The 57,671-nt window shown below is 72.2% G+C and carries 35 protein-coding genes and 1 pseudogene (2 of these 36 only partly in view); 24 read left to right on the top strand and 12 right to left on the bottom strand.

Going from position 1 to position 57,671, the window contains the following annotated elements; translation table 11 throughout:
* Nucleotides 1–82 carry the end of a hypothetical protein gene (locus SFY69_08740; protein MDX2132125.1) on the top strand. It extends 1,085 nt beyond the left edge of the window, so the window shows 82 of its 1,167 coding nt (coding positions 1,086–1,167); its start codon lies beyond the left edge, outside the window; the stop codon is at nt 80–82.
* On the opposite strand, the gene SFY69_08735 is transcribed toward SFY69_08740, so the two are convergent.
* Nucleotides 13–966 carry a diacylglycerol kinase family protein gene (locus SFY69_08735; GenBank protein MDX2132124.1) on the bottom strand — a complete coding sequence of 318 codons (954 nt, stop codon included), beginning with the start codon at nt 964–966 and terminating at the stop codon, nt 13–15. The genes SFY69_08740 and SFY69_08735 overlap by 70 nt on opposite strands.
* A gap of 47 nt (nt 967–1,013) precedes the next feature.
* On the opposite strand from SFY69_08735, the gene gmk reads away from it, so the two are divergent.
* Complete coding sequence (gene gmk, locus SFY69_08730; protein ID MDX2132123.1) at nt 1,014–1,652, top strand: guanylate kinase; 639 nt, start codon at nt 1,014–1,016, stop codon at nt 1,650–1,652.
* Here the strand turns inward: gmk and SFY69_08725 are convergent.
* A complete protein-coding gene (locus SFY69_08725) occupies nt 1,649–2,497 on the bottom strand; it encodes a hypothetical protein (protein MDX2132122.1) in 849 nt (282 codons plus the stop codon). The genes gmk and SFY69_08725 overlap by 4 nt on opposite strands.
* 77 nt (nt 2,498–2,574) lie before the next feature.
* Here SFY69_08725 and SFY69_08720 point away from each other — a divergent pair, with 77 nt between their 5' ends.
* The 3 genes from SFY69_08720 to SFY69_08710 are packed head-to-tail and all read left to right on the top strand — an operon-like array spanning nt 2,575 to nt 7,961.
* Nucleotides 2,575–4,344 carry a tetratricopeptide repeat protein gene (locus SFY69_08720; protein ID MDX2132121.1) on the top strand — a complete coding sequence of 590 codons (1,770 nt, stop codon included), beginning with the start codon at nt 2,575–2,577 and terminating at the stop codon, nt 4,342–4,344.
* 54 nt (nt 4,345–4,398) lie between these two features.
* The gene (locus tag SFY69_08715; GenBank protein MDX2132120.1) at nt 4,399–6,198 is read left to right on the top strand and encodes a hypothetical protein; all 1,800 of its coding nucleotides are present in this window, start codon (nt 4,399–4,401) and stop codon (nt 6,196–6,198) included.
* Nucleotides 6,195–7,961: a tetratricopeptide repeat protein gene (locus SFY69_08710; protein ID MDX2132119.1), complete on the top strand. Its 1,767-nt coding sequence runs from the start codon at nt 6,195–6,197 to the stop codon at nt 7,959–7,961. Before SFY69_08715 ends, SFY69_08710 begins: the two co-directional genes overlap by 4 nt.
* Nucleotides 7,962–8,140: 179 nt before the next feature.
* On the opposite strand, the gene SFY69_08705 is transcribed toward SFY69_08710, so the two are convergent.
* From SFY69_08705 to SFY69_08695, 3 genes are all read right to left on the bottom strand, one after another.
* A complete protein-coding gene (locus tag SFY69_08705; GenBank protein MDX2132118.1) occupies nt 8,141–11,023 on the bottom strand; it encodes a zinc-dependent metalloprotease in 2,883 nt (960 codons plus the stop codon).
* A 189-nt stretch (nt 11,024–11,212) separates the two neighbouring features.
* Nucleotides 11,213–12,223 (bottom strand): UbiA family prenyltransferase, encoded by a 1,011-nt coding sequence (locus SFY69_08700; protein ID MDX2132117.1) that lies wholly within the window; start codon nt 12,221–12,223, stop codon nt 11,213–11,215.
* Entirely contained in the window at nt 12,220–12,903 is a 684-nt protein-coding gene (locus tag SFY69_08695) for a class I SAM-dependent methyltransferase (GenBank protein MDX2132116.1), read from the bottom strand. The genes SFY69_08700 and SFY69_08695 overlap by 4 nt, the downstream gene beginning before the upstream one ends.
* Before the next feature lie 243 nt (nt 12,904–13,146).
* Here SFY69_08695 and SFY69_08690 point away from each other — a divergent pair, with 243 nt between their 5' ends.
* A complete protein-coding gene (locus SFY69_08690) occupies nt 13,147–14,601 on the top strand; it encodes a hypothetical protein (GenBank protein MDX2132115.1) in 1,455 nt (484 codons plus the stop codon).
* A gap of 25 nt (nt 14,602–14,626) precedes the next feature.
* Nucleotides 14,627–15,679 (top strand): GDP-mannose 4,6-dehydratase, encoded by a 1,053-nt coding sequence (gene gmd / locus SFY69_08685; protein MDX2132114.1) that lies wholly within the window; start codon nt 14,627–14,629, stop codon nt 15,677–15,679.
* Nucleotides 15,680–15,683: 4 nt separating this feature from the next.
* On the opposite strand, the gene SFY69_08680 is transcribed toward gmd, so the two are convergent.
* From SFY69_08680 to SFY69_08660, 5 genes are all read right to left on the bottom strand, one after another.
* Nucleotides 15,684–16,931: an endonuclease/exonuclease/phosphatase family protein gene (locus tag SFY69_08680; GenBank protein MDX2132113.1), complete on the bottom strand. Its 1,248-nt coding sequence runs from the start codon at nt 16,929–16,931 to the stop codon at nt 15,684–15,686.
* A complete protein-coding gene (locus tag SFY69_08675; GenBank protein MDX2132112.1) occupies nt 16,928–18,463 on the bottom strand; it encodes an oligosaccharide flippase family protein in 1,536 nt (511 codons plus the stop codon). Before SFY69_08675 ends, SFY69_08680 begins: the two co-directional genes overlap by 4 nt.
* A gap of 16 nt (nt 18,464–18,479) precedes the next feature.
* The gene (locus SFY69_08670) at nt 18,480–19,412 is read right to left on the bottom strand and encodes an FkbM family methyltransferase (GenBank protein ID MDX2132111.1); all 933 of its coding nucleotides are present in this window, start codon (nt 19,410–19,412) and stop codon (nt 18,480–18,482) included.
* Nucleotides 19,413–20,156 (bottom strand): FkbM family methyltransferase, encoded by a 744-nt coding sequence (locus SFY69_08665; protein ID MDX2132110.1) that lies wholly within the window; start codon nt 20,154–20,156, stop codon nt 19,413–19,415.
* 122 nt (nt 20,157–20,278) lie between these two features.
* Nucleotides 20,279–21,559, bottom strand: a complete 1,281-nt coding sequence (locus SFY69_08660) for a hypothetical protein (protein ID MDX2132109.1) — start codon at nt 21,557–21,559, stop codon at nt 20,279–20,281.
* 70 nt (nt 21,560–21,629) lie between these two features.
* Between SFY69_08660 and SFY69_08655 the strand changes: the two genes are divergently transcribed.
* On the top strand, nt 21,630–22,613 hold the full coding sequence (locus SFY69_08655; protein MDX2132108.1) for an NAD-dependent epimerase/dehydratase family protein: 984 nt from the start codon (nt 21,630–21,632) through the stop codon (nt 22,611–22,613).
* A gap of 144 nt (nt 22,614–22,757) precedes the next feature.
* A pseudogene (locus tag SFY69_08650) lies at nt 22,758–23,744 on the top strand (NAD-dependent epimerase/dehydratase family protein).
* Nucleotides 23,745–24,098: 354 nt separating this feature from the next.
* Here the strand turns inward: SFY69_08650 and SFY69_08645 are convergent.
* A complete protein-coding gene (locus SFY69_08645) occupies nt 24,099–25,022 on the bottom strand; it encodes a hypothetical protein (GenBank protein MDX2132107.1) in 924 nt (307 codons plus the stop codon).
* A gap of 219 nt (nt 25,023–25,241) precedes the next feature.
* Here SFY69_08645 and SFY69_08640 point away from each other — a divergent pair, with 219 nt between their 5' ends.
* From SFY69_08640 to SFY69_08610, 7 genes are all read left to right on the top strand, one after another.
* Nucleotides 25,242–26,177, top strand: coding sequence for a branched-chain amino acid ABC transporter permease (locus SFY69_08640; GenBank protein MDX2132106.1), 936 nt, complete (start codon nt 25,242–25,244; stop codon nt 26,175–26,177).
* Nucleotides 26,177–27,319, top strand: coding sequence for a branched-chain amino acid ABC transporter permease (locus SFY69_08635; protein MDX2132105.1), 1,143 nt, complete (start codon nt 26,177–26,179; stop codon nt 27,317–27,319). The genes SFY69_08640 and SFY69_08635 overlap by 1 nt, the downstream gene beginning before the upstream one ends.
* A complete protein-coding gene (locus SFY69_08630) occupies nt 27,319–28,239 on the top strand; it encodes an ABC transporter ATP-binding protein (protein MDX2132104.1) in 921 nt (306 codons plus the stop codon). The genes SFY69_08635 and SFY69_08630 overlap by 1 nt, the downstream gene beginning before the upstream one ends.
* Nucleotides 28,232–28,939 carry an ABC transporter ATP-binding protein gene (locus SFY69_08625; GenBank protein ID MDX2132103.1) on the top strand — a complete coding sequence of 236 codons (708 nt, stop codon included), beginning with the start codon at nt 28,232–28,234 and terminating at the stop codon, nt 28,937–28,939. The genes SFY69_08630 and SFY69_08625 overlap by 8 nt, the downstream gene beginning before the upstream one ends.
* A gap of 85 nt (nt 28,940–29,024) precedes the next feature.
* Entirely contained in the window at nt 29,025–30,995 is a 1,971-nt protein-coding gene (locus SFY69_08620; protein MDX2132102.1) for a hypothetical protein, read from the top strand.
* Nucleotides 30,996–31,025: 30 nt separating this feature from the next.
* The gene (locus SFY69_08615; protein ID MDX2132101.1) at nt 31,026–31,571 is read left to right on the top strand and encodes a hypothetical protein; all 546 of its coding nucleotides are present in this window, start codon (nt 31,026–31,028) and stop codon (nt 31,569–31,571) included.
* A gap of 45 nt (nt 31,572–31,616) precedes the next feature.
* Nucleotides 31,617–35,561 carry a hypothetical protein gene (locus SFY69_08610; GenBank protein MDX2132100.1) on the top strand — a complete coding sequence of 1,315 codons (3,945 nt, stop codon included), beginning with the start codon at nt 31,617–31,619 and terminating at the stop codon, nt 35,559–35,561.
* Between the two features lie 7 nt (nt 35,562–35,568).
* Here the strand turns inward: SFY69_08610 and SFY69_08605 are convergent, their stop codons facing one another.
* Complete coding sequence (locus SFY69_08605) at nt 35,569–35,790, bottom strand: hypothetical protein (protein ID MDX2132099.1); 222 nt, start codon at nt 35,788–35,790, stop codon at nt 35,569–35,571.
* On the opposite strand from SFY69_08605, the gene SFY69_08600 reads away from it, so the two are divergent.
* The 8 genes from SFY69_08600 to SFY69_08565 all read left to right on the top strand — a co-directional run.
* A complete protein-coding gene (locus SFY69_08600) occupies nt 35,789–35,953 on the top strand; it encodes a hypothetical protein (protein MDX2132098.1) in 165 nt (54 codons plus the stop codon). The two genes, SFY69_08605 and SFY69_08600, sit on opposite strands and share 2 nt — an antisense overlap.
* 77 nt (nt 35,954–36,030) lie before the next feature.
* Nucleotides 36,031–37,035 (top strand): hypothetical protein, encoded by a 1,005-nt coding sequence (locus SFY69_08595; GenBank protein MDX2132097.1) that lies wholly within the window; start codon nt 36,031–36,033, stop codon nt 37,033–37,035.
* Between the two features lie 49 nt (nt 37,036–37,084).
* On the top strand, nt 37,085–38,497 hold the full coding sequence (gene tssK, locus SFY69_08590; GenBank protein MDX2132096.1) for a type VI secretion system baseplate subunit TssK: 1,413 nt from the start codon (nt 37,085–37,087) through the stop codon (nt 38,495–38,497).
* Nucleotides 38,498–38,553: 56 nt separating this feature from the next.
* On the top strand, nt 38,554–39,246 hold the full coding sequence (locus SFY69_08585; GenBank protein MDX2132095.1) for a DotU family type IV/VI secretion system protein: 693 nt from the start codon (nt 38,554–38,556) through the stop codon (nt 39,244–39,246).
* Nucleotides 39,247–39,315: 69 nt separating this feature from the next.
* On the top strand, nt 39,316–43,905 hold the full coding sequence (locus SFY69_08580) for a type VI secretion protein IcmF/TssM N-terminal domain-containing protein (GenBank protein MDX2132094.1): 4,590 nt from the start codon (nt 39,316–39,318) through the stop codon (nt 43,903–43,905).
* A 27-nt stretch (nt 43,906–43,932) separates the two neighbouring features.
* A complete protein-coding gene (locus SFY69_08575; GenBank protein ID MDX2132093.1) occupies nt 43,933–47,787 on the top strand; it encodes an SUMF1/EgtB/PvdO family nonheme iron enzyme in 3,855 nt (1,284 codons plus the stop codon).
* A gap of 164 nt (nt 47,788–47,951) precedes the next feature.
* Nucleotides 47,952–50,021: a ShlB/FhaC/HecB family hemolysin secretion/activation protein gene (locus SFY69_08570; GenBank protein MDX2132092.1), complete on the top strand. Its 2,070-nt coding sequence runs from the start codon at nt 47,952–47,954 to the stop codon at nt 50,019–50,021.
* 196 nt (nt 50,022–50,217) lie between these two features.
* Nucleotides 50,218–57,671 carry the 5' portion of a filamentous hemagglutinin N-terminal domain-containing protein gene (locus SFY69_08565; GenBank protein MDX2132091.1) on the top strand. Its footprint extends 6,535 nt past the window's final position, so the window shows 7,454 of its 13,989 coding nt (coding positions 1–7,454); it begins with the start codon at nt 50,218–50,220; the stop codon falls past the right edge of the window.

Genomic DNA, 57,671 nt, shown 5'->3' with positions numbered 1-57,671 from the left:
CCTGTTCGCGCTCTACACGGTGGCCCGCAAGGCGGCGACGCCGCCGGACGCCGCGGCGCCCGCGACGACCGTCGCGCCCTGATCGGGCATGAGCACGCGCAGCGCGAGGGGCGCGACGCCGAACGAGATGTCGAGCCCGCCCGGGGCGAGCTGGAGGCACTCGCCGTCGACCTGCACGGGGGCGTCGTCGAGGGTGCGCACGCGGACGGTGCTCGCCCGGACGTGGAGCACGTCGCGCCGATGCCGGCGGAGGCGCGCCTCGAGCAGGCGGACGCCCGCGCCCAGCGCGCTGGCGCAGGGCATGAACACGAGGTCGAGCAGCCCGTCGCGGGGGTCGGCGCGCCACGCCGGGTCGGCGCGGAGCGCGTACTGGCGCATGTTCGCGACGACCAGCAGGCCTCGTTCCGCGTCGCACAGCGTGCGACCGTCGGCCTCGATGGTGAGGCGCGGGAGCGCCGGGCGGAAGGTCTCGCGCATCACCGGCATGGCGTAGGACGCGTGCGAGATCGGGCCGTTGCGGACGGCGTGCAGACGCCGGATCACGCCCGCGTCGGGCCCGATGCTGCACATGATGGCGAAGGGAATCTCGGCCTCGGCGTGTCGGATGAGGCCCAGGTCAACGCGGTCGAAGACGCCCTTCTTGGCGGCCCGGGCGACGAACGCCCCGTCCGCACGCATGCCAAACTCGCGCGCGAAGAGGTTCTCGGTGCCCAGCGGGGCGTGGTGGATGCCGACCGATTCGTTCCGCAAGGCCGGGAGGAGCGAGTGGATCGTGCCGTCGCCCCCGGCGACGACCACCGCGTCGCCCCCGCCGGCCCAGGCCGAGCACGGGCCGTCGGTCGCGCAGAGGTCGGTCAGCACCGTGCACTCGTGCCCGGCGGTCCGCAGCGCGTGCGCGGTTTCCTCGAGCACGCGGGCGGCACGCCCACGCCCGGACTTCGGATTCCCCACCAGGACCACGCGCATGGACCCTGACGGTATCCAGTCCGGGGCCCGGCGGGTATCCTCCCCGGATGTCGCACCGACGCCTTCCCACCGACACCGACGACGGGCTCCTGCTGATCATCAGCGGGCCCAGCGGCGTGGGAAAAACCACCATCACCCGCGGCGTCGAGCGGTCGATCCCCGACGCGGTCTTCTCGGTCTCGTGGACGACCCGTGCCCCCACCCCCGCCGATGTCGAGGGCGTCGACTACCACTTTGTCTCCGACGACGCCTTCGAGCAGATGCGCCGCGAGGACGGGTTTCTCGAGTCCGCCGGGGTCTACGGCAAGAAGTACGGCACGCCCCGCGCGTGGGTCTTCGAGCAGCTCGCGCGCGGACGCGTCGTCATCCTCGAGATCGACGTGCAGGGCGCGATCCAGGTGAAGCAGCGCGTGGCCGACGCGTTCGCCGTGTTCATCCTGCCCCCCTCCGAGGACGTGCTCCTCTCGCGCCTCCGTGAACGCAAGCGCGAGGGCGAAGAGCAGATCCAGAAGCGGTTCGCGGCGGCGCGGCGCGAGATCGCCCAGGCCCGAGAGTCCGGCGTGTACAACGTCTTCGTCGTCAACGAACGCCTCGAGGAGGCGATCGGGCTCTGCCTGCGCCACGTGGATGAGGCCCGCGCCGCCCGGCGCGCCGGCGGCCCGTCCGCGGGGCATTCCCCCGCCTAGGTCCCCTGCAGGTTCCGGACGAAGCGCGGACGCTGCCACACGTGCAGCGTGCGCAGCGCGCCCAGGAACAGGCGCCGGTTGTCCTCTTCGCTCGCGTTGTCGCCCTTGGCAGCGTGGTCGGCGGCGAGCTCGCGCAGCCGGCGCTGCTGCGGGACGCTCAGGCGGATGCCGCGCGTCGCGTAGCGGTAGATGAGTTCGCCGGACTTGACGAGGCGCTGGAACGACCGTTCGACCTCGCGCCCGAAGGACTCGCCCCGGGCCGCCAGGATGATCTCGCCGCGTGCCGGCCGCCCGCCGTCGGGCTTGGGCTGCGCGCGCCGGTCGCGGACGAGCGAGCCCCAGTACTCGTCGAGCAGGCGCTCGAACTCGGCGCGTTCGGGCTCGGGCAGCACGCCCGCGATCTGGGCGCGCAGCGTGCCCTTGGCGCGCAGGGGCGCCAGCACCTCGTAGGCCTTGAGCCCGAGCATGAGCTTGTCGAGCCCGTCGTCCGTGCCCTCCGCGACGCTCAGCATCACGAGCAGGTCGATGTTCGTGCCCACCGCGTGGTCGAGCATCCGGGCCCGCTCGGCGAGCACGCCCGACGCCGCCTCCCACGCGGCGCGCTGCGCGGGGGTTGCGTCCGGGGCGGTGAGCCCGAGCGCGTCGAGGGCGGCCTCTTCCGGCGGACGGTCCGGCGCCCTGACGGATCCGTCGAACGCGCGCTCGACGAGCGAGAGGGCCGGGGCCAGACGCGGGGGGACGACCGGCCCGGAGAGCGGCGGACGCGCGTCGGGCTGTCGCCCGCCCGCGGCCTGGGCGCCGATCGCCAGCAGCACGCACGCGCCCGTCGCGATGATCGCCCGCATGGTGGACCTCCCAACGCCTGAAATCGTACCAGGGGGCGGGGGATCCGCGAGGGAAATCGACTACGATCGGCACGCCCGTGTCGCGAGCCGCCGCTGCCATCCAGAACGCCATCGCGCTCTTCGAGGGCGGGAAGGCCGAGCAGGCGAAGGCGACGCTCCGCCAGACGCTGCAGCGCGCGCCGCAGGACGCGCAGGCGAACAAGGTGCTGGCGATGATCCACGGCGCGCTGCACGAGGACGAGCAGGCGTACGTGTTCATCGCGCGGGCCGCCCTCGCGGCGCCGAACGACGCCGAGATCCAGTTCATGCTGGGCAACGTGTGCACGATCCTGCGCCGGTACAAGGACGGCGTGCGGGCGTACACCGCCGCGGCGAAGCTGAACCCCGCCAACCTGGAGGCGCACGACGGGCTGGGCAAGTGCCTCTTGGGGCTGGGCGAGTACGACCGCTCGATGGAGGCGTACGAGGCGGGGCTCAGGGTCGCGCCCGACAACCCGGACCTCTACTTCCGCATGGGCGTGTCGCTCGCGCTGATCGGGCGGATCGACGCGGCCCTGCGCGTCGCCGAGCGCGGGCTGGCGCGCATCCCCGGCGACGCCTCGCTGCTGGAGTTCCTCGCGTACTACCGCAACTTCGCCGACGGCGTCGACCCCATCGCGCACCGCGACGAGCACGCCGCGCTGGGGCGCACGCTGCCCGCCGCCCCCGCGGCGCCCTTCGCGAACGTGCGCGATCCGGAGCGTCCGCTGCGCGTGGCGTTCCTCTCGGCGGACTTCTACTTCCACGCGTGCGCGTTCTTCCTGCTGGGCCCGCTGCGCGAGTTCGACCGGGCCCGCCTTGTGCCGTACCTGTACGCGCTGCCCACGCGCGACGACGAGTTCACCGCGCGGTTCCGCACGCTGGGCGAGTGGCGCGACTGCAACGGGCGCACGCCCGACGAGATCGCCGCCATGATGCACGCCGACGCGATCGACGTGGTCGTCGAGTGCTGCGGCTGGACGGAACGCCGCGTGATGCACGCCGCGGCCCGGCGCCTGGCGCCCGTGCAGTGCACGTACCTGGGCTACCCGAACACGACGGGGCTGGCGAGCGTGGGGCACCGGCTCGTCGACGCCGTCACCGACCCCGCGCCGATCGCCGACGCGCACTGCACGGAGCGTCTCGCGCGGCTGCCGGGGTGCTTCCTGTGCTACCAGCCCCCGCCCGAGGCGCCGGCGCAGTTCGACCCCACGCCGCCGAGCGCGAGCCCCGGGGCAGCGGGTGTCACGTTCGGCTCGTTCAACCGCGTGATGAAGGTCGGCCCGACGGCCGTCGCGACGTGGGCCCGCATCCTGCGCGAGGTGCCCGGCAGCACGCTGCTGATCAAGATCCAGGTGGCGGCCGACGAGGTGGCCCCGGCGTTCGCCGCCCGCTTCGCGGAGCACGGCGTTGATCCCGCGCGCATCCGCAGCGCGCCGTGGTCGAAGAAGCCCGGCGAGCACTTCCCCAACTACCGCCTCATGGACATCGCGCTCGACAGCTTCCCGTACAACGGCACGACGACCACGTGCGAGTGCACGTGGATGGGCGTGCCCGTCGTGGCGCTCGCGGGCGACACCCACCGCGCCCGCGTCGGGGCGTCGCTGCTCGCGACGCTGGGCTCGCCCGAACTCATCGCCCCCACGCCCGACGAGTACGTGCGCATCGCGGTCGATCTGGCGCGCGATCCGGCGCGCCTGGCGGCGTACCACGCGACGTCTCGCCAGCGCATGGCCGCGTCGCCCTTGGTCGATGCGTCGGGCTTTGCGCGCCGGTTCGAGGGCACGCTGCGGGAGCTCTGGCGCGAGTGGTGCCGGAGCGGGGCCTAGCCGCATGCGCCCGACCGCACGAGCCGACGCCGCGAGGAGCCGGAAGCACCGCCGATGAGCCAGCCCGCGCCAGCCGCTTCCCGCGTGATCGACGCCGCCGCCCGCGCGTTCCAGGGCGGGGACGCCGCACGGGCGAAGGCCATCCTTGTCGAAGGGCTCAGGGCGTCGCCCCGCGACGGCGACCTGCTGCGCACGCTTGCGCGCGTGCACGCGCTGCTGGGCGAGCAGGCGGCGGGCGCCGACGTGCTCCGCCGGGCGGCGGGCGCGTACCCGGACGACGCCGCCCTGCAGCGCGACGCGGCGGACGCGCTCGTGCTCGCGGGCGCACCCGACGACGCGCTGGCGATCCTCGATCGAGCGCCGGCGCACGACGCGCTCGCGTTCGAATGCCGCGCACGCGCGATGTTGGCGCTCGATCGCCCCGAGGGCGTGCGGGCGGCGTTGGAAGGGATGACGCGGGCGGCGCCCGACGCGCCCGGCGCCCACTGCCGCGCGGGCGCGATGCACGCGCAACTGGGCCAGGCGCCCGAGGGCGTGGCGTTGCTGCGCCGGGCGCTGGGGCGACTGCCCGACGACCCCGACATCCTCGAGACGCTGTGCTACGTGATGAACTTCGACCCGGCGACCGACGCCGCCGAGCACGCGGCGCTGCACCGGCGCCTGGGCGAGGTCGTAACCGCGATGGGGCCGGGCGCCATCCTGCCGTTCGCGAACACGCGCGACCCCGAGCGCCCGCTGCGCGTGGGGTTCGTGTCGGGCGACCTGCGGTTCCACGCGTGCGCGTTCTTCCTGGCGGGGCTGGTGGCGTCGCTCGACCCCGCGCGGGCGCAGCCGATCCTCTACGCGAACAACGAGCCCGACGAGACGACGGCCAACCTCGCGTCGATCGCGCCGCTGCGCGAGATCCGCACGTTGCGCGACGACGATCTCGAAGACCTCGTGCGCGCCGACGGCGTCGACGTGCTCGTCGACTGCAACGGCTGGACCGGAGAGCACCGCCTGCGCGCGTTCGCCCGGCGGCTCGCGCCGGTGCAGTGCACGTACCTGGGCTACCCGAACACCACGGGCCTGCCCGCGATGGACGCGCGCCTGGTCGACGCCGTCACCGACCCGCCCGGCGCGGAGGCGCAGTGCAGCGAGCGCGTCGTGCGCCTGCCGGGCTGCTTCCTGTCGTACGCGGTGATGCCCGACGTGCCCGAGCCCGCGCCCAGCGCGTACCTGCGCGGGCACGCCGGGGCGCCGACGTTCGCGTGCTTCAACCGCGTCGCGAAGACCAACCCGCGCGTGCTGGGCCTGTGGGCGAGGGTGCTCGCGTCGCTGCCCGGCGCGCGCCTGCTCATGAAGACCGAGCCCACGCCCGGGCTCGACGCGCTCGTGCGCCGGGCGTGGACCAACGCGGGCGGCACGCCCGCCGCGCTGGTCTTCACGCCCTTCGAGCCCGACCCGCGTGCGCACCTGGCGGCGTACCACCACGCCGACGTCTCGCTCGACCCCTTCCCGTACGCGGGCACCACGAGCACCGTCGAGTCGCTGCTGATGGGCGTGCCCGTCGTCACGCGCGATGGGGGCACCCACCGGTCGCGGGTCGGCGCATCGCTGCTCGGCAGCGCGGGGCTGGCGGACCTGGTGGCGCCGGACGATGCGACGTACGTCGCCCGGGCCGCGGCGCTGGCGCAGGACCGCGCGCGCCTCGCGTCGCTGCGTCGCACGCTGCGCGACGCGGTGCGCCACGGGCCGATCGGCGACCACGCGGCCCACGCGCGCGGGTTCGAGGGCGCGCTGCGTGATCTCTGGCGCGCGTGGTGCGGGCGCGCCGGGCCGGGCGCGGCGCGCGCGTGGGGACAGGGCGCATGAGCCAGATCCTCGCGAAGGTGCAGCAGGCCGAGCAGTTGCTCCGCGACGGCAAGGCGCCCGAGGCGCTGGCGATCGCGCAGCGCCTGCTGCCCAAGGGACCGGGCGACCCCGGGCTGAACAGCCTGATGGCGTCGATCCTGCTGCGCATGGGGCGGTACGAGCAGGCGGAGTATTACGCGGGGCGCGCCCTGCAGGCCGAGCCCGCGAGCGCGCCGCTCATGGTCGCGCTCGCCACGGTGCTGCACGCGCGCCAGAAGCCGGCCGACGCGCTGGCGCTGCTGCGCCGGGCGGTCGAGACAGATCCCGACGATCCCGGCGCGTGCCTGGCGCTGGCGAACGCGCTGATGGACGGGCACGACTCGCCGGCGGCGGCGGCGCTGCTCGAGCGTGCGCTCGCCCGCCGCGCCGACCCGCAACTGAGCGTGTCGTACGCGGGCGCGCTGCTGACGATGGGCAAGATCGAAGAGACGGTCGCGTTCACGCGCGAGGCCATCCGGCTGTACCCCGACGAGCCGATGCTCGTCGCCGGGCTGCCCGTGGCGCTGACGTACCAGTACGGCGCCGACCCCGCGGAGATCGCGTCGACGCACCGGGCGTACGCCGCCCTGCTGCGCCGCCAGCGCCCGCCCGGGCTGCGCTTCGAGCACACGGCCCCGCGCGATCCGGAGAGGCGCCTGCGGGTGGGCGTCGTCTCGCCGGACCTGCGCCAGCACTCGGTCTCGTTCTTTGTCGAGCCCTTCTTCGAGCGTCACGACCGGTCGCGCATTGAACTGATCGCGTACTCGACGACGCGTTCGCCCGACCGCGTGACGAATCGCCTGCGCCCGCACGCGTCGCTGTGGCGCGACTGCCCGAACCTCACGGACATCGAGCTCGCGCGCCTCATGCACGCCGACCGGCTCGACATCGCCCTGGACCTCGCGGGGCACACGCTGGGCAACAACCTGCCGGCGTTCGCGCTCCGCCCCGCGCCCGTGCAGGCGACGTACTGCGGCTACCCCGACACCACGGGCCTGTCGGAGATCGACTACCGCATCGTCGATTCCCTCACCGACCCGCCCACGCCCGAGGTCGACGCGCACGCGGCCGAGCGGCTGTGCCGGCTCGACCCGTGCTTCCTGTGCTATCGCCCGCTGGAAGGTGCGCCCGCGCCATCGCGCGATGCCGCGTTTCCCGGGCCCGTCTTCGGCAGTTTCAACGCGAGCCGCAAGATCAACCGCGGACTCATCGCGCTGTGGACGCGCCTGCTGACGCGCGTGCCGGGTTCGACGCTGATCCTGAAGAGCTTCGACTTCGCGTCGCGCGGGGCGGCGGACCGCATCCGCGAGGAGTTCGTGCGCCTGGGCGTCGACGCCGCACGCCTCGCGTTCCTCGCGGCGACGCCGACGCTGGCCGACCACCTGGCGCTCTACGCGCGCATGGACGTCGCGCTCGACGCGTTCCCGTACCACGGCACGACGACGACGTGCGAGGCGCTCTGGATGGGCGTGCCGGTGGTGACGCTCGCGGGGCGCACGCACGCGGGGCGGGTGGGCGTGTCGCTGCTCACGAACGCGGGCGCGCCCGAGTTGATCGCGCACAGCGAAGACGCGTACGTCGACCTCGCTTCGTCGCTGGTGGCAGATGCCCCGCGGCTCGCGTCGTACCGATCCACGCTGCGCGAGAAGCTGCGCGGATCGCCCGTGTGCGACGCGGCCGCGTTCGCGGCACGCTTCGATGGGGCGCTGCGCGCGATGTGGCGGGGGTACTGCGCGGGGGCGTGAGAAGCGGGGCGGGTAGCGCAGGGCCGCAGGGCCGCAGGCATGCCCGCATGGCCACTACGCGGGTTGCAACGGCCTCAGGGAGCGAGTGTGCCGCGGAAACGAAAAGACCCCGGCTCGGGCGAGCCGGGGTCGTGGTGTGGTCGAGGCGGGCGGCTCAACGCCGGCCCGGGGTCAGCGGGTTACTCGCCCGAGGCGGGCGCGGGAGCGGCCGGGGCGGGCTGCTGCTGCCCCATGAAGAGCCAGAAGGGGAAGTCGGCGGCGCCGCCGGCCTGGGCGTTGTAGATGTACGAGGCGTCGAGCGCCTTGGTGATGCGGAGCTTGAGTTCCGAGAGGTGCGCCTTGGTGTAGGGATCGATGTTCGAGTCGCCCTTGTCGAGCGTCTTGGTGACCTTGGACTGGATCTCGCGGAGCTTGTCGGTGGCGAGGTTGGCGATGGCCTTGTTGGCGACGTTGTACCCCGAGTCGAGCGTGAGGTCGATGAGGCGTTCGGCGTGCTCGCGCTGCAGGGCGCGCCGGAGGCTGGAGATCATCGGCTTGCGGGGGGTGTACTTCTGCGTCACGCCCTTGTCGAGCTCGGTCCACACCGCGTCGCTGACGGTGTTCAGCAGTTCGGGGAGGGTGAGTTGGTCCTGGTCGGCGGGGGTGAAGAACTCGTTGTCGTACACGCGCCGGAGCTTGCCGGGGTTCATGAGCTGCGTGAGCACGCTCGCCTGGATGCCCGAGATGCGGTCGTGCACCGCCCAGGCGGGGTCGGCGCTGGCGTTCTCGTCCTTGTTCACCACCATCTTCGTGAGCAGCTCGGGCGTGAGCCCGAACGCCTCGTCGCGGAAGGTGTAGTCGATGACGAACTCCAGCGCGTCGCGCTGCGCCCCGGCCGAGACGGGCTCCAGCGGCGGGCGCGCGTCCTTGTCGCCCTTGCGATCGCGGTTCACGTGCGCCCCGCCGATCCAGTTCGCCATGATGTTCACGGCGGTGCTCTGCGTGTTGAGCGTGATCTCGTACCCGCGACGGGCCTTGCTCCACGGCTCCCCGTCCTTGACGAACGAGTCGAGGATCCGCCCGCGCGAGTACTCGGCCAGCCTGAGCAGGTTCTTGGCGTAGGTGAGCGGGTCCTTGCCGAAGTCGTACCGGCGGGCCAGCGGGTCGGGCCCGCCCGTGTCCTCGTCCGTCAGGTACTCGTGCCCGGGCTCGCCCACGCGCTTCAGCACGTCCTTGGTGTCGCCCAGGGTGTAGCCGTACTCGATCGCCCACATGTCGTACTTGCCCACGCCGATCATGTGGTGGTCGCCCTGGACGAGCTTGTCGTCCATGTTGATGTTCACGGGCGTGTAGTCCATCACCGACGCGATGTAGGGCTTGCCCTTCATCGCCTCGCTGTTGATCTCGGCGAAGGTGTACTGCGCGGACGCCTTGAAGTTGTGGCGCAGGCCCAGCGTGTGCCCGACCTCGTGCACCGTCAGGTGCGCCAGCGCCGGCCCGACGAACCACTCGGGGATCCCGTCCAGGCGGTCGGGCTCGTCCTTCTTGTCCTTCTTGTCGGCCTTGTCGCCGTCCTTCCCGCCGCTGGGCGGGTCGTCGAGCAGCCCGGCGACGTCGAGGTACAGGCCCATGACGGCCATGTCGCGCGCCATGCCCTCGCTCGCCATGCACAGCCCGTAGCGGGGGCCCAGGACGTCGCTGATCGCCCGCAGTTCGGGCGAGTTCGACACGCTGACGTCGGTCATGGGCACGCCCGCCCCGCCGTACGCCGTCACGCCCCGGCGGGCGCGGTCCATCAGGCGTTCGTGCATGATGCGCTCACGCTGCGAGGGGGGCGCCAGGCGGACGCGCGGGTCCCACTGGGGGCGGCTCTCGAGCCACGCGAGCGTCTCGGGGCTCATGCCCTCCATCGCGATGCTCGGGGCGTACTCGTTGGCCTGGTACCAGAAGTGCCGGATCCAGCCGTCTGTCAGCACGATGTCGGCGTCGAGGATCTGCCCGGTGATCGGGTGGGCGCGGCTCGGCCCGATGGCCGTCCCGATGTCGTTGCTCAGCCAGCGGATGAAGTTGTACCGCACGTCCTCGGGGTCCTTGTCCATGTGGGCCCCGGTCGTCTTGTCCTGGTAGTACACCTCGACGGCGTCGCGGATGCCGACCTTCTCGAACGCCGCGTTCCAGTACAGCGTGCCGTCCTTCACCCAGCGCCGGTACCGCGTCGGCACGGTGTGCTCGACGTAGTAGATGATGGGTTCCTTGGGCGGGCTGAGCTTGAGGTTGGGATCGGCCTTCTCGAGCTTCCAGCGGTTGATGTAGCGGGTGCTGACCTTGTCGTCCTGGAACTTGCCCAGGTCGCGGTACTCGGTCGTGAAGTACCCGACGCGCTCGTCGGCGGCGCGGGGCTTGTACTCCGGGTCGTCCTTGATGAGCGAGATCGAGTAGTGGAAGCTCTTGAGGCGTCCGCCCGCCGCGGGCGCCGTGAACGTCACCTCGACGTTCTCCGGGAAGGCCTTCACCGAGTCGAGCGTGACGAGGCGCGAGTTGAGGCCCTGCGCCATGGCGCCGTAGAACGTCGTCGCGTTCTGCACGAGCAGCTCGTCCAGGTCGATCACCGGCTGCCCGCTCGGGCCCATCGCCACGATCGGCACGTCGATGATCACGCGATCCACGAAGTGGTTCTTGATCGAGTCCTTGCTCTCCTTGTCGCCCGTGGAGCGCACCTCGACGTTGGGCATCACCAGCGCCATGCGCTTGTCGAAGCGCTTCCAGTACACGTACATGTCCTGGGCCTGCAGCCCGGCGAAGACCTCGCCGGTCGGCACGGTCATCGCGATGAAGTGGCGCTGGCTCGACCAGTTGCGCGGGAGTTCGGCGAGCATCTGCCCGTCCTTGTCGCGCTTCCACACGCCGTACAGGCTCGACTCGCCCCCGGCGGTCGAGACCACCTGCGAGTAGTCCTTGGACACCTCGGCCCAGGGCTTGAAGTCGTCCTTTTTCTCGGTGCCCTCCTGGGCGAGCACGCCCCCGGCACACCCGCACACCGCGGTCATCGCGGCGGCCAACGTCCACGCTCGGCGCATCGTCATGGCACGACTCCTGAATAGGCCGGTCAGGGCCTCCGTCCAGATGTCCGCACGCGCCGTTCGTCCGCGCGAGCGAAACCGTCCCCGAAGCCCCGACGCACGGGGCCCGAACAGGGACACTCTACACCATGATGCCCGGCGTGGCGATCCCCGTCGAGGGCGCTCGCCCGATTCGCCCGTCCGCCCGGCGCCTCAGATGGCCGGCACAAGGACCTCGGGTGGCGGGACGCCGATGAGCCCGAGGTGCCGGGCGGCCATCAGCGCCGCCACGCACGCGCCGAAGGCGCCCGCCGCCGCGAGGAACCCCCGGTCGCGGATGACCATCTCGGTCGGGTCGTCGTACGTGCCGCGCTCCAGCAGCACGATCGCGCGCAGCAGCCCGTAGGTTGCCGGCAGGATGGTGACCCACAGCAGGTTGAACCCGAACGTGTACTTGGCGTCCTGCGAGAGCACGTACCCGGCGTACGCCACGAGCGCGACGACGCCCGTCACGACCACCGCGAGGCGGAGCATGTCGTCGGTGTACCCGGCCTGCACCTTCCGGGCCGCCGCCGCCGCCTCACCCCCCATCGATCGCCGCTCGCCGAGGCGCTTCCCGAACGCGAGGAACATGGCGATGAAGAACGTGACGTTGAGCAGCCACGTCGTGGGCGAGATGCCCACCGCCGCGCACCCGCCCAGCACGCGGATGACGAATCCCATGGAAAGGCACACGACGTCGGCGATCACGCGGTGCTTGAGCCACAGCGAGTAGGCCATGACGTTCGCGACGTACACGACGACCGCCGCCCCGGTCCAGAACCGGAACGCCGCCGGCACGAACACCAGGCAGACGAGCGCCAGGGCCGCCAGCACCCCCGCGCCGGCGAGCGCGGCCCCCGGCGCGATCGCCCCGCTCGCCACCGGGCGTCGGCGCTTGCGCGGGTGCATGCGGTCGTGCGGCGCGTCGAGCACGTCGTTCACGATGTACGAGGCGCTGGACGCGAGCGAGAACGCGCCCGCCGCGGCCCCCGCGGCCCACAGGAGCGCCGAATCCCGGATGTTACCGTCGGCGTAGGCGAACACCGGACCGACCACGACGAACGCGCTCTTGGCCCACTGATGAGGACGGGCGAGCTTGATCCAGGCGCGCAGGCCCCCCCGCGGGGGCGCATCGGCGGTCGGGTCGTGCGCCGGGCGTGCCAGCGGGTCGATCTGCGTCATGCCCGCACCGCCTCGCCCCGGGCCGCCGTCACGTCCGCGGGCGCGTTGATGCCCGCGGGCGCTTGCGATTCGGGCGTCAGGAACGCCATGTACTGCAACCGGCCGCCGAACACGAGGTTCCAGCCCGGCGGGTAGAGGTCCATGCGGTGCAGTTCGCGCTCCGCCCGCAGCCCGGAGCGGCGTGCCCGCTCGGTCCAGCCGGCCCGCGACGGGTATTCGTACAGGCACGGCACGCCGTACGGCGCGTTCGCCGCCCAGTCCATGAACGACACTCGCGCCTGGGAGAACCACCCCTCGACGCGATGGTCCTTGACGATGACGAGCCGCCCCGCCACCCGCGCACACTCGCGCAGGAGCGCCTCGGGCGCGCGCTCGTGGTGCAGCACGTCGGCGACGATGAGCACGTCGTACGCGCGGGCGGCGAACGGGATGGCCCCGCCGTCGTACGCATGCACGGCGATCGGCTCGTTCCCCCGGCGGACGCGTTCCAGACCCTCGACCACCAGCCCGGGCGGCGCGCCCGGGGCGTCGAGCAGCGCCCGCCCCAGCGTGCCGTTCCCGCACCCGACGTCGAGCACGCGGTCGTTCGGGCGCAGGGCGGGGAGAATCTCCCGCACGAGCACCTCGAGCCGTCGGCGGTAGACCGGCGCGTGCATCGCTCGCATGAGTCGGCCCAGCATCAGCGCTCCGCGCCTCCCGTGGTGTTCCTTCCGCCGCCCGCTTCCAGTCACCGACCCCCGATCGCCGACAGTTGCACCGGCCCGCCGATGTCATCGACCCCGACCAACCCGACGCCCGATGCTTCGACCCCGGACAAACGTCTATCGGACGTCCGGTCCGGTCACTCTACCCCGCTCCGGGCGGCGGGGTTCGGCGTTGCCCTCGCCGCGGCGGCCTGCTGGCCCCTGGTCCTCTCGCAGTCCATGCGCGGGCGCGGTGCCAGCGACCAGGTGAACTACCACGAGAAGGTCATCCGAACATTCGCCGAGCAACTCCCCGCGCCGGACTTCTCGGACTACCTCTCCGCCACCACGCCCGGCTACCACGTCCTGCTCGCCGGCGTCGCGCGCGTGCTCTCCGACGGGCGGGTCGCGCTCCAACTCGCCGGCTCGCTGTTCACGCTGGGGCTCGTCGCGCTCGTCGCCGGGTGCGGCGCCTCGTGGACGGGCAGTGCCCGCCGGGGCGTGCTGCTCGCGCTCCCGCTGGTCTGCTCGCTCTACGTCGTGAGCGCGGGCGTCTGGCTGCTCCCCGACAACGCGGCGTGGCTGTGCGTCGCAGCACTGCTCGCCCTGCTGCTGCGTTCGGGGTCGCGCGGCACGATCATCGCCGCCGGTGCGGTGCTCGTCGCGCTCGTGATGTTCCGTCAGATCCACGTGTGGGCGGCGGGGGTTGTCTGGGCCGCGGCGTGGGTCTCGGGTTCGCTTGTTCGCGCCGGCACGCCGGCCCCGGCGGATGAACGTGCGGCGTTGTTCCACCCGGCCGACCTGCTGCCGGAGCGTGCGCGTGCGTGGCTGGGGCGCGTCGCGCTGGGGTTCGGGGCCACCGTGCCGGCGGCCGCGCTGCTCGGGTGGTTCTACCAACTGTGGGGCGGGCATCTGACGCCCCCGACGTTCGTGGGGTGGTATTCGCCGGGCATCCAGTGGGCGACGCCGGCGTTCGTGCTGTCGCTGGTGGGGATCGTGGGCGTGTTCCACGCGGGCTGGCTCTGGCCGCTGGCGGGGCACGCGTGGCGCGCGCACCGCGTCGCGCTGGTCGTGGCGGTCGGGCTGGGCGTGCTGGCGGCGGGGATCCCCGAGACCACGTACAGCTTCGAGGCCGGACGGTTCTCCGGCATCTGGACGGGCGTTCGCGCGGGGCCGGTGCTGGGCGGGCGCACGTCGGTCGTGCTGCTCGCGCTCGCGCCGCTGGGGGCGGCGTGCGTCGTCTTGTGGCTGGGCGGGATGGACCGGCGACGGCGCTGGATCATGCTCGCGGCCCTGGCGGGGTTCGCGGCGGCCCAGTGCGCGAGCGAGCAGTTGTGGCAGCGGTACCACGAGCCGTTCGTGCTCATCTGGTGCGCGTTCGCCGTGGCGCTGTCCAACGGGGCGCCCGCCGGCACGTTGCCGGCGTCATCGAGATTCGATCGGCCAATGGGCGCGGCCCGGGTGCTCGGGCCGCTGACGCTCGCGGGGCTGCTGGGGCTGGTGACGCTGCTGTCGCTGGCGAAGGGGGCGCCGGCGACGGACCACGGGTTCACGCCCGGGAACATCGAGCCGCCGCCGGACGCGGGCGCGTCGGCGGATCCGGCCGGTGGAGGTCAAACACCCGTCTACGATGGCCGACAATCGACACTTGAGGGTGGGCCGGTGGGCCCCGGGTCCGAGAACCGCGCACCGTGAGGGCGCCGGAGAGGAAGTTTCCGCCATGACGACGACGCGGCGTGCGCTGATCACGGGCATCACCGGGCAGGACGGGTCGTACCTGGCCGAGTTCCTGCTCGCCAAGGGGTACGAGGTGCACGGGATCATCCGTCGCTCGTCGTCGTTCAACACGGCGCGGATCGACCCGATCTACCAAGACCCGCACTACTCGGCGGCGCGGCTGCGCCTGCACTACGGCGACCTGTGCGACGCGAGCGTGCTGGCGGACCTGATGCGCAAGGTGCGTCCGCACGAGGTGTACAACCTGGGCGCGCAGAGCCACGTGCGGGTGTCGTTCGACATGCCCCTGTTCACCGCCGACACGGTGGCGATGGGGGCGATGCGCTGCCTGGAGGCGATCCGCGAGTTCCAGCAGGAGTCGGGGCAGCAGGTGCGGTTCTACCAGGCGAGCAGCTCGGAGCAGTTCGGCAAGGTGATCGAGACGCCGCAGACCGAGACGACGCCGTTCTACCCGCGCTCGCCTTATGCGTGCGCGAAGGTGATGGCGCACTGGGCGACGGTGAACTACCGCGAGAGCTACGACCTGCACGCGTCGTGCGGGATTTTGTTCAACCACGAGTCGCCCCGGCGGGGCGAGACGTTCGTGACGCGGAAGATCACCCGGGCGGTCGGGCGGATCAAGATGGGCCTGCAGGACAAGGTGCACCTGGGCAACCTCGACAGCAAGCGCGACTGGGGCTTCGCGGGCGACTACGTCAAGGCGATGTGGCTGATGCTGCAGCAGGACAAGCCCGACGACTACGTGATCGCGACGAACCAGACGTGGTCGGTGCGCGACTTCGCCGAGAAGGCCTTCGCCCACGCGGGGATGGACTACCGCGACTTCGTCGCCTTCGACCCGCGCTACCTGCGCCCCGCGGAGGTCGACCTGCTGCTGGGCGACTATGCCAAGGCCAAAGGCAAGCTCGGCTGGGTGCCGACGACCAGCTTCGACGACCTCGTGAAGATGATGGTCGAGCACGACATGGAACTGGCGCAGCGCGAGAAGACCCTGCGCGACGCCGGGCACAAGCTCTCCGACCGACGGCACGAGTAGCCGGTCAGTTCGCCGCCTCCACATCCACCACCTGCGCCAGGTGGCGGCTCACGCCCAGGTCCGCCGTCAGAAACCGTGCCGCTCGCAGGCGTGGCCCGACGAAGACGTGGTCGATCGCGACCACCGGCAGCGGGCGCGGGTACGTCACCCCCGGGCCCAGCCCCGCCTGGTCGTGCGCGTGCGTGAGCCCCGCGCCCAGGTGCCGCAGCGAGCGGCTGCCGCGCGGGGTGTTGAGATCGCCGACCACCAAATCCGGCGGCGGGAACCCGGCCGCGGGCTCGGCCCCGTCGACCGTCAGGCCCCCGCCCGGCAGCAGCGGGCCCAGCCGCAGCGTCTGCTCGGGCACGTCCAGCCCGTCGTCGGATCGGCGCAGCACGGGCCCCCGGAACGCGTCGATCGCCCGGCGCGCCTCGCGCAGCATGCGCTCGCGATGGATCCACATGTCCGACGGCAGGTCGACGAACCAGATCGTCAGCGGCGCGGGGGGGGCAACGGCGTCAAACGCGCCCGGCGTGTTGCCCGTCAGCGCGGGCGCGTCGAGCTGCACGAACAGCGCCTCGCCGCCCGAGGCCGACGTGCGCGGCGCCTTCCACCACGACGGCCGCCCCGGCTCGGGCGCCACCCGCAGCCCCGTCCAGCCGAACCGCCGGATGGGAAAGCGGCTCACGACGACCAGCATGCCCTGGCGCAGCGCGTAGGTGCGGTCGCCCATGCCGGCGTGGAGCGCGCTCCAGTCGGCGTGCGGGTGCGGGTTCGAGACCAGCACGACGTCCGGGTCGTGCTCGAGCAGGCGCGCGTGGAACGCCGACATGCGCTCCCACGACGGGTTCCACACCAGCACGCGCGCCCCGCGTGGGCTGGTCGCGTGCGTCACGAACCCACGCGGCACGCGCCACTCGACCACGACCATCCACGCGAGCCCCGCCGCGATGACGAGCGCGAACGCGTACAGGCCCCACGCCCGTCTCCGGCGCGGCCTGCCTGTGGCACGTTCCCAGCGCGAGCCGGCCCGCCGGGCGAAGCCCCACACGCCCCACAGCACGCCCGCCCCGCCGAGGCTGGCCCACGTCGGCACCCACGCCGCGTACTGCGACCAGTGGGCGCGGTCGCTCAGCAGGGCCCCGATCGCCCACACGAGCACCGACACGGCGCACCCCAGCGCGCCGAGCGCGCCGACGGCGCGCCGCAGGGCCCCACCGCCCCGCCCGCGGGACGGAGGCGCGCCGTCTGGCTGCGTCGCATCGTCGCTCACGTTGGCGCGCTCCGCAGGCGCAGCAGGCGCTCGGCATGCCCGCGCAGGCGGGCGGGGACGAGCGCGAGCGCTTCGCGCACGTGCCCGGCCAGCAGCACGCGCGCGACGAGCGTGAACGACGCGCCAAAGACGCTCCCGACGATGACAAGCCGCACGCACTCGAACACGTACCGGCGGAGGCCCTCGGGCACGAGCGACGGGACGACGCCGACGCCCAGCCCGGCGAGGCGCGAGTCCACCCACCAGGCGAGCGCGCCGCAGGCGACGGCCGCGGCCCAGCCGGGCAGCGCGCTGGCGAGCGTGTCGGAGATCGGCACGCCGATGCGGCGCAGCGTGACGAGCGCGTACGCGACGCCGCTGAGCGCGGTGAACCCGCCGGCCCACGCGGCGATGCCCGCGGGCGTGCCGTGCATCGCCGCCCCGCCCGCGGCGGCGACGAGCCCGGCGAGCCCGGTGAGCGTGAGCCCGATGGCCCACGACCGGAACCGCCCGCGCGCCTGCTGCACGGAGAGGGGGACGGCGAGCAGCACCGCGAAGGCGTACGTCGCGCCCTGGATGAGCACGGCGGTGACGCTCTCGCTCTTCTTGCCCGCGAAGAGCAGCGCCTCGATGGCGGGGAACGTGACGCCCAGCCCCACGCTCATCGGGGCCGCCAGGAGCATGACCTGACGCAGCGCCCGCGCCGAGGCCTGCGCGAGGCGCGCCGGCTCGTTGGCGATCTTCGCGAGCGCCGGGAAGAGCACGGCGTTGAGGTTGCTGGAGAGCAGGATCCCCACCTGCACGACGATCTGAAAGGCGAAGAAGTAGGCGCCGACGATCTCGGTCTCGACGAAGGGCTTGACGGAGAGATTCCCGCCCCAGTTGATGACCGAGACGCCCAGCGCGCCCAGCATGATCCACGCGCTCGCGCCGATCATCGCGGGCCAGCGCGACGCGTGCGCGGGGCGGGTCCAGAGGCGCTCGCGCGTGATGCGCCATGACAGCGCCCATTCGAGCAGCGCGCACGCCAGCAGCGGGAGCACGAAGGCCAAGGGCCCCACGCCCAGGAGCGCGAGGATGATCGCGCCGCCGAAGCGGACCACGCCGCTGGCGCCCATGATGTACCCGACCTCGCGGAAGCGCAGGTCGATCGAGAGCCTGGCCTGCATGATGACGCCGGGCGTGCTGAGGGGGAGCGAGGCGGCGATCACGAGCATGAGGGGCGTGGCCTCGGGCTCGGCGACCGCGCGCGCGATGAGCGGGGCGGCGAGCGCGAGCGCCCCGCCGCAGGCGAGGTTGAAGGCGAGCGCGAGCCAGAAGACCGGCCCGATGAGCGTCTCGTACTCCTTCTGGCGCTGCATCAGGAGGTGGCGCACGCCCCCGTCACGGAACGTGCCGGCGATGGCGGCGGCGGACATCGCCAGGGCGTAGATGCCCCAGGCGTGGTCGTCGAGGAGGCGTCCGAGGATGATGGTGGCGCCGAGGCTGGCGGCCCGGGTGATGCCGGTGTTGACGACCATCCAGAACGAGCCGTGCGCTACCGCGCGCCCCATCGCGGGGGCCGGCGCCTCAGGCGCGGGGGCCGAACAGGATGTTCCCGTAGTCATACCGCTCCCGGGGCGTGTGCGGGACAAGCCGGTCGCCGGCGAGCTCGAACGCGTCGTACCCGCGCGCGAGCATGTGGTCGACCACGCGCCGGCTCTCGCGATCGCCGGCCTGCGTGCCCACGTCCCCCACCTCCAGCGTGAGCGCCGGACGCTTCTCGGCGAGCAGACGCTCCATCCCGCGCAGCACGTCGAGCTCCGCGCCCTCCGTGTCGATCTTCAGGAAGTCGGGCGCCACGCCCGTCTCGGCGACGTACGAATCCAGCGAGCGGGCCCGGACCTTCACCTCGCGCACCCGCGCACGCGCCAGCTCGGCCTGCGTCAGCTTGCTCGCCCCCAGCGAGTTGAACGCGCTGAACTCGACCCCGAAATCCCGGAACGTCATCTCGCTGTCCTCGCGCCACACCGCGACGTTGTTCGCCCGCGCGTGCGCCAGCGGGGCCAGGTTCTTCGACACCACCTCGTACGTGCTGGGCGTGGGCTCGAAGGCGTGCACCTGCCCGCTCGGGCCCACCAGGTGCGAGGCCAGCAGCGAGAAGTACCCGAAGTGCGACCCCACGTCGAAGAACACCATCCCCGGGCGCAGCACCAGCGCGAAGACCTTCGTCAGGTCGTCCTCGAAGAACCCGTACCGCATGATCGTCAGCGACACGCGGTCCGGAACCACGACGTGCATCGGCGCGCCCCAGAACGTCGTCGCCAGCGTGGGGTAGGCCCGGCCCCGGGCGCGGCACCAGCGCTCCATCACCTTCGACACCAGCGTCGGCGCGGGGCGCGACAGCACCTTCTGGATCGCCGAGCCCGTCGCCAGCTTCGCACGCTGGTCCAGCAGGCGCAGCTCGGCCGGGGTCAGGGCCATCGAGGACTGGTCGCGGACGCTCGGCATCGCGTTGGACATCTAGGCCGCCCCCCCGGCGCGCAGCGGGCTGTCGCCCCGCACGAACAGCACGTCCATCTGCAGGAGCGCGTCGTCGGAGGCCCGGCGCAGCAGCCCCAGCACGTCGAACCACACAAACCCGCGCGCGTGCATGAACTCCACCACGTCGCGCACGATCGGCAACCCCGGGTGGAACGGGATGAAGCTCACCTCGAGCAGCAGCGCCTGCGCGCCGCGCATCGCCGCCTCGCCCCCGGACAGCACTTCCAGCTCGTAGCCCTGCACGTCGAGCTTGACGAACTGCGGCGCCGGGATGTCGCCCGAGGCGATCAGTTCGTCGAGCACGAGCATCTCGGCGGTCGTCTTGACGCCCCGGGCGCTGTCGTCGAGCAGGCTCGTCTGCGTGTCGTTGTCGAAGTACTCCACCGTGCCGCGCGCGCGACCCAGGAAGCACCGGCGGTAGTCGAACCCGGGCACGTCGCGCTTCGTCGCGTCGAGGTGGGGCACCTCGCGGGCGTTGGGCTCGAAGCCCACGATCCTCGCCTGCGGCCAGATCTCGTGCGCCATCCGCGACCACTCGCCCGTCGCCGCCCCCACGTCGTAGATCACCCCCGGCGCGAACCCCCGCGACGCCAGGTGGCGCAGGCGCACCGGCATGTCGAGGTGGCGCAGCGTCGGGATGAACGCCTTGGCCGATTCCTTCAGCCCCTTGCGCACGCCCATGGGGAGCGCGGCGTTCAGCACCTTGTGGAGTTTGCGGCTCATGCGTCTCGTGGGGCGTCTGGTAAGGCGTCTGGTCGTGCGTGCGAGGCCAGCGTCCGAGAATCCCGTGCCTTCAAGGCTACACCGACACGACGTCCGGAACCCGAAAAATGTTCATCGGCCGACTACGCCCGCGTGTTCGCGTCGGCCGGGGCCTGCGCGGCGGTTTCCATCACCCAGGCCCAGTCGCGCAGGTTCTGCACCGGCGGGAGGTTCAGCCGCTCGCGCAGTCGGCGCGTGAAGCACGCCCCGAAGTTGTCCGGGCGGTGGAACTCGACGAACCGCCGCCCGCGCTCGGGAAGCCGGAACTGCGGGGCCGCCTCCATCGACCGGCGGATCGCGCTCCCGAACGCGGCGTTGTCCATCACGTCGCACGTCCAGCCGAGCCCGAATCGCGTGATGGCGTCGCCCACCCACCCGTGATCGGTGCCGAGGCTGGGCCTGCCCTGCCCGGCGGCGTGGATGACGATCGACGAACTCCCGCTGTGCCCCGCGCCGGGCGGGTAGGGCGTGCACACGACGTCCAATGCCGCCACGCCCAGGCGCAGTTCCTCGTCGCTGATGTACCGCGCGAGACAGACGATCCGCCCATCGCGCACCGCCCCGGCCGCGTCGCCCGCCAGCAGGTCCTTGATCGCCTGTTCCTGCTTGCCCGCGAGGAGCAGCCGGTTCGACGGGCCCAGGTCGGCCTTCAGGAACGCGCGGATCAGGAGGTCGATCCCCTTGCGACGATCCTGGTACCCCACGCACCCGACGTACCGCCCGTCCTCGGGAATGCCCAGCGAGCGCCGAGCGTCGGCGTGCGCGGGCGGGTCGAACGGCTCGACGGGGTCGGGGATGAGCCGCACCCGGCGCGCGAGCGAGGGCGCTCGGCGCTCGAGGGCTCGCACGACGATCGGGTCCATGTGATGGATCACGCGGAAGGGAGCGGCGGCGGTGAGCGCGAGCCACGCGCGCGGGCGCAGGGCCGCCTTGAGCCCGCCGCCCTGCTCGTACGCGAAACTGCCCCGCATCATCAGGCCCTCGATCTCGCACCCGCGGGGAACGGAGAACCGCCCCGTGAGGCGGCGCATGCCGACGGTCTGGATCGTGCCGTCGGCGTAGGGCATCAGGATGTGGTCGGCCTTGAGGTCGTGCGCGACGCGGCGCAGGTGCGTGGCGAACGACGCGAGCGTGACGTTCATGTCCGCCGCCTTGACGAACGGCATGGTCGCGTCGACGCTGGCCAGGTGTTCGACGCCCTTGATCTGGGCGGCGTACTCGGGCGACGCCGCCCCCTCGCGGCTGGTGACAAACGTGAGGCGCGCGCCGGCCTGGCGCGTGGCCTCGTGGAGCACCGGCAGCAGACGCTTGATGTGCGTGTACCGGTGCCCGTCGTTGTTGGGCTCGAAGATGGCGACGTGCATCGGCCAACCCTATCGGCCCGATCGGCCCGGCACGCGCGAAAACCCGTGACGGCCCACGCTACGCTCGCGCATGCTCGACCTCGCAGACCAGCGGATCCTGCTCACCGGGGGCTCGGGGTTTCTGGGCCGTGCGGTGCGGCACGCGCTCAACCTCCGGGGCGTGCCCGCGCACGCGATCCTCGCCCCGACGCGCGGCGCGTGCGACCTGACACGTCAGGACCAGGCAGAGCGGCTCGTCGGCGCGTGCTTCGAGGGGCGGGGCCCGACGCTGATCCTGCACCTCGCGGGGTTTGTGGGCGGGCTGGGGGCGAACCGCCAATGGCCGTCGCGGTTCTTCCACGACAACCTGGTCATGACGCTGCACCTGGTCGAGGCCTGCCGGGCCGCGGGGCTGCTGGGGGGCTTGACGTTCGTGCAGGTGGGGACGATGTGCTCGTACCCGGCCGACGCCCCGTGCCCGTACCGCGAAGATGACTTGTGGCGGGGCCGGCCCGACGCCGAGATCGCCAGCTACGGCGTGGCCAAGCTCGCGACCCACCAACTGCTGGAGTCGTACCGGCTGGAGCACGCCCTGCGCTTCGCGTACGTCATCCCGACGGGGTTCTTCGGGCCCGGGGATAACACGAACCCGGCGACCTCGCACGTCGCGGGTGCATTGACGAAGAAGTACGTCGACGCGGCCCGCGCGGGCGCGGCGCGGGTCGTGAACTGGGGCTCGGGCGCGCCGCTGCGCGACCTGCTGTACATCGACGACGCCGCGGAGGGGCTGCTGCGGGCGGCGGAAGTCGTGTCGGACGGGACGCCGATCAACCTGACGGGCGGGCGCGAGGTGTCGATCCGCGAACTGGCGGGAATCGTCGCGGGGCTGGCGGGCTTCAAGGGCGAGACGGTGTGGGACACGAGCAAGGGCGACGGGCAGGCGCGGCGGAGCCTTGACGGGGCGCGGGCCGCGGCCATGCTGGGGTGGTCGCCCCGGGTGACGCTGGAGGAAGGCCTGGCCCGGACGGTGGCGTGGTACCGGGCGAATGCGGGCGATGTGCGGGGCGGAACGTGAAGTCGGCGCGATTCCGCGCCGATGCTCCGGGCCGCTCCGCGAACCGGCGTCGGGTCCGGGAACGTACGATTCTGCCCCCGGCGGGCGGGGCGCGGGGCTGAACACACACCGAGCAGCGGCGTCGTGGCGCCGGCGGGAGAGGTCATGGCGAAGGGCAACATCATCGTCGTCACGGGCGCGGGCGGGTTCATCGGCGGGCACCTGGTGGCCCGGCTGCTGGAGCAGGGGCACCACGTCCGGGCGGCGGACGTCAAGCCGCTGGACGAGTGGTACCAGGTGCACCGGCACGCGGAGAACTACGCCGGGCCGGGCTCGACGACGAAGCTGGGGGGCGACTGTCGCGACTTCAAGGTCTGTCGCGCCCTGTGCCGCGGGGCGTCGGAGGTGTACCAGCTCGCGGCGGACATGGGGGGCATGGGGTTCATCGAGAACAACAAGGCCCTGTGCATGCTGAGCGTGCTGACGAACACGCACATGATCCTGGCGGCGCAGGAGGCCGGCGTGTCGCGGTTCTTCTACGCGAGTTCGGCGTGCGTGTACAACGCGGACAAGCAGAAGGACCCGAACATCGTGGCGCTCAAGGAAGCGGACGCGTACCCCGCGCTGCCCGAGGACGGCTACGGCTGGGAGAAGCTCTTCAGCGAGCGCATGTGCCGCCACTTCCGCGAGGACTTCGGGCTGCACGCGCGCGTGGCGCGCTTCCACAACGTGTACGGCCCGCACGGGACGTGGGAGGGCGGGCGCGAGAAGGCCCCCGCCGCCATCTGCCGCAAGGTGATCGCGGCGAAGGTCTCGGGCAAGCACGAGATCGAGATCTGGGGCGACGGGACGCAGACCCGCTCGTTCATGTACATCGACGACTGCGTGAAGGGCATCGACCGCATCACGCACTCGGACATCCTGGAGCCCATCAACCTCGGCAGCAGCGAGCTCGTGAGCATCAACCAGCTCGTGGACATCGCCGAGGAGATCGCGGGCGTGAAGCTCGAGCGCACGTACAAGCTCGACGCGCCGCGGGGCGTCGCGGGACGCAACAGCGACAACACCAAGATCAACCAGTACCTGGGCTGGGAGCCCGACACGCGCCTGCGTGACGGCATGGAGAAGACCTTCCGCTGGATCTACGACCAGTTCACGCAGAAGTACACGCCGAAGACGGCGCACCTCAGCAGCGTGAGCACCTTCACCAAGGGCTCGCACCCGATCCCGGGCGACGGCTTCAACCCCGAGTCGCGCTCGATGGACACCTGGACGCAGGGCATCCCCGCGGGCTGGGGCGCCCCGCCGGCGAAGAGTGCCAGCGGCAAGAAGACAGCCGTCACGAAGACAGCGGCCAAGAAGCCCGCACACACGAAGACCGCCGCCAAGAAGACGGCCAAAAAGGCCAAGTCCCGGCGCTAGCCCGCGCCGCCGGGGTGCGTCCAAAACGAAACAAGCGGGGCGTCGAGCCCCGCCTGTGGTTTGCCGGATGGACTGGCCGCGTGTTCAGCGCCGACGGCGGAAGGCCAGCAGGCCCGCGCCGCAGGCGATGCCCAGGGCGCCGGGCGCGGGGACGAAGCCCTGCACGACGATGACGCGATCGCCCCCGCCGAAAGTTGAGAACAGGAAGTCGCCGGTGTACGGATCGATGTGGGCACCTTCGGCCCCGCTCAGCCCGGTGATGAAGTCGCGCCGTGATCCGACGATCGGGTCGCCGTTGGCGTCGACGTCGTAGACGGCGACGTTGCCCGCGGAGAACTCCGAGACGAGCATCGAGGGCCCGCTGAAGAGGGGGGAGCCCAGGGGCACGTACACGAACCCTTCCGGCCCCCCGGGGAGCGTGGCGGTCTGCACGGCCGAAACGATGTCGAAGGTGCCCATGCCGTCAGGGGTGTACGTGGCGTCGTAGAACTCCCCGCCAGACCAGGAAGCAAGCTTCATGCGACCCGCACCGGAGTATCCGGCGGGGACGAACTGAATGGAGGCGTGGGATTGGGCGATACCGAGCGGTGCGAGGTTGATCACCTTGTCCGGGGTGGTGCTGCCGGGTAGATACTGCCCGAGCTCGTTCACCGGCCAGCGCGAGGCGAAGAGAACGCCGTTGGGCCCGTAGCAGACGCCGCCATCGTTGTACTCGGCGGACGCGAAGAGCGTGGTCGTGCCGGTGAAACCGGTGATGTGCCCGGCGCCATCGCGGGTGACGCCCACGGCGTACAACGCGCCCAGAGCGCCGTTGGCGTTCCCGCCAAGGAGCAGCGTGTTGGGAGATCCGGCCAGGACGGTGAGCCCGCCGTAGAGCGGCGGCACGTCCGGCGCGGAGCCAAGATCCGTGTACGTGTACGAGCCGGCGTAGAAGGGATCAATCACCTGCCCGGCGGCAGAGGAAACGAAAAGGCAGGCAATGCCCGCACCAACAACTCGGCGGTTCATAAGTCTCTCTCCTCGTGCCGGATGTGACCGGCACGGCAAGTCTAGTCGCGCGGTCGGGGTCGCGCCAAGGGAAAACTGCAAAGGTGCCGGTGGGGGCTGGCGTGCGCGCGTCTCCGGGCACGCGCGAAGAGCCCCGAGAGCGGGCCGGCACGACGGTCCACCACGAAGGACGGACGGCCTTCCCCGATCCGTCGGGGCGGGTAGCATCCGCTCCCCCGCATGACGGAGTTCCTGCAAACCCTGACCGACGGCGTGACCGTGGGCATGCTCTACGCCCTCATCGCGCTCGGCTACACGATGGTCTACGGGATCCTGAAGTTCATCAACTTCGCCCATTCCGACGTCTTCGCGCTGGGCGTGCACCTGTCGATCGTGATCGCGTCGGTGCTGGGCATCAAGGCCCTGGGCGTGACCGAGGCTGCCCCGTGGTACATGGGCGGGCTGGTGCTGGTGCTGGTGATGGCGGCGTGCGGGGCGATCGGGTTCGTGATCGAGCGACTGGCGTACAGGCCCCTGCGGAGCGCCCCGCGCCTGAACGTGCTGATCACGGCGATCGGGGTGTCCCTGCTGTTGCAGAACGCGGGGCAGTTGCCTGCGATCTTCGGGCCGTATCCCAAACCCTGGCCCCAACTGGTGCCGAACGAGGTGCTGTTCGAGACGGGCGGGGTGAAGTTCCGGCTGGTGCACGGCGCGGTGCTGGGCACGGCGGTCGCGCTGATGGTCGGGCTCAACGCGCTGATCTTCCGGACCAAGGTGGGCGCGGCGATGCGGGCGGTGTCCTTCAGCCCGCGCCACGCCTCGCTGATGGGCATCAACGTGGATCGCATCATCTCGTTCACGTTTGTCGTCGGCTCGATGCTGGCGGCGGCGGGCGGGTTCCTCTACGGGGTGTACTACGAAGGGCAGATGAAGCAGTCGGCCGACTCGGTCTGGGTCATGCTCGGGCTGCGGGCGTTCGTGGCGGCGGTGGTCGGGGGCATCGGCAACGTGCGCGGGGCGGTGCTGGGGGGCCTGCTGATCGGGCTGATCGAGTTCTTCGGGGTGCAGTACCTCTCCGACCAGTACCGCGACGCGTACGTCTTTGCGATCCTGATCCTGGTGCTCCTGTTCAAGCCCGAGGGCGTGCTGGGCAAGGCCGTGACGGAGAAGGTGTAGTGTCGATCATCCGGCGACAGGCCGCGGCGTTGCGTCCCCCCGCGTGGCGGGGGCTGGTGTCGGCGTGCTGGCCGGTCCTCGTGGCGGTGGTGGTGGGGCTGGTGTGCTACCTGGCGATCGGCCCGCTGCTGGGGAGCTTCGCGAGCAAGATCATGCTGATCATCGGGATCAACGTGATCCTGGCGGTGTCGCTGACGATCGTGAACGGCTTCACCGGGCAGTTCTCGATGGGGCACGCGGCGTTCATGGCGATCGGCGGGTACGTGGCGGCGGCGATCGTGCTCTACGGCAGCATGCGCCTGTTCGGCACGGGTGAGTTCCAGGGCGGGGCGCTCTCGCTCACGCAGGGCGCCGAATCGCGCGGGCTCATCGGGCGCGGCGACGTGCTGTTCCTGGTCGCGACGATCGCGGGCGGGCTGTTCGCGGCCGGGGCGGGGTACGTCGTCGGGCTGCCGAGCTTGCGCCTGCGGGGTGATTACCTGGCGATCGTGACGCTGGGCTTCGGCGAGATCGTGCGGGTGCTGCTGCAGGGCACGGGCGACCAGCTCCAGCCCTGGAAGGTGGCGGAGGTGCAGTCGACGCCGGCGTGGGAGCTGGCGCTGCGCCTGGGCGGGCCGCAGGGCTTCAACCTGCTCCCGACGTACACGACGCTGTTCTGGGTGTGGATGTGGGTGACGATCACGCTGCTGGCGGCGTACCGGCTGAAGACGAGCTCGTCGGGGCGGGCGTTCCTGTCGATCCGCGAGGACGAGATCGCGTCGCAGGCGATGGGCGTGGACGTGACGCGGTACAAGGTGCGGGCGTTCGTCATCGCGAGCTTCTTCGCCGGGGTGGCGGGAGCGATGTACGCGATGGACATCGGCGCGATGAACCCGCTCGACGGCGGGTTCCAGCGCTCGTTCGACATCATCATCATGGTGGTGCTGGGCGGGATGGGCTCGGTGTCGGGGGCGGTGCTGGCGGCGGTGGTGCTGTCGATCTTGCCCGAGGCGCTGCGGGGCTTGGCGCAGTACCGGCTGATCATCTATGCGCTGCTGCTCGTGCTCATGATGATCGTGCGGCCGCAGGGCCTCTTCGGGCTGCGCGAGGCGTGGGAGCTGGGCGTGCTGCGCCGGCTGCTCCGCGGGGAGGACAAGTCGTGATGGGCGCGCCCCGACCGGACAATCCGGGCTCGCCCGCGCCGGGCGCGGGCGGCGCGCCGGACGGCCGCCGTGCGTCGGAAGGGCAGGGCCCCTCGGCGGTGAGCGCCCCGCCCCTGCTGGACGTGCGCGGGATCTCGATCGCCTTCGGCGGGCTGAAGGCGGTGCAGAACTTCAGCCTGGCGATCCCGCGCGGGGGGCTGTACGGGCTCATCGGCCCCAACGGCGCGGGCAAGACGACGTGCTTCAACCTGCTGACGGGCGTCTATCGCACGCAGACGGGGTCGATCACGCTCGACGGGCTGCGGGTGGACGGGCTCAAGCCCCACCAGATCGCGGCGGCGGGGCTGTCACGCACCTTCCAGAACATCCGGCTCTTCGGCGACCTCACCGTGCTCGACAACGTGCGCCTGGGGTGCCACGTGCGCGGGCGACACTCGCTGTGGGGCACGCTGACGCGGTCGTCGTCGTACGTGGGGCAGGAACGGGCGATCCGCGAGCGAGCGGCCCACCTGCTCGACACCCTCGCGCTGGGCGACCGCGCTGACGAGCAGGCCCGGAACCTGCCCTACGGCGACCAGCGCCGGCTGGAGATCGCGCGGGCGCTGGCGACCGAGCCCCGCGTGCTGCTGCTCGACGAGCCGGCGGCGGGGATGAACCCGCAGGAGACCAAGGGGCTGGCGCGGATGATCCGGTCGATCCGCGACGCGTTCGACCTCACGATCCTGCTCATCGAGCACGACATGGGGCTGGTGATGGAGATCTGCGAGCAGATCACCGTGCTGGACTACGGGGTGACGATCGCGGTGGGCACGCCCCGCGAGGTGCAGGGCAACCCCAAGGTCATCGAGGCGTACCTGGGCCTGCCGGCCGACGAGGAGCCGGCGCCCCGCCCCGCGGGACAGGAGGCGCCCCGTGCTTGAAGTGAGGAACCTGCACGTGAACTACGGGGCGATCCGGGCGCTGCACGGGGTGTCGCTGAAGGTCGAGGCCGGGCAGATCGTGACGCTCATCGGGTGCAACGGGGCGGGCAAGAGCACGACGCTCCGGGCGATCTCGGGCCTGGCGAAGGCGAGCGAGGGATCGATCACGTTCGAGGGGCGTCCGCTGCGCGGGATGAAGCCCCACGAGATCGTGCGCCTGGGCGTGGTGCAGGCGCCCGAGGGGCGAGGCATCTTCGCGAACCTGACGGTGGACGAGAACCTGGCGATGGGGGCCTACATCCGGCGAGATCGCGAGGGCATCCGCGCGGACCGCGAAAAGGTGCTGACGCTCTTCCCGCGGATCAAGGAGCGCCTGACGCAGCGGGCGGGCACGCTCTCGGGGGGCGAGCAGCAGATGGTGGCGATCGCGCGGGCGATGCTCACGCGCCCGCGCCTGCTGCTGCTGGACGAGCCCAGTCTGGGGCTGGCGCCGCAGATCGTGCAGGTCATCTTCCGGGTGATCCGGGAGATCAACGCGGCGGGGACGACCATCCTGCTGGTGGAGCAGAACGCTTCCATGGCGCTGCGCGTGGCGCACCGCGCGCACGTGCTGGAGGTGGGGCGGGTCGTGATGGAAGGGGACGCCGCGTCGCTGGCGGCGAGCGACGAGGTGCGCAAGGTGTACCTCGGGCACGGGTAGGCAACGCCGCGCGGGGCGGGCGGGACAGGCGGGGCGGGCGTCTGCTAGACTGCCCGACTCGATCCGAACTGGTGGGGGCGCGAAGATGGCCGGCGACGCGGTCTCGACATTCGTGTACGGAGGACTGCCGGCGGCCTTGCCGCCCGGCTACGCGGCGGCGCCGATCCTGCCGACCGAGACGGGCGTCGTGCGCCTGTGCGTCGTGCTGCGGGGCGGGAACGCGGCCAAACTCGTGCACCTGCGCGACACGGTCGACGCCCGGGTGTGGCTGGGCTGCCTGGCCGACGCGGGCGGGCGCGTGCACGAGTGGCTCGAGCTGTGGGTGCAGGACCTGTCGGGCATCGCGCAGGCGCCGGCGATCTACCGCGAGGGGCTGAGCAACGCGGCGTTGGACGCGCGGTGGGTCGCGCGGTTCGCAGAGGCCGAGAAGCTCGACCAGGCGCCGCACGCGCTCGGGGCTTCGTGCGTGCTGCGGACGGGGCTGGAGCGTGAGCACCCCGCGCCGATCCTGATCGACCCGCGGGCGCTGCGCGCGATCGAGCCCAAGGACCGGCGGACGGGCGCGACCTGGACGCTCTGCACCGACGACGGGCTGCTGACGCGCCGCGGGGCCGCCCCGTACGGCACGACGCTGGCGCGCCACCTCTACCAGCCCGAACTGGGCGACGAGGCGACGCCCCTGCCCGTCGAGGACGCCACGCCCGCGGCGATGGGCATCCCCGAGCCCGCGCTCGCGCTCAACCTCGGGGGCGGGCTCATGCGCGTCGAGCGGTACTGCCCGCTGTCGTACGAGCAGTACGTGGACGCGCTGACCGGGCTGGACGCCGGCGAGGGCGAGGGCGACCCGCTGCTCGAGTCGATCGCGGCGACGGCGAGCGGCGAGCAGTTCGTGCCCGGCGCGGGGTGGCTCATGCTCAGCGCCTCGGCCGCGGGCCAGAGCCCGGCGGCGAGGCTCGTCGAAGCGCTGCACCTGAAACTCATGGCGCTGGGCGGGGCGGTCTCGGCGGTGCGTGCGGCGATCGCCTCGGGCCAGGCCCCGATGCTGAACGTGTCGGCCTCGAGCTTCCGCGTCACGCTCTCGGGGGGCGGTGCGGCGGCCCCGCTGTGGTGGTCGGCGCGCGTCGCGCTCGTCGAGCCGGGCGAGGGGCTTGAGCTCACGATCCCCGGCACCGACGTGCGGTACTACGTCGGCGGGCGGGGCGGGGCGGTGTCGATCTACGCGCCGTCGGGGATGGCGCAGGGCGGGGGCGGGCGCGGGCGCCTGCGCCTGCGCAACGTGGTGAGCGACGACGCCAGCGGGATCATCCTCGAAGCGACGCTGTCGACCCAGGACCGCGTCATGCCCGGGCCCAGCGACCTGCTGTGGCTGCGGTTCTCCGTCGGGGGCGAGCGGCTGGACCAGTACGCGACCATCGACTCGCGCGGGACGATGTCGCCCGGCGAGGTGCGCGTGCGGACCATCCCGCGCCGGATGCCCGCGGACGTGGCGGCCCGCCTCAAGGGCGCGCTGGGCGTGCCCATCCAGGACGTGACGTTCGAGATCCTGCCGATGCTGTCCTCGCCCTGCGATCTCTACGCGGTGGGCGTGCTCGCGACGCGCACGCTGCTCACCGGCAAGGGCGTGTCGCTGCCGGTGGCGATGGACGAACTGCTCAGCCTCGCGGGGCGCGTCGCGCAGGAGGCGTCGTCGGGCGAAGAACTCGTCTCGCGCCTGGAGCGGGCGTTCGCAGCCGAGCCTCGGTGGGCGGAGTCGCTCGGCCCGCACATGCTGGCGGCGACGGGCCTGCGCGCGGCGGAGGCGTCGGCGGTGATCCCTCCCCGGCTGTGGATGGGTGTGATCGCGATGGCGATCCGCTGCTTCACGGGCCTGGGCCCGGACGCTCGATGCCGCGACTTCGGCGATGCGCCCCCGGGCGGGCTGCACCGGGTCTTTGACGGGCTCATGGACGACCTGTACGCTCTCTTGGCCGGCTGCCGCACGCTCATCGTGGCGGACCACCGGCTCAACTCCGAGATTCGGGCGATCGTGCGCGAGTGCATGGTCGCGGCACGCTAGGCAGGCCTTTCTCTCATCAGGGGACACGCAATGAACCGGACGGCTGCACGCACGCTCACGTTCCTCGTCATCGGGCTGATCGCGGCGCTCTCGGCGGGTCTGGGCGGGTGCCAGCAGAAGCTGCGCATGGGCCGGTACGACCTGGGGGTGACGCCCGATTCGACGCTCCGCGAGGGCGGGCGCATGCCGCTGGTCGAGGTGGACCTCGTGGGCGTGGCGGAGTCGGACGTGGGGCAGTGGCAGGCGTACGACGTGAGCCGCTATTTCTCGGGCGAGGATCAGCTGCGTCGCTCGGCGGCGTCGTACACGCACACGCTGCGGTTCAGCAACGACGACGCGGGCACGAAGGTGATCCCCGCGTCGGATCCGATGTGGAAGGTGTGGCAGGACCGCGGGGTGACGACGCTGTTCGTGATGGCGAACTCGCGGACGATGCAGTTCGCGCCCGGGGCCGACTTCCGCAAGAAGATGATCCCGCTGACCACGGACAAGTGGGACAGCAGCACGCGTCGGCTGGAGATCGTCGTCACCTCGGGCAAGGTCGACTGCACGACCCCGATGAAGGTCGTGAAGTAGGCGGACTGCGTTGCGGCGCGAGATCGCGCGAGAGCGGGGGCGGGCATGGCTGGGTTCGGCCGGTTCGAGTCTGTAGACGAACTGGCCTCGGCCGGCCAGGTCGAGGTCCACGCCGCGCGCCCCGCGGGTGAATCCGGCCCGCCCCGGTTTGTCGTCAAGACCTTCCAGACGCTGAGCGAGTTCGCCGACCCCGAGGTCGTCGAGCGCGAGGCGGAGTTCTTCCTGCAGCGGGCGCGCCGCCAGGCGGAACTGGCGAAGAAATCGCCCGAGCGCTGGGCGCCGGTGCACGAGGCCGGGCGCACCGAGACGCACGCGTACTACGTCACCGATCGCTACGAACTGACCGGGCAGCGTCTGGTGGATTCGCGGCGCGAGCTGACGGCCCGGGCCATCGTGGACGTGGTCGGGGGCGTCGCGGACGCGCTGGGCGACCTGGACGGACGCCCGCACGGGGCGATCAAGGGCGGGAACGTCATGCTCGCCGGCGGGGGCGACGCGCTCGAGGGTGTCGGCGTGCTGCTGGCCGACCCGGCGGCCCCGGGGCAGCTGGACGCCAACTCGCCCGTCGACGACGTCCGCCAACTCGCCGGGTTCATGCACCAGATCGTGACCCACCGGCCCGCCCCGCGCGCGGGCGCGGTGGAGCGCAGCGACGACTGGTCGCGCATGGGCGGGCAGGGCGAGGCGCTGCGGGTGTTGTGCGAGCAGTGGCTGAACACCGCCCCGGGCACGCCCCTGCCGACGCCGGCGGACATGCGCGCCCGCCTGCGCGAGTGCCTCAAGGCCAAGGGCGCCCCCAAGGGCACGCCCAAGGCGCTCATCGCGGTCATCGCGGCGGTCGTGCTGCTGGGCGGGGGCGCGGGGGCGTACTTCTTCCTGGGAGGAACCCAAGAGAACGGAGTTCGGACGATCCCGGATCGACGCCTCGACCTGGAGGCGGGCGTCGCGACGGCCGCGCAGTGGCTCGAGAAAGAGGAACTGGAAGCCTCGTCCATCGTGAAGCGCGTGAACGAGCAGGTCGAGACCAGCGTCAAGGTGTTCTCGGAAGAGGACACGAAGAAGTGGGACGAGGCGGTGGCGGCGTTCAATGTGGCGGTGGAGCGCGTGCGTGCGCACCGGGGCGTGCCCTGGCCGGAGGACGTCACGCCCGACCTGCCCGCCCGTCAGCTCGCGGTCGACTCGGAGACGCGGACGCTTGGCGAGACGTTTCGGCTGACATTTCAGGGGGTGAAGTCGCTCGAGGGGGCCCTCAAGACGCCGACGGCGGAGGACGACCCGCGCGGCGGGCGCCCGGACGTCTGGGCGCAGCGCCTGCGAGCGCGGGCGACCGACGCCTTCAGCCGCGCCCAGGCGGAGATGAGCGACGGCGGGGGAGAGGGCGACGCGGCGCTGGCGAAGATGGCCGAGCAGCAGGCGGCGTTGTTCAAGGAGATCGACGAGGCCGCGGCGGTGGAGTGGAGCCCGACTCCGCCCACGGGCGCGGACGGGCAGCCGGACCTGATGGCGGGCGCGGAGCAGCGCGAGGCGAATCGTCGTCGTGTGAAAGAACTCGTGCGCCCCGAGGAGGGGCAGAAGCCGCTGGCGACGCGCGTCACCGAGTTCGTCGACCTGGTCAAGAAGGCGTCGAGCGAGTCGCGATCGGGCGTTGAGCGGCAGATCGCGGCGGCGATCGAGGCGTGGAGCGCGCCCGCGGCGGAGGGTCCGGGGTCGGCGGCCGCGATCCGCGAGGCGGCGTCGGCGCGTCTGCGCCGCGTGCAGCGGGCGTTCCTGGAGACGACGGGCGGCGCGGGGCTGGCGCAGGCGCGCCGGGACATGCGGGGCGTGGAGGAGTGGGCCAAGGGCGTGTACGACGCGGCGCCGACGTTTACGGCGCCGGGCGTGCCCGCGGGCAGCGCGGTGAACGTGCGGCCGCTGATCGACGCGATGGCCCGCCGGCGCGACGAGGTGCTCGCCGAGGCGGCCAAGGTGGTGGCCGATGACAACCGCGTGCCGGACGCGAACGACACGGCGTACTGGTCGGGCGTGCGCGCGCGGGCGAAGAGCGCGACGGACTTCGGCGCGGCCGGGGTCGCCCTGGTGAGCACGGGCGTCGCGATCGAGTCGCTGCTCGCGCAGGGCATGACCCTCTCGGAAGCGCCGGCGACGGGCGCCAAGACGCTCGCCAATCTGCGCGACGACGCGTCGGGCAACGCGGCGTTCGGCGAGTTGGGCGCGATGGTGGCGCCCGTGCTGGCGCGCGTCACGGAACTGGAACGCATCGCGGGGCTCGAGAACCCCTCGGACCTGCTGACGACCATCACCGAGGCGGCCAACGGGCCGGACGCGTCGCGCGCGGTGACGGCGTGGCGCACGCTGCTCACGCGCGGGTACCCGGCCCGGGCGGCGGACCTGTCGACGCTCGCGGGCGTGCGCGCGGACGCGTACGAGCGGGCGATCGCGGGCGTGCCCGACGCGGGGCGGCGAGCGGCCCTGAGCGACGCGGGCAAGGCCAACGTCCGCGACGCGTGGTTCGCGTTCGCCAACGACAGAGCGAACGGGGTCGTCGCGGAGGTGGAGGCCGCGTTCGGGGCAATGGCCGCGGCGGGCGTGAGCGAGGGCGACCTCGCGAAGGCGCAGCCGTGGGTGCGGCGCAACTACGGGCGGTACCAGTTCGCGGCGCGGGTGCGGGCGATCGCCGACGGGCGGGCGGAGGACCAGATCAACGCGGTCGCGCCGGTGGTGAAGGCCTGGCTGGATGCGGAGCGGGCCGCGGGGAGCGCGCCGGCGTGGGAGACGTTGTTCAGGGCGCTGGATCCGGTGGCGGCGGGGAAGGTGACGGACCTGACGAAGGACGTGGGCCCGGCGCGGGTGGGCTGGACGGGACGGTTCGGGGCGGGCGCGGACGGGTCGGTGATGAACTACGCGTGGACGGCGCCGAGCGGGCGGAGCTATGACCTTGAGTTCGTGCGGGTATCAAACAGCGCGGACGGGGCGGTGTACGTGTGCACGGAAGAGGCGTCGGTCGGGCTGTTCATCGACCTCATGACGGCGGCGAACCAGTGGGAGGACATCGCCAAGGCGCACGGGCGCATGCGCCTCAACGCCCAGAGCGTGACCGCGCGCCGGGGACCGTCGGCGTGGACGTGGGTCGCCGGCGAGGAGATGGAGATCAGCGAGCGCCGGGAGAACGACCCGCGCCGCGACCCGACGGGGGCCGGCTGGCTGGTGTCCACGAACGCGCTGCCCGAGACGGGCTACTACGACCCGCAGTTGCCGGCGCCCACGCCGCCGAACGCGAACTCGCCGATGACGCGGGTGCCGGCGGCGGCGGCGCTGCTGGCGGCGTCGTGGGCGGGGTGCCGGCTGCCCTCGCCGGGCGAGTGGCAGTTGGCCGCGGACACGGGCCCGGGCGATGCGAACCGCCGGGACGCGACGTGGGCGACCCAGCACGCGTACATCGCGCAGCTGAAGTCGATCATTCAGAACGGCGCGCGGCCGTACGACAAGCTGCAGTTCCCGATGGGCGATCACCTGCAACTGCAGGGTGAACGCGTGCAGGACGACGCGGACGGCACGCCGGCGGTGACGGAGACCGACGGGGTGCTGTGGTTCCGCGACGTGACGGCGGGGACGGGGCGGTTCAAGAACCTGGTGGGGAACGCGGCGGAGTGGGTGCACGAGAACCCGGCGGCGATGGACGCGCTGCCGGTGCGGGCGACGCTGGCGAGTTGTCGTGAGGCGTTGGGCGGGACGTCGCTGGCGGGGCTGGGCGTGATCGGCGGCTCGGCGATGTCGGGCGGGACGATCGAGCCTCGCCAGACCGTGCGGGCGCTGGGGCGCGGAGAAGAGGCGGCCGGATTCCGGGCCAGCACGAGCGAGCCGCAGGGTTTCTCGGATGTCGGGTTCCGCCTGGCGTTCTCATCGGGCGCGGGCGGGGGCGCGGGCACGCCGAAGGACCGGGTGCTGGCGCAGTTGGCGGGGACGGCGTATCTGACGGGCTCGACGCCGTAGGTTGGGCCTACTCGGGCTCGACGAAGGCGGTGGCGCTGTCGCGGTCGCCCTGGGTCGAGCGGACGTGCTGCTGGTGGGTGACCATGCGGGAGCCCAGGCTGTCGGACGCGACGGTGTTGCCCGAGCCGCGCGGGTGGACGAATGCGGACGGGGTGTGGCGGGAGAAGCACCCGCCGAGAGCGAGGACGGCGAGCGAGGCGATGGCGAGTCGGGTGCGGCGGGCGGGCATGGGCGACCTCCAGTGCACGGAAGATCGAGCGATGCACGGGCTGGAAACAGGGATGATGGAGGCGAAGGGCGGCGTGGCGCGCCACGAGACGGGCTGTGCGGCGCGGGGCGGGCGTGCGGGCGCTGTTACCGGCGCGGGCACGACGAGCGGGCGTCGGCTTTGAGCGGGGGCTGATGTCCGGTAAGATGGGACGGTTCGCGACGGGTTCCTCCGGCGCGGGGGATGCTGGAGGTGTGTGGCGTGATGGATTCACCCAACGAGCGGGGACGCCGGTTGCAGTCGCTGTCGCGCAAGCTGCGGGTGCTGCACGCGCAGCTCGCGGACCAGCCGGCGGACATGCGGGCCGAGCAGATCCGCGACCAGGTGCAGCAGGCGATCGCGTCGCTGCAGCCGGCGGAGCGCGAGCCGTTCCTGAAGGACCTGCTCGTCTCGTTCCCGACGTGGTCGGCGGGCGAAGCAGCCGCGGCCCCGGCGCCGGCCCCACGGGCCCCGGCGGCGCCGCAGGTGCCCGCTGATCCCAAGTCGCTCGCGGACCGGCTGGTGGAGATGGCGGGCACGATGACCGACGCCGAGAAGCGGGAGATCGCGCAGCGACTGCGCGGGGCGTTCCCGCTGCCCGGGCCGGTGCTGACGGCCCAGGGCGGGACGGGCGCGGGCACGGGCAGCAGCGGGCTGACGGCGGCGGCGGCGGCGGCGATGAGCGCGTCGCCGATGTTCAGCGGGAGCGGGAACGCGGCGGCGGAGCTGCGCAAGCAGACGGGGCTGCCGGCGGAGGCACCGCTGGACGGCAACCGGGTGACGGAGCTGGCGGCGATCCTGGCGGAGTTCACGCTGCGCCTGGAGCCGTGGGCGTGCTCGTACTGGCGGGACATGGCGCCGGACGCGAAGAACCAGGTGTTCCCGGCGCTGAAGACGGAGCTTCCCAAGTTCATGCTGGGCGACGAGAAGGTCCCGCGCGAGTCGGTGGCGAAGAGCGCGTACCGCCTGCGGAGCCTGATCTCGCTGCTGATGAAGGGCGTGACGGAGGGAGGCCGCGCGTACGCGCGCGAGCACCTGAGCGTGTTCTCGGTGGAGGCGATCGGGAAGGCGGCGGGGTCCGGGTCGCTGATGGAGAGCAAGGACGTCAAGAACTGGAAGCAGTACGTGCGCCAGATGGAGGGCGTGGACGCCCAGGCGATCGAGAAGAAGCTGAAGGCGATGATCGCGAAGGACGTGGACGCCGGGCTGAGCCAGGTGATCAAGTAGGTCCTGTCGAGTCGGGGAACGGGGCGGGGGCGCCCGAAGGGGACGATGCATGTCGAGCACGGGGCAGGTCCACTGGCACGAGGGGATGTTTCTCCAGCCGCACCATCTGCAGGCGATGCAGCGGGACCTGCTGGAGGCCGGGTGGCGTGAGCGTCGGCTGACGTGGGCGTTCCCGTACGGGGTGATCGAGCTGCGGGTGTCGAGCGACGCGCTCGAGAACATGCTGATCCGGATCGACCGGCTGCGGGCGGTGATGCCCAGCGGGCTGGAGATCGACGTGCCGGGGAACGCGGAGATCCCCGCGCTGGACATCAAGCGGGTGTTCCAGGCGTCGTCGGGCTCGTTCCTGGTGGGGCTGGGCGTCCCGCTCTGGCAGAACGGGCGGGCGAACACGGTCGAGGCGATGCTCTCGGGCGGCGGCGGGGCGGCGCGTCGCGCGGTGCAGGAAGAAGCCCGCGTGAAGCGGCTGTACCGGGTGTCGGAGGTGCAGCGGGCCGACGAGAACACGGGCGACAACACGCAGCCCATGATGGTGCGCCGCATCAACGCGCGCCTGGTCGTCGAGGGCGAGGACCTGACGGACCTGGAAGTGCTGCCCCTGCTGCGGATCATGCACGCGGCGGAGGAGCAGACGCTGCCCCGCCCGGACCCGCGGTTCATCCCGCCCTGCATGGTGCTGGGGGGCAACGCGACGCTGCGGAACATCGTGCGCGACCTGGGCGCGGGCGTGGAGGCCGCCCGCAAGGAACTGGTGAACCAGATGACCCGCGGCGGGTGGGTTCTGGAGAATCTGAAGGGCCCGCAGCTGATGCAGGTGCTGCGACTGCGGACGCTGAACCGGTTCTCGGCGATCCTGCCGGCGGCGGCCGCGGGGGGCATCGGCGGGTCGGGGTCGATGTCGCCCTACGACGTGTTCCTGATGCTGCGCGAGCTGCAGGGCGAGCTGGCGGCGTTGAGCCCGGACCGCGATCCGTTCGAGGCGCCCAAGTACGACCACGACAACCCGGGCACGATCTTCATGGAGCTGGACCGGCGGATCCGCCCGCTGCTGCGCGGCGACGTGCAGAAGCGGTTCGTGCAGGTGCCGTTCGTGAAGGACGGGCAGCACCTGGCGCTGAACCTGACGGACGAGCACCTGACGCAGCCGAACGGGTACTACCTGGGGATCAAGACGAAGCTGGACGCGACGAAGCTGGTGGCGCTGGTGGAGGACCAGGACCGGTTCAAGGTGATGCCCAAGAGCATGATCAAGCTGAACATCTTCGGGATGAAGCTGGCGTGGGAGCGGGTGCCGCCGATGGAGCTGCCCGGCGCGATCGACCTGCACTACTTCAAGCTGGACCTGGGGCAGAGCCAGAAGATGTGGGAGCGGGTGAACGGGGAGAAGGCGATGGCGGTGCGCTGGTCGGAGCTGGAGCCTCTGGACTACCAGGAGATCAGCCTGTACATGACGGTGCCGTAAGGGCGTGGGGCGTGGCGCGGGTGGGGTGGAGGCGGTGGACGCCGCGGGAGTGAAGGATGGCAACGCTGGTTGAGATCTGCGAGCCGCTGTTTCAGTACGTGTGCCGGCTGAACCGCCTGGGTCGCAAGGGCGGTCGGACGGACTACGGGATCGTGCGGTCGGAGCTGAAGGCGATCTTCGCGGACATGCGGACGAAGGCGGAGCAGACGCCCGGCCTGGCCGGGCCGTACGGCGAGGCCGAGCGGGTGCTGATCTTCTTTACGGACTCGATGATCCTGAACAGCCGCCTCCCGCCGGGGTGGAAGCCGATCAGCCACGAGCTGGGGGAGCTGGGGTTCGAGGAGAAGTTCTGGGATCTGCTGGACGACACGATGCGGGACCCGTCGGACTCGGCGACGCAGCGGCTGGCGGTGTACTACGTGTGCATCGGGCTGGGCTTCACGGGGCTGTACACGGGGCAGCCGGACTACATCCGCCGGAAGATGCTGGAGATCGCGGCCCGCATGCGGGGGATGATCGACGCGGACCAGTTGGCGCGGATCTGCCCGGACGCGTACGAGAACGTGGACACGCGGAACCTGACGCTGCCGCCGAACCGGAGCCTGATGAGCCTGGTGATCGTGCTGGTGGTGATGGTGGGGGTGCTGCTGGTGGCGTACGTGGAGCTGTTCCGCAACGCGAGCCGCGGGCTGCGCGACTCGCTGGAGGCGATCACGACGTCGGAGGTGCCGGAGCGTTCTGGATCGTGACGGGCGGGTTGGAGTCGGGCGGGTTCGTGACGGGCGTTGGCGTCGGGCTCGACGCCGAGGGAGGCAGGCATGCTGGGGCTGTTCGCGAATCTTCCCAGGCCGGTGCAGGCGCTGGTGCTGGTCGGCGGGCTGGTGGGGATCGGCTCGGGGGTGATGGCGTTCGTTCCCGGGGGGTTCCAGCGGCTGTTCATGTGGATCGCGATCGGCGTGGTTCTCGTCGTGATCCTGCTGCTGCTGTTCCGCGGGGTGCTGTGGCTGCGCAGCCGCTCGAAGAGCAAGCCGTTCGCCGAGGCGCTGGCGCGCGGCGGGCGTGGAACGGCGGACCCGGCGCAGAAGGCGCGGATGGACGACCTGCGCAAGAAGTTCGAGGACGGGGTGACGACGTTCAAGGCGGCGGGCAAGGACCTGTACAGCCTGCCGTGGTTCCTGCTCGCCGGCCCGCCCGGCTCGGGCAAGACCGAGGCGCTGCGCCACTGCAACGTGGGCTTCCCGCCGGGCCTGCAGGACCCGCTGCAGGGCGCGGGCGGGACGCTGAACATGCACTGGTGGTTCACGAACCACTCGGTGGTGCTCGACACCGCCGGTCGCATGTTCATGACCGAGGACGACCCGGAGTGGAAGTCGTTCATGAAGCTGCTGAAGACGGCCCGCCCGCGCTGCCCGATCAACGGGCTGCTGCTGGTGATCTCGTCGGAGAGCCTGCTGAAGGACTCGTCGGAGAAGATCGAGCAGACCGCCGGGGTCATCGCGCGCCAGCTCGACGTCATCCAGCGGACGCTGGACGTGCGCTTCCCCGTGAGCGTGATTGTCACGAAGTGCGACAAGATCGTGGGGTTCCGTGAGTTCTTCGAGACCATCACGCAGCCGGACGTGCAGCACCAGATCCTGGGGTGGAGCAACCCGGCGCAGCTCGACGAGAAGTTCGACCCCGCGAGCGTGGACAAGCACCTCGAGACGGTGCGTCAGCGGCTTATCCGCCGGCGGTTCGGGCTGCTGCAGAACCCGGTGCACACCGAGGACCCCAACGCCCGGCGGACCGACCAGGTGGACGAGCTGTTCGAGCTGCCCGACAACCTGGTGCGGATCGCCCCGCGCCTGCGCCGGTACCTGGAGATGATCTTCGTCGCGGGCGAGTGGAGCCCCAAGCCGCTGTTCCTGCGGGGCATCTACTTCACGAGCTCGATGCGCGAGGGCCAGGCGCTGGACGTGTCGCTGGCGCAGGCGCTGGGCATCGACGTGGATTCCATCCCCGGGGACAAGGAGTGGGACAAGGAGAAGTCGTACTTCCTGCGCGACGTCTTCATGGCCAAGGTCTTCCGCGAGAAGGGCCTGGTGACGCGCGCGGTGAACGTGAGCAAGTCGATCCGGCGTCAGCGGACGGCGCTCATCGCCACGAGCATGGCGGCGACGGTGATCCTGGGCGGGCTGGTCGCGCTGGGGGTGTTCACCTTCAAGAGCTCGCTGAAGGGGCCGGCGGATTTCTGGCGTGCGGCCCGCGTCGCGTTCCTGGGCGATGACCGCGAGGGGCTTGACCCGGTGGACCTGCGGCTCTTCGCGGACGGCCCCAACGGCGAGCCGGTCTTCCGCGGGACCGAGCGTCTGGACAGCGAGGTGCTGGACGAGGAGATCGACACGCCCGTGACGTTCCTGAAGCGGACGGCCGAGCGCGCGAACACGCCGGTGGAGACGCCGACGATCGCGAAGCCGGTGGGCGGGTTCCTGGGGTTCGGCGACAGCTTCCTGGAGCCGCAGCGGGCGGCGCACCGCCGGATCTTCGAGCACGCGGCGTTGGCGCCGCTGGTGGACCAGGCGCGGTCGAAACTGCAGAACGAGAAGACGTGGGGCCCGGAGGCGGTGGCGGCGCTGGCGGAGCTGGTGCGCCTGCAGACGTTCGCGCACGGGCAGACGCCCGACGTGGACGGGTCGCTGGCGGGCGCGATCAAGGGCGCGCTGGAGGACGGCGGGCGCGACACGCGCAAGAAGGCCGAGCCGCGGGCGGCGATCGACGCCGACGCGCTCGCGCGCTACGTGCTGGGCGGGGACGAAGCGGTGGGGACGGGGTACTTCAGCCGCGACTACCGCAACTCGCGCAACGAGCTCGCGCTGGCGGTGAGCCGCGCGTACCCGGACAGCACGTTCGGAGGCGACGGCCCGGCGGCGCTGCTGCAGGGCGACGAGGCGCGGTCGGTGCAGGTGGTGGACGACGCGGCGACGAACCTGGTGGAGAGCCTGGCGAACCCGGAGAGCGGGTCGGACACCGACATGGGGCGGCTGAACGCGCTGCTGACGGCGTTGCAGGCGTTCGACGCGGCGGAGAAGGACCTGCAGCAGTTCTCGTGGCTGCGGGCGCCGCGCGCGGGCGACGCGCCGGCCGACCCGACCACGGGCGAGGACTACGAGCGCTTCGCGGAAGGGGCGCGCGAGCGCCTGGCGAGCCTGAAGAAGGCGAAGGGGCAGGTGGACGAGGCGGCGGGGAAGCTCGGCGCATCGATCGACGACCCGATGGGGCTGTTCGCCAAGGCGCGGGCCGAGAGCATCGCGCGGGCGAAGTCGGCGGCGCAGCGCCTGATCGAGCAGTTGCCCACGAGCCCGAGCTCGATGGGCGAGGGGCTGATCGCGGACGCGGCGAAGAAGGCCGAGGCCGCCGACCCGCGCCGGCGCCTGCTGCGTGACCTGCGCGACCGGCTGACGGCGGCGCAGGCGACCATCGAGACGCAGCTGGGCGCCAAGCTGGACGCGAAGGAGTCGGAACTGCGGGGCGTGGCGCCGCTGGTGGCGATGGGGAACCGCGATCGCGAGGAACGGCGCGCGTACGAGGTGCGCTGGAGCATGGCCGACCGCGCCGGCAACTCGCTGGAGCAGGGCGTGCCCGAGGCGACGGCGGGGCGCGTGTCGCTGCTGGCGGCCGACCTGCGGTCGATCGACGATTCCTCGAAGTCTGACCTGGACGACATCGCGTCGTGGGGCGCGTGGGAAGCGCGGCGCGACGCGAAGCTCGACGCCGACCAGCGCCGCGCGCTCACGGACGGCGGGGTCGAGGCGCGGCGCGTGCACACGCGCATCGTGGAGCTGGCGGCGGCCAAGCGCCGCCAGGAGGCGGTGCTCGCGGCGATCGCGCGCTGGCCCCGCGACGACCGGGGTGTCGAGGCGCTGGTCAAGTCGCTGGCCGACGAGCGGGTGGGGACGGAGGACCCGGACCTGGCGCTGCGCCGGCTCAAGGCGCCCCCCGTGCCGATGACCCCGCTGGCCTCGGAGGAAGAGTTCCGGCGCGAGTACCACATCGACGCGGCGAAGCTGGTGATGCAGGACTACGCCGGGCTGCGGGCCCTGGTGCGCCCGGCGAACAACGCGAAGCCGACGCTGCTGGGGGCCAAGGAGATCGAAGAGCGTGCGGACTACCGCGCGATGGAGGGCGTGACCCGCCGCTACGCCGAGCGGTTCATCGAGTACTGGCGCAACGAGGCGCTGGGCACGGCGACCCCGAGCGTGCCGGCGTGGGCGGACTTTGCGGCGGCGCTGCCCCGGGTGAACATCATCGACCTGCGCGACACCCTGCGCGACCTGCGCACGAACGTGCAGCAGGCGTTCGACGCGACGCCTCCGATGTTGCGCCCGCCGACCTTCGACCGCACGAAGACCGAGACGCTGGACCAGTTCGCGGGCGTGGACAGCGACGCGTTCATGTCGGACCTGCGGTCGCAGCTGGACCGGTGGCGCCGCGTTGCGCAGCAGGCGGCGCCCGACGCGCGCCGCGACATCGTGGACGTGTGGATGAACGGGCAGGCGAGCAAGGAGTATTTCGCGGCGTTCCAGCCGGCGGGCCGCGGGATCAAGTGGTGGAACGACGCGCAGCTGCTGGGGCTCGAACTGCTGCGCAAGGCGACGGCGGGGGATGATCCGTTCGGGCTGATCGTCGCGACGGGCAAGGGCGTGCCCCTGGTCATCTGCCCGGACGCGACGCCCGACCTGACGCCCGACCAGGTGCGCCAGGTGGCGGACGCGGCGCGCCGGCTGGCGGTGCGCGGCACGGGCGGGGCGCTGCGTTCGCCGACGGCGGATTCGGCGCTGGACCAGGACGTGAACACCAAGCTGCGCCTGCTCTCCGGGCGCAGCGCCCTCGACGACAACCGCAAGATGCTGGAGTGGTTCGAGCGCGTGTCGGAGGTGGCGGACGCGGTGGGCAAGGAGAAGGCGTTCGGGGTGATGGTGCAGCACAGCCGCTCGCAGCCCCCGCCCGCGCGCGGGGGGGGCCCGGCGGCGGCGGACCAGTTCGGGTACGCGAAGCTGTTCGTGGGCGGGCAGGCGGTGGGCGAGGCGTTCAACCTTTCGCAGCCGCTGGACGCGGAGCGTGCGCGGCGTCTGCGGATCCCCGTGCCGCTGCCTGCGGGGCAGGGGGCGGAGATCCAGTTGTTCAAGGAAGACCCGGCAACGAACCCGAATGCGCAGCCGGCCTCGACCATCCCGATGCCGGGCGTGTGGAGCGTGCTGCGTTCCGGGCTGGTGGAGGGCGGGGAATACCGCGCGAACGACGGGGGCGGGTGGCGGGTGGTGGTGTCCAACGGCACGCACTACCTGTGGCTGGACGTGACGTTCGACCAGGACGCGCGTCTGCCGGCGCGCGATCGCTGGCCCACCTGGAGCGAGTGGCCCAAGCCGTAGTCGCGAGCAGGCTCGCCGGAGATGACGATGGGCAAGGACGGTCCGACGCGCGGAGATCAGGTGCACGTGGCGGCCTTCGGGAAGCACCCGGGGTGGGACGATCACATCGAGGAGATCGGCCTGGACTGCGCGCCCCTGGTGAACGCCAAGCGCGTGCTCTACACCGAGGGCATGTCCGGCAACATCGACGCCGGCGCGTGGGAGCGCCTGGCCGACGAGCAGCGCCTCGCGTCGTTCAAGCACCAGTTCTTCTGGCGCCTGCCCGAGGGGCTCATCGTCGGGCGGATGTGGTCGAGCCGCGACGGCAAAGGACGCACGAAGTACCCCATGATCGTGTGCGCGTTCGTCGAGGGGGCGCCCACGGCGTGGTCGATCGCGCAGATCCCCCGGCGCTTGGCGGCGGTGGAGTCCAAGTGCGTCGGCACGAACGCCGCGGAACTGGTGCGCCTGGCCATCGGCGAGGCGCGACGCGCGCTCGAGGATGAACTGGCGATCCTGCGCAGCGGGGGCGGCGGGCCCGCGCCCGCGGGCGACGACGCCGCCCTGTTGAAGCGACTGGTCGAGCACCCGGACCTGTCCGGGGGCGGCCCCGCGCAGGTGGGGCTGACGCGCGTGCTGTACGAGATCGAGCGCGAGATGGGGGCGTACCGCTCGAGCACGGGCACGACCCGCATGAGCCGCACGAGCGCGGACAACGCCGGCGCGCAGCACCTGCGCGTGCCTCGGTGCCTGGCGGAGGGGGGCGAGGCGGCCCGCGCCTGGCTGACGCTGCTGCACCAGGAAGTGTCGGACTACGCGCCGGTGCTCGTGCTCGAGCCGGCGGGCGAGACGTTCATTGATCTCGTGGTGGGGATGCCCAGCCCCGCGCAGCTCTTCTGCGTGCGGGCCGCCCCCAAGGGGCTGGCGCTCACGACCGACGTCCCGTACTCGATCGACGCGGGGTTCAGCGCGCAGGCGGCGGGGCGGGTGAACGAGTGGCGGGCGGGGCGGGTGCGGACGACCCAGAAGGCGCCCAGCGCGCCGGCGACGGGTGGCGACGGGGGCGGCAAGAAGAAGTGGCCCCTGTACGCCGGCATCGGCGCGGGCGCGGTCGTGCTCATCGTGCTGCTGCTGGTCCTGACATCGGGCGGATCGAACAAGGAGGCGGAATCGGGCGACGCGCCGGCGAGGGCGCGCGAGCCGAGCGAGACCGAGCCGCGGGCATCGACGCCCGCGCCGAAGGCGGGGCCGAGCGAGACGACCCCGGCGCCGGCGAGCGACGGGGACGGTGATCGAGCGGGTGCAACGCCCGCGCGAGCCCCGGCGAGCGGATCGCCGGCGAACGGGCCGGCCGCGAGCGGTGCGCCGGGCGCACCGCGGGTGGTGGCCGAGGCGTCGCCGACGTACCCGGAGGGCGACCCGCGTGCGGGATGGTCGTTCGTGGAGTGGGTGAACGCGGCCGGAGAATCGATCGCGACGCTGGAGCGCGAGGCCCGCGACGCGGGCGAGACGCCCAACCCCGAGTTCCGCCAGCGGCTGGAGCGCGCGGTCGAGCGCGAGTCGAAGTTCATCCGCACGGCGAACGTCACGCCGACCACGCGCGCGAGCGTGGTCCGCGACATGGCGTCGGTCGAGCGCGAGGTCAAGGAGGTCGCGGCGGGGGTCGATGCGGCCCTGGCACGCCTGCACGCGCGGGCCCGCGAGGACCTGGCGGCGCGGGCGGCGAAGGCGAGCGTGACGACGGAGGCCATGCGGGCGGCGTGGGTGCGGGGCGTCGCGCGGATCGATCTGTCGAAGGGGCGCAAGGCCGCGTTCGACCAGGTTGAGTCGCTCGAGCGGGCGATCGTGCAGGCGGAGCGTGACGTGCTGGGCGTCGCGTTCGAGACCCCGGCGCTGGACGAGGCGAACACGGGCGCGCTCGAGGCGCAGGCGACGGCGCGGCGTGACGCGGCGCTCGTGACGGCGGCGGACGGGGTGATCGCCGGCGAGCCGGCCCGGGCCGAGGGCGTCGTCCGCGAGCTGCGTGCCTGGGGCGATGCCCGGCGGGACGTGCTGGACAAGGCGGCGGCGTCGGAGCGCGCGCTGGCGCTGGGTGCCGCGAGCGACGAGCGCATCGCGGAAGCGGCGTCGCCCGCCGAGTTGCTGCGAGCGATGCGGCAGTCGAGCGTCTGGAAGGACGTGGGCGTGGCCCTGGCGCCGCTGGAAGCGAGGATCGAGGCGCTCGCGAAGATCGAGTCGTCGGGCGACGCGCCGATGCTGGTGCGGACGATCCGCGAGGCGGGCGCCGACCAGGCCCGGGTGCGCGCGTCCGAGGCCCTGGGCGCGTGGCGGGCGCTGGAAAAGGCGGGCTGGCCCGCGTCGAAGGAGGATCTGCGCGAGGCGGGAGCGCTCCGCGCGGGCGAGGTCGAGGGCGTGGTCTCGCGCATCGCGGATGCGGCGCGGCGCGAGCGTGCCCGGGCGGGCGCGACGCAGACGGCCCGCGCCATGTGGAAGGCGTGGATGGGAGGGCACGCGACGGACGAGGCCGGCGTGCGCGACGGCATCGACACGAGATCGGCGATGGGCGTGACAGACGAGGACGTGGCGTCGCTCCCCTCCTTTGTGCGGTTCAACATCGCCCGGCACAGGCTGGAAGAGGCGGTTGCGAAGGCGGCGGCGCAGTCCGGCGCGGCGCGCGACGCGGCCCAGCGTGCCGCGATGGACGCGTTCGTGAAGGACGTGGAGGCGCTGGACGTGTCGAAGAGCGGGCCTGCGGCGGGGCTGCTGGCGGCGGTGAAGCCGCTGCGCGAGAAGGGCGCCCAGCTCGATCTGAGCGCGCTGGGCCCGGGCGGGGCGGGGTGGAAGTTGAGCCGCGCAGAGGGCGACGGGGTGACGTTCGAGTGGCAGCACCAAGGCCGCACCCACCGGCAGGAGTTCCGCCGGGTGGAGGCCGATGCCGGCGAGGACGTGGGGTTCGTGTCGACGACGGAGATGTCGGTGGGGTTGTTCGCGGATCTGGTGAGCGCGGCGGGGAAGTGGGAGTTGCTGCGCGGGGCGGGCGGGGCCGCCGGGTGGCTGCCGTCGTCGGAGGTGGGCGGGGTTGATCCGCGCCGGGGTCCGCGTGCGTGGGTGTGGAGTGGGGAGACGATCCAGCCGGCGGCGGCGGGTACGGGCGACACCTCGATGGGGTGGATCGGCGTCTCGGCGAAGATGAGCGGCAAGGCGTACTACCCCGAGGGGCTGGCGGTCGAGGCGCCGACGGCGCAGTCGCCGATGCAGCAGGTGCCGGTGAAGGCGGCGGTGCTCGCGGCACGCCTGGCGGGATGTCGCCTGCCGACGCCCGCGGAGTGGGCTGGGGCGGCGGGCGAGTCGGGAGCGGCGGGCGGGACAGAGAACCGGCGCGACGCGACCTGGCGCCGCCAGTTCGAGTTCGTGAAGTCGCTGGACGCGGCGAACGACCCGGAGTATCCATCGGCGGGCGTGTTCCGCCAGACGCGGGTGCAGCCCGGCGCGGACGGTGAACCGGCGGTGGCGACGGATGACGGCGTGCTATGGTTCGCCCCGGTTGACGGGGGTACGCCGTCCGCGGGCGGGTTCCGGCACGTGGTGGGGAACGTGGCGGAGTTCGTGCTCGACGGCGAGGCGTCGGCCCAGCTCGTGGCGCCGACCCGCGAGGCGATCGAAGGGCTCATCGGCAAGAACGGCGCGAACGTGCGCGTGATGGGCGCGTCGGCGCTGTCTCCGGCGGAGATCGCGCCCGAGTCGGCGGAGCGGGTTCGGGCGGTGCAGGTCAACGTGGCCTTCAGCGACGTGGGGTTCCGCCTGGCGTTCTCGGCGCCGCGGGCGGCGGGCGCGGCGGGTGCGGGCGACCGCCTTCGGGCGGCGTTGGCGGAGTTCGGGTACATGGGCGGGGAGGCAAAGTAGCGGGGCCTCCGCGATTCGGCCGACAATGGCGGCGACTTGACGGTGCGGCCCGTGGCGGTTTAGTGTGGACGGTTCGGGCCGGGCGGGAAGCGAAGCGCAAGATCACGGCGCGCGCAGGTCGTGGTATCCGAGCGATCCGACCCGGGGCATACGAAAGGTGGGCGATGAACGACGCGAACTTGTGGGAGGGTCGCCGGGCGGTTCGGGCACTGCGCCGTCGCTGGGCGCTGACCTGCGCGGGCACGTGCTGCGTGACGCTGGCGGCGTTCGGGCAGGCGGGCGATCCGCCGCCCATCGACATCAACGCTGTCCAGCCGGGCGCGGATGAGCGCGCCCCCGGCACGCCGCCGCCAACCCCCGCCGATGCGCCCGCTGGCGCCGAGGCCCCGGAAGAGATCGACGACGGGGCGGCGTACCCGGTCAGCCGGTTCGTGCTCGAGTACAAGTCCGACCATCCGCAGCACCCCGCGCTGGAAGAGGTTGCGCGGGCGGTGGTGAAGCTCGGCGTCACCCCGGAGGGGTATGTGCGCTGGCGGGAGGGCCTGCCGAGCGTCGAGATGCACGTCGACGAGGTGCACGAGGGCGCCGGGGCGATGTTCCGGCGCAGCGCGATCGACGCCGTCGCCCTGGCGATCGTCGAAGAGCTCGCCGGGCGCGGTCTGATCGCGGTGGTGATCGACGTGCACCCGGAGGACGCGGACTGGGACAAGGACGTGGACAAGCGCGCGGGCGCCCGCAGCGAGTTCCGCCTGATCGTCGCGACCTTCAAGATCGGGCAGGTGCGAACCCTGGCCTCGGGCGAGCGCCTGCGCGAGGCGATCGAGGCGGACCCGGCGGCCCGGGTGGACAACCCCGACGCCGTGCAGCTCCGGGTGCGGACGCAGTCTCCGCTGCAGAAGGACGACCTGCTCGACAAGGACGTGCTGGACAACTACGTCGCCCGCCTGAACCGGCACCCGGGGCGGCGGGTCGACATCGCGCTCTCGCCGGGCGGCGACGGCGACAAGGTCGTGCTGGACTACCTGGTGTCCGAGGGCAAGCCCTGGTCCATCTACGCGCAGCTGAGCAACACGGGCACGGAGTCGACCTCGGAGTGGCGCCAGCGCTTCGGGTTCATCCATAACCAGCTCACCGGCTCGGACGACATCCTGCGCGTCGACTACACGACCGCGGGGTTCGACGCCTCGCACGCGGCGCTCGTGAGCTACGACTTCCCGGTGCTGTCCGACGTCGTGCGGGTGCGCACGTACGGCTCGTACACCGAGTTCACCGCGTCCGACGTCGGCGCCCAGGGCCTGGACTTCAACGGGCGCACCTGGACGGTGGGGGGCGAGATCGTCGGCACCGTGTGGCAGCGCCGGGCGTCCTTCATCGACGCGTACGCGGGCGTGCGCTGGAAGTCGGAGCAGGTCGACACGCCGAGCTCGTCGGTGCCGGGGGACGAGAACTTCCTGATCCCGTACATCGGCGTGCGGTACGAGCGGTTCACCGAGCAGGCCTCGAGCGTGCTCGACCTGGGACTGGAGGCGCAGTGGGAGGCCCTGTCGGGGCTGGACCCGGAGAACCTGCAGGACCTCGGGCGGCCGGACGTGAGCGACTCGTGGGAGTTGCTCAAGTTCGCCATGGAGCACTCGTTCTACCTCGAGCCGCTGATCAACCCGCGCGGGTATCGGGGGGATCCGAGCGCCGAGGGCCCGCGGACGCTGGCGCACGAGTTGTCCCTGTCGGTGCGCGGGCAGTACGCGTTCGGGTACCGGGTGGTGGCGAGCGAGCAGGACGTGGCGGGCGGGTTGTACACGGTCCGCGGGTACCCCGAGTCGGTGGTGGCGGGCGATTCGATCGTGGTGGGGTCGCTGGAGTACCGGCTGCACGTCCCGCGGGCGCTGGGCGTGTCGAACGAGTCGGGCCGCCTCGCGGGTCGCGAGGTCGGGCTGTTCGGGCCGGATTTCCGCTGGCAGCCGCAGCAGGACTTCGGGCAGGCGGACTGGGACTTCATCGTGCGGGGCTTCGTGGACGCGGCCCGGACGCGGAACAACCCGGCGGAGAACACGACCGAGCAGGACGACACGCTGGTGGGCGTCGGCCTGGGCGCGGAGTTGCAGTGGCGGCGGAACGTGACGCTGCGGATGGACTGGGGCGTCGCGCTGACGGACGTGGAATCGACGACGGACGGCGAGTTCCTGACGGAGGCGGGCGACAACCGGTTCCACTTCCTGCTGTCGGTGCTGTACTAGGCACGCGGCGGGGTGACCGGGCGGGATGGACGGTCGGGGTGCGTTGGTCGGTGTGAAGGGATGCGGGGCAGGGTCGGTGTGGTTGGGCGCGGGAGCGGGGCGAGGAACGACCCCCGGCGAGCGCGCGACGGACGAGCACACTGAATCGAGCGTTCGCCGGGCCACGGGGCCGGGGCGGGCCGCGGAGAGGAACGTCATGGCGAAGGTCGAGAAGGCGTCGGGTCGCGGGGTGCTGGGGCTTCTGTCGCGCGCGGAGCGGTTCGCGGCGGGGCGTGCGCCCGCGCTGGGGCGGGTGGGCGGCTGGACGGCGGCGCTGAGCTCCTCGATCGTGGCGGTGGTCTGCGCGCCGGCGCTGGCGGGCCCCGAGGGTGCGCGCGTGGTGCGCGGCAACGTCGGGATCGAGCGCCTGGGCAACGAGACGGTGATCCGCGCGAGCGACCGCTCGATCATCAACTATCGCAGCTTCGACATCCGGTCGCACGAGACGGTGCGGTTCATCCAGCCCGGGCCCGAGGCGCGGGTGATGAACCGGATCGAAAGCCGCTATCCGACGCGGATCGACGGCTCGCTCATCGCGAACGGACGCGTGTACCTGGTGAACCCGTCGGGCGTGATCTTCGGCTCGACGGCGTCGGTGGACGTCAAGGGCCTGGTGGCGGCGGCGGGCTCGATCTCGGACCGCGACTTCGTCCGGGGCATCGACCGCTTCACGAACCTGCGGGGCGAGGTCTCGAACGCGGGCACGCTGACGGCGGACTTCGTCGGGCTCCTGGGCGCGCAGGTCTCGAACTCCGGACGCATCGTCGCGCCCGAGGGCACGGTGGTGATGTCCGCCGGGCGGGACGTGCTCGTCGGCGAACGCACGGGCAATATCTTCGTCAAGGTCAGCGGCGAGGCGCAGGCGGCCAACGGGAAGGCGGCGGTCGAGAACACCGGGCGGATCGAGGCGCGCAAGGGTCGCGTCCGGGCCGCGGCGGGCGATGTCTACGGGCTGGCGCTCCGGGTCGCGGGCGACGTGCAGGCCAAGGACGTGCGGATCGAAGGCCAGGGCCGGGGCGAGGTGCACGCGACCGGAACGATCGACGCGACGAACGACGCCGGGCGGGGCGGCGAGGTGCGTGTGCTGGGCGAGAAGGTCGCCCTCTCGGGCGCGACCATCGACGCGAGCGGGCGCGACGGGGCGGGCACCGTGCTCGTCGGCGGCAACTTCCAGGGCAAGGGACCGGAGCGGAACGCGACGCACACGTTCGTGTCGCGCACCTCGACCATCAAGGCCGACGGCGGGCTCTTCGGCGACGGCGGCACAGTGATCGTCTGGGCCGACCAGTCCACGATCTTCCGGGGCACGGTGAGCGCGCAGGGCGGCGAGCTGCGCGGCGACGGCGGGTTCGTCGAGGTCTCGGGCAAGGTCGGGCTGGGGTTCCACGGCGAGGTGAACACGCTGGCGCCCCACGGGCGCATCGGCACGCTGCTGCTGGACCCGACGAACATCGTCGTGGCGAACAACGACGTTGGCGGGGCCGACGCGAACCTGTCCGACGACCAGATCCTCTTCGCCGATCCGGGCGCGACGCTGACGATCAGCGACGAGTCGCTCGAGGCGCGCACGTCGAACATCACGCTGCAGGCGACCAACGACATCACGTTCTCGCAGAGCGTGGACATGGGCGCTCCCGACGACGTGGCGATCACCGTGCGGGCCGGCAACAACATCACGGTGGACTCCGGTGTCACGCTCCTCACGCGGGGTGACATCTCCTTCACCGCGAACGATCCGGGCGGGACGCAGACCGGCACCGGCTCGATCCTGATGAACGGGACGATCGACACCACCGAGAACGGGTTCGTCGGGGGCGACGTGTCGTTCACGGTGAGCGGGGGCACGGGCTCCATCACGCTCGCCGGCAACATCACCACCCGGGGCGGCACGGTCACCATGAGCGGCCCGGTGCTGGTGAGCGGCTCCCGCACCATCGACACCGGCGACGGGGCGGCGAACAACACGGGGCTGATCTCGTTCTCGTCCACCGTCGGCAACGTCGCGGGCGGCGCGGCGGACACGCTGACGCTCACCGCGGGCGCGGGCACGGGCCGCTCCGCGGTCTCGGTGTCGGGCGCGATCAGCGGCATCGAGGGGCTCACGATCTCGCAGGCGACGACGCTCGGCACCAACGGCATCACCATGGCCGGCACGGGCAACATCTCGGTCGATCACAGCGGGCTGCACACGGCCGGCGCGGCGATCTCGACCTCGGGCACCTACACGCAGGTGGCGCAGACCGGGGCATCCACGACGCTCAACGGGCTGCTGAGCACGGGCGGCGTCGTGACGTTCAACAACGCCGTCACCCTCAACGCCGGCATCACCACCACGAACGACAACGTCTTCCTGCAGGCGGCGACGACCGTCGGCGCCACCGCCGAGATCAGCGCGGGCAGCGCGACGATCGAGATGTTCGACGCCTCGATCGGCAACGGCTTCACGCTCACGCTCACGGCCGACGAGATCGACTTCGACGGCGCCGACGACGGGATCGTGGGCCCGGGCAGCCTCGTCGCACGCGCGAGCACGGCGGGGCTCGAGACCCGCATCTCGGGTGCCGCGGCGGGCGGTCGCCTGGACGTGCTCAACGCCGAGATCGCCAAGGTCGCCGGCAGCGTCGGCACGTTCACGATCGGATCCGCGACCATCAACGGGGCGCTGAACGTCAACGCCGACACCACCTTCGACGGCTCCGCGACCCTGGTGACGGGCGGGCAGCTCACGGTCGACGCGAGCATCACCGCGGCGACGGGCACGCTGCGCCTGCACGGCGGGGCCGACGGCGGGACGGACGCGGGCGGGTCGGTGCGCTTCACGGGCGCGAGCCGCACGCTCAACGCGCCGGCCATCCAGATCGACGCGGGCAACCAGCTCGGCACGTCCGCGGCGGACCTCATCACGAACACGCCGTCCTTCCGCGGGGCGGCCGGCGCGGGCACCTCGCCCACGTCGTTCTCGTTCCGCCAGGACGCGGCGCTCACAGACGCGGCGATTCCCGCGGCGGCGCAGTTCGACAACACGCCCGCGGGCATGACGTACGCGATCGAGTCTTCGGGGGCGCTCACGCTCTCGACCGCGAGCAAGGTCGCCGGCAGCGCGCTCACCCTCACCGGCACGACCACGACGCTCAGCGCCGACCTCGCGGTCGCGAGCGCCAGGCTGGTCGGGACCACGCTGATCAACCTCGACGGCGACATCGTGACCCCCGGCGGGCTGATCCGCCTGACCGGCAACGTCGAGGTCGGTGCGCCGAACATCGCGCTGGACGCGACGAACGCGGGCACCAGCGCGGGCGGCGCGAACATCGAGTTCCTGAGCGGCACGATCGAGGGCTCGACGGACGCGACCGACGACCTGTTCATGAACGCCGGCACCGGCGGGACGGTCAGCATCGGCGGGTCGGTGGGCGCGACGACGCGCCTCAACACGTTCCAGGTGACGAACGCGGCGGTGATCTCGACGCAGGCGGTGCGGGCCGTCGCCATCACGGCGAGCAGCATCACCTCGGCGACGTTCGCGGGCCAGTTGAACGCGACGAGCGGGAACATCGGTCTGACGAGCGCGACGATCAACGTGAACGCCGGCGCCACGACCAGCGCGGGCGGCACGTTCACCGCGACGCCGGGCACGCTGCTCTCGATGACCGGCGGCAACCTGACGCTCGACGGGGCGTTCCTCAAGAACGGCGCAGGCACGACGAACCTGAGCTCGTCGATCACGACGACCGGCGACCTGATCGACTTCGACACCGGGACCGTTACCCTCACCAGCAACGTCGCGCTCGACGCGACGAACGGGGGCACGAGCGCCGCCGGCGCGGGCGTGGAGTTCGCCGGGACCGTCAACGGGGCCTTCAACCTCACGGTGAACGCCGGCACGGGCGGGGCGATCGTCTTCACGAGCGCGGTGGGCGGCACGACGCGCCTCAACACGTTCCAGATCACCAACGGCGCGACGCTCTCGACGCTGGGCGTGCGGGCCGTGGGCATCACCGCCGGCACCGGCACGTCGATGACCTACGGCGGGCTGCTCGACGCCACCACCGGCAACATCAGCCTCACGAGCGCGACGATCAACGTCAACGCGGGTGTGACGACGGCCTCCGGAGGCACGTTCTCTGCCAACGCCGGCACGCTGCTGGCGCTCGCGAACACCAACCTGACGCTCGACGGCGCGTTCCTCAAGAACGGCGCGGGCACGACGAACATCGGCGTGACGATCCGGACCACCGGCGACCTGATCGACTTCGACAGCGGCGGGGTCACGCTCACGGCGAACACCGCGCTCGACACCACCAACTCCGGCGCCAACGTCGGGGGCGCGGGCGTCGAGTTCGCGGGCACAGTGAACGGCGCGTTCGACCTTACCGTGAACGCGGGCACGGGCGGGGCGGTCGTGTTCTCGGGCGCGGTGGGGGGCTCGACGCGCCTCAACACGTTCCAGATCACCAACGGCGCGACGCTCTCGACGCTGGGCGTGCGGGCGGTGGGCATCACCACCGGCACCGTGACGTCGATGACCTACGGCGGGCTGCTCGACGCCACGAGCGGCAACATCAGCCTGACCAGCGCGACGATCAACGTCAACGCCGGCGCCACGACATCCACGGCCGGCACGTTCTCGGCCAACGCGGGCACGCTGCTGGCGCTCGCGAACACGAACCTCACGCTCGACGGCTCGTTCACGAAGTCCGGCGCGGGCGCGACGAACCTGGGCGTGGCGATCTCGACCACGGGCGACGCGATCAACTTCAGCGCGGGCAACGTCACGCTGACGGCGGACGGCTCGCTGGACACCACGTCGGGCGGCAACGCCGCGGGCGCCGCGGTCTCGTTCGCGGGCACCGTCAACGGCGCGTTCAACCTCTTCACCGCGGGCGGCACGGGCGGCGCGGTCACGTTCAGCGGCTCCGTCGGCAACTCGGCGGCGCTCAACACCTTCCAGGTCACCTCGTCGGGAACCCTCAGCACCGGCTCGGTCAACGCGGGCACGGTCAACGGCTCGGCGACGACCACCGCGACCTTCGGCGGGCTGCTCACCGGCGGCGCGGGCGGCATCACGCTCTCCGCCGCGACGGTCAACGTGCAGAACGGGGCGTCGACCACCGGCGCCATGGGCGTGACGGCGGGCACGGCGTTCAACGCCACGGGCGCCGCGATCTCGGCCACCGGCGGCTTCACGAAGAGCGGCGCTGGCCTCTCGACCATCGGCGTCGACATCTCGTCGGGCAACGCGAACCAGACGTTCCTCGCCAGCTCGATCCTCTTCAGCGCGGACGCGAGCCTCTCGGCGGGCACCGGCACGCTGCAGGTGCAGGCGATCGACCTCAACGGGCAGGACGTCGGCCTGTTCGCCAACACGCTCACGCTCGGCAGCACCATCACCGGCTCGGCGCTCTCCACGCTCCGCCTGGGCGGCGCGACCGCCGCGACGACCATCGGCGTCGCGGGGGGCGCGGGCGACTGCCAGATCGAGGCCGTCGATCTCGATCAGATCGCCGACGGCGCGGTCGGCACGCTGTTCATCGGGCGCACCGGGCAGTCCGGCGCAATCAGCATCCTGGGCGGCACGTTCCGCGATCCGGTGCAGCTCGTCACCTCGGGCACGCTGAGCACGGGCGGCACGATCACCGGCGACACCGCCGACGCGACCATCACGCTGCAAGGCTCGACGATCAACCTGGCCGGGCTCATCCGCACGACGGGCACGGCCATCGCGCTCAACAGCCCCGTGGTGCTCACGCTGACGGCGGCGCTCGACACCACGCACAACGCCTCCGCCGCGGGCGCGGGCGTCTCGTTCGGCAGCACGATCGAGGGCACGGCCGGGGGCGGGACCGAGGACCTGTTCATCAACGCCGGCACGGGCGGCGCGGTGACGGTGACCGGGGCCGCGGGCGGCTCGGTGGCGCTGGGCACCTTCCAGGTCACGGATTCGGGCAGCGTGTCGACCGGCGCGATCGGCGCGGGCAACCTCGTCGTCTCGTCGCAGGGGCTCGTGAACCACGCCGGGCTGCTGTCGATCGGCGCCGGGGGCATCTCGATCACCGCGCCCAGCGTCACGCTCGGGGCCGGCGCGACGACGACCGGCGGCGGCGGGATCTCCATCACCGCGAACAGCGGCGCGGGGGCGTTCACGCTGAACGGGGCGATCAACTCCGACGGCAACTTCACCAAGAACGGGGCGGCACCCAACGCCATCAACGCCTCGATCGCCACGACCAACGACGCGCTCGCCATCAACGCCGGCGCCACCACGTTCGGGGCCGACGTGACGCTCAACGCGGGCACGAGCACGCTGACCATCCAGGCGGCCGACATCAACGGACGCAACGTCACGTTCCTCGCGAACGACTTCGTGTTCAACGCGGGCGCCAACTCCATCACCGGCACCGGGCTGGGCTCGCTCCGCCTGGGCGGGGCAACCGACGCCACCGACATGGGCATCGGCGGGGCCTCGGGCACCGCGATCGTGGACGTCGCCGATCTCGACGCGCTCGCCGACGAGGCGTTCGCGACGCTGTTCATCGGGCGGACGGGCCAGTCCGGGGCGATCAACATCGGCGGCGGCACGTTCCGCGACGCCGTGCAGGTCGTCACCACGGGCACGCTCTCGCAGACCGGCACGGTCACCGGCGACCTCGCCGACGCGAGCGTGATCCTGCAGGGCTCGCTCGTGAACCTGGGCGGCACGGTCCGCACGACCGGGGCGGCGATCACCGTCACCGGCCCCGCGGTGCTCACCGCCAGCACCACCATCGACACCACGCACAACGCGACCCCCACGGGCGCGACCATCACCTTCAGCAGCACCATCGACGCCACCGCGGGCGGGGGCGAGGAAGACCTCTCGCTCAACGCGGGCTCGGGCGGCTCGCTGAACATCACGGGCCCCATCGGCGGGACCGCGCAGCTCGGAACCTTCACGGTCGTCAACGCCTCCGGGGTCACGCTCGGCGCGCTGCAGACCAACGTGCTGATCGACGTGACGGTCGTGGGCACGGGCACGTTCGGCACGCTCTCCTCGGGCGGGATCGACCTGACCGGCGCGACGCTGAACCTCAACGGGCTCGCGACGGCCGGGGCGGGCGGGATCTCGCTCGCGGGCGGGGCCGCCAACGTCAACGCCGGCGCCACGACCACCGGCGGCGGGGCGTTCAGCGCGACCAACACCGGCACGCTGGCGATCGCGAACACGGCGCTCACGCTCGACGGCGCGTTCGTGCGTGACGGCGGGGTCACCACGCTGGGCGCGAACATCACGACCACCAACGACAACATCACCTTCACCGACGGCGACGACGACGTCACCCTCGCGGGCGGCGCACGCACGCTGACGGCGGGCACGGGCACCATTCTCTTCGGGGGTGCCCTCGCCGCGGGCGCCAACGCGCTCACGCTCACGGGCGACGGCATCGACTTCACGGGCGGCAACAACAGCGTCACCGGCGCGGGCTCGCAGACCATCACCCTCATCAGCGGGACCTCGTCGGGCAGCATCGGCGTCGCGGGCGGCGCCGGCACACTGCAGATCACCCAGGGCGATCTCGACGCCATCACCGACGGCGCGTTCGCCAGCATCGACATCGGGGCCGCGTCGAACACGCA

The organism is Planctomycetota bacterium (assembly GCA_033763975.1).
Lineage (GTDB): Bacteria > Planctomycetota > Phycisphaerae > Phycisphaerales > UBA1924 > RI-211.
Note: the sequence above shows the minus strand (reverse complement) of the source record. Positions and strands in the feature narration are given on the sequence as shown.

Excerpts from the sequence above, each read along its gene's own strand:
- SFY69_08735 (MDX2132124.1), bottom strand. The coding sequence starts at position 966 with ATGCGCGTGGTCCTGGTGGGGAATCCGAAGTCCGGGCGTGGGCGTGCC.
- gmk (MDX2132123.1), top strand. The coding sequence starts at position 1,014 with ATGTCGCACCGACGCCTTCCCACCGACACCGACGACGGGCTCCTGCTG.
- SFY69_08725 (MDX2132122.1), bottom strand. The coding sequence starts at position 2,497 with ATGCGGGCGATCATCGCGACGGGCGCGTGCGTGCTGCTGGCGATCGGC.
- SFY69_08715 (MDX2132120.1), top strand. The coding sequence starts at position 4,399 with ATGAGCCAGCCCGCGCCAGCCGCTTCCCGCGTGATCGACGCCGCCGCC.
- SFY69_08710 (MDX2132119.1), top strand. The coding sequence starts at position 6,195 with ATGAGCCAGATCCTCGCGAAGGTGCAGCAGGCCGAGCAGTTGCTCCGC.
- SFY69_08705 (MDX2132118.1), bottom strand. The coding sequence starts at position 11,023 with ATGACGATGCGCCGAGCGTGGACGTTGGCCGCCGCGATGACCGCGGTG.
- SFY69_08700 (MDX2132117.1), bottom strand. The coding sequence starts at position 12,223 with ATGACGCAGATCGACCCGCTGGCACGCCCGGCGCACGACCCGACCGCC.
- SFY69_08695 (MDX2132116.1), bottom strand. The coding sequence starts at position 12,903 with ATGCTGGGCCGACTCATGCGAGCGATGCACGCGCCGGTCTACCGCCGA.
- SFY69_08690 (MDX2132115.1), top strand. The coding sequence starts at position 13,147 with ATGCGCGGGCGCGGTGCCAGCGACCAGGTGAACTACCACGAGAAGGTC.
- gmd (MDX2132114.1), top strand. The coding sequence starts at position 14,627 with ATGACGACGACGCGGCGTGCGCTGATCACGGGCATCACCGGGCAGGAC.
- SFY69_08675 (MDX2132112.1), bottom strand. The coding sequence starts at position 18,463 with ATGGGGCGCGCGGTAGCGCACGGCTCGTTCTGGATGGTCGTCAACACC.
- SFY69_08670 (MDX2132111.1), bottom strand. The coding sequence starts at position 19,412 with ATGTCCAACGCGATGCCGAGCGTCCGCGACCAGTCCTCGATGGCCCTG.
- SFY69_08665 (MDX2132110.1), bottom strand. The coding sequence starts at position 20,156 with ATGAGCCGCAAACTCCACAAGGTGCTGAACGCCGCGCTCCCCATGGGC.
- SFY69_08660 (MDX2132109.1), bottom strand. The coding sequence starts at position 21,559 with ATGCACGTCGCCATCTTCGAGCCCAACAACGACGGGCACCGGTACACG.
- SFY69_08655 (MDX2132108.1), top strand. The coding sequence starts at position 21,630 with ATGCTCGACCTCGCAGACCAGCGGATCCTGCTCACCGGGGGCTCGGGG.
- SFY69_08645 (MDX2132107.1), bottom strand. The coding sequence starts at position 25,022 with ATGAACCGCCGAGTTGTTGGTGCGGGCATTGCCTGCCTTTTCGTTTCC.
- SFY69_08640 (MDX2132106.1), top strand. The coding sequence starts at position 25,242 with ATGACGGAGTTCCTGCAAACCCTGACCGACGGCGTGACCGTGGGCATG.
- SFY69_08630 (MDX2132104.1), top strand. The coding sequence starts at position 27,319 with ATGGGCGCGCCCCGACCGGACAATCCGGGCTCGCCCGCGCCGGGCGCG.
- SFY69_08620 (MDX2132102.1), top strand. The coding sequence starts at position 29,025 with ATGGCCGGCGACGCGGTCTCGACATTCGTGTACGGAGGACTGCCGGCG.
- SFY69_08615 (MDX2132101.1), top strand. The coding sequence starts at position 31,026 with ATGAACCGGACGGCTGCACGCACGCTCACGTTCCTCGTCATCGGGCTG.
- SFY69_08610 (MDX2132100.1), top strand. The coding sequence starts at position 31,617 with ATGGCTGGGTTCGGCCGGTTCGAGTCTGTAGACGAACTGGCCTCGGCC.
- SFY69_08600 (MDX2132098.1), top strand. The coding sequence starts at position 35,789 with ATGGGCGACCTCCAGTGCACGGAAGATCGAGCGATGCACGGGCTGGAA.
- SFY69_08605 (MDX2132099.1), bottom strand. The coding sequence starts at position 35,790 with ATGCCCGCCCGCCGCACCCGACTCGCCATCGCCTCGCTCGCCGTCCTC.
- tssK (MDX2132096.1), top strand. The coding sequence starts at position 37,085 with ATGTCGAGCACGGGGCAGGTCCACTGGCACGAGGGGATGTTTCTCCAG.
- SFY69_08585 (MDX2132095.1), top strand. The coding sequence starts at position 38,554 with ATGGCAACGCTGGTTGAGATCTGCGAGCCGCTGTTTCAGTACGTGTGC.
- SFY69_08580 (MDX2132094.1), top strand. The coding sequence starts at position 39,316 with ATGCTGGGGCTGTTCGCGAATCTTCCCAGGCCGGTGCAGGCGCTGGTG.
- SFY69_08575 (MDX2132093.1), top strand. The coding sequence starts at position 43,933 with ATGGGCAAGGACGGTCCGACGCGCGGAGATCAGGTGCACGTGGCGGCC.
- SFY69_08570 (MDX2132092.1), top strand. The coding sequence starts at position 47,952 with ATGAACGACGCGAACTTGTGGGAGGGTCGCCGGGCGGTTCGGGCACTG.